General features: G+C 39.5%; 71 protein-coding genes and 1 tRNA gene (2 of these 72 only partly in view). 15 read left to right on the top strand and 57 right to left on the bottom strand.

Going from position 1 to position 53,371, the window contains the following annotated elements:
- The 4 genes from nosD to CYP26_RS09290 all read right to left on the bottom strand — a co-directional run.
- Window positions 1-549 carry the beginning of a nitrous oxide reductase family maturation protein NosD gene (gene nosD, locus CYP26_RS09305; RefSeq protein ID WP_103631179.1) on the bottom strand. The gene continues 708 nt to the left of window position 1, outside the view, so 549 of the gene's 1,257 nt are visible here — the first part of the coding sequence; it begins with the start codon at window positions 547-549; its stop codon lies off the left edge, out of view.
- Window positions 542-1,297 carry a cytochrome C gene (locus tag CYP26_RS09300; protein ID WP_103571961.1) on the bottom strand — a complete coding sequence of 252 codons (756 nt, stop codon included), beginning with the start codon at window positions 1,295-1,297 and terminating at the stop codon, window positions 542-544. Before CYP26_RS09300 ends, nosD begins: the two co-directional genes overlap by 8 nt.
- An 80-nt stretch (window positions 1,298-1,377) precedes the next feature.
- The gene (gene nosZ / locus CYP26_RS09295) at window positions 1,378-3,966 is read right to left on the bottom strand and encodes a Sec-dependent nitrous-oxide reductase (protein ID WP_103631178.1); all 2,589 of its coding nucleotides are present in this window, start codon (window positions 3,964-3,966) and stop codon (window positions 1,378-1,380) included.
- Window positions 3,967-3,978: 12 nt separating this feature from the next.
- Window positions 3,979-4,797, bottom strand: a complete 819-nt coding sequence (locus CYP26_RS09290) for an ATP-dependent protease (RefSeq protein ID WP_103631177.1) — start codon at window positions 4,795-4,797, stop codon at window positions 3,979-3,981.
- Between the two features lie 417 nt (window positions 4,798-5,214).
- On the opposite strand from CYP26_RS09290, the gene moaC reads away from it, so the two are divergent.
- Genes moaC through CYP26_RS09275 form a run of 3 tightly spaced genes read left to right on the top strand, consistent with a single transcriptional unit; the run spans window position 5,215 to window position 7,180 of the window.
- The gene (moaC, locus tag CYP26_RS09285) at window positions 5,215-5,691 is read left to right on the top strand and encodes a cyclic pyranopterin monophosphate synthase MoaC (protein WP_180997186.1); all 477 of its coding nucleotides are present in this window, start codon (window positions 5,215-5,217) and stop codon (window positions 5,689-5,691) included.
- The gene (locus tag CYP26_RS09280; RefSeq protein ID WP_103617612.1) at window positions 5,666-5,932 is read left to right on the top strand and encodes an HP0495 family protein; all 267 of its coding nucleotides are present in this window, start codon (window positions 5,666-5,668) and stop codon (window positions 5,930-5,932) included. Before moaC ends, CYP26_RS09280 begins: the two co-directional genes overlap by 26 nt.
- 9 nt (window positions 5,933-5,941) lie before the next feature.
- On the top strand, window positions 5,942-7,180 hold the full coding sequence (locus tag CYP26_RS09275; RefSeq protein WP_103631176.1) for a hypothetical protein: 1,239 nt from the start codon (window positions 5,942-5,944) through the stop codon (window positions 7,178-7,180).
- Window positions 7,181-7,252: 72 nt separating this feature from the next.
- Here the strand turns inward: CYP26_RS09275 and CYP26_RS09270 are convergent, their stop codons facing one another.
- The 39 genes from CYP26_RS09270 to rpsJ form a co-directional block, all read right to left on the bottom strand.
- Window positions 7,253-8,047 (bottom strand): undecaprenyl-diphosphate phosphatase, encoded by a 795-nt coding sequence (locus tag CYP26_RS09270; RefSeq protein ID WP_103595077.1) that lies wholly within the window; start codon window positions 8,045-8,047, stop codon window positions 7,253-7,255.
- Window positions 8,048-8,105: 58 nt separating this feature from the next.
- Window positions 8,106-10,016, bottom strand: a complete 1,911-nt coding sequence (gene tkt / locus CYP26_RS09265) for a transketolase (RefSeq protein ID WP_103631175.1) — start codon at window positions 10,014-10,016, stop codon at window positions 8,106-8,108.
- Window positions 10,017-10,125: 109 nt separating this feature from the next.
- Complete coding sequence (locus tag CYP26_RS09260) at window positions 10,126-11,025, bottom strand: polyprenyl synthetase family protein (protein ID WP_103631174.1); 900 nt, start codon at window positions 11,023-11,025, stop codon at window positions 10,126-10,128.
- The gene (locus tag CYP26_RS09255) at window positions 11,022-12,131 is read right to left on the bottom strand and encodes a DUF7488 domain-containing protein (RefSeq protein WP_103631173.1); all 1,110 of its coding nucleotides are present in this window, start codon (window positions 12,129-12,131) and stop codon (window positions 11,022-11,024) included. The genes CYP26_RS09260 and CYP26_RS09255 overlap by 4 nt, the downstream gene beginning before the upstream one ends.
- A complete protein-coding gene (locus CYP26_RS09250; RefSeq protein WP_103602369.1) occupies window positions 12,128-12,442 on the bottom strand; it encodes a YbaB/EbfC family nucleoid-associated protein in 315 nt (104 codons plus the stop codon). Before CYP26_RS09250 ends, CYP26_RS09255 begins: the two co-directional genes overlap by 4 nt.
- A 3-nt stretch (window positions 12,443-12,445) precedes the next feature.
- Window positions 12,446-12,793, bottom strand: coding sequence for an aspartate 1-decarboxylase (gene panD, locus CYP26_RS09245; RefSeq protein WP_002941539.1), 348 nt, complete (start codon window positions 12,791-12,793; stop codon window positions 12,446-12,448).
- Window positions 12,794-12,795: 2 nt separating this feature from the next.
- Window positions 12,796-14,079 carry a UDP-N-acetylmuramoyl-L-alanyl-D-glutamate--2,6-diaminopimelate ligase gene (locus CYP26_RS09240; protein ID WP_103631172.1) on the bottom strand — a complete coding sequence of 428 codons (1,284 nt, stop codon included), beginning with the start codon at window positions 14,077-14,079 and terminating at the stop codon, window positions 12,796-12,798.
- Entirely contained in the window at window positions 14,057-14,611 is a 555-nt protein-coding gene (locus CYP26_RS09235) for a hypothetical protein (protein WP_009295268.1), read from the bottom strand. The genes CYP26_RS09240 and CYP26_RS09235 overlap by 23 nt, the downstream gene beginning before the upstream one ends.
- Window positions 14,598-14,873 carry a NifU family protein gene (locus CYP26_RS09230; RefSeq protein ID WP_103631171.1) on the bottom strand — a complete coding sequence of 92 codons (276 nt, stop codon included), beginning with the start codon at window positions 14,871-14,873 and terminating at the stop codon, window positions 14,598-14,600. The genes CYP26_RS09235 and CYP26_RS09230 overlap by 14 nt, the downstream gene beginning before the upstream one ends.
- Before the next feature lie 136 nt (window positions 14,874-15,009).
- Window positions 15,010-15,144, bottom strand: coding sequence for a hypothetical protein (locus CYP26_RS10560; protein WP_258031473.1), 135 nt, complete (start codon window positions 15,142-15,144; stop codon window positions 15,010-15,012).
- A gap of 434 nt (window positions 15,145-15,578) precedes the next feature.
- On the bottom strand, window positions 15,579-15,935 hold the full coding sequence (rplQ, locus tag CYP26_RS09220) for a 50S ribosomal protein L17 (protein ID WP_002941584.1): 357 nt from the start codon (window positions 15,933-15,935) through the stop codon (window positions 15,579-15,581).
- Window positions 15,936-15,946: 11 nt separating this feature from the next.
- Complete coding sequence (locus CYP26_RS09215) at window positions 15,947-16,963, bottom strand: DNA-directed RNA polymerase subunit alpha (RefSeq protein ID WP_103631170.1); 1,017 nt, start codon at window positions 16,961-16,963, stop codon at window positions 15,947-15,949.
- 14 nt (window positions 16,964-16,977) lie between these two features.
- The gene (gene rpsD / locus CYP26_RS09210) at window positions 16,978-17,604 is read right to left on the bottom strand and encodes a 30S ribosomal protein S4 (protein WP_002941501.1); all 627 of its coding nucleotides are present in this window, start codon (window positions 17,602-17,604) and stop codon (window positions 16,978-16,980) included.
- Between the two features lie 25 nt (window positions 17,605-17,629).
- Window positions 17,630-18,022, bottom strand: a complete 393-nt coding sequence (rpsK, locus tag CYP26_RS09205) for a 30S ribosomal protein S11 (RefSeq protein WP_021092633.1) — start codon at window positions 18,020-18,022, stop codon at window positions 17,630-17,632.
- Between the two features lie 22 nt (window positions 18,023-18,044).
- A complete protein-coding gene (gene rpsM, locus CYP26_RS09200) occupies window positions 18,045-18,413 on the bottom strand; it encodes a 30S ribosomal protein S13 (RefSeq protein ID WP_002941610.1) in 369 nt (122 codons plus the stop codon).
- Between the two features lie 3 nt (window positions 18,414-18,416).
- Window positions 18,417-18,530, bottom strand: a complete 114-nt coding sequence (gene rpmJ / locus CYP26_RS09195; protein WP_002941545.1) for a 50S ribosomal protein L36 — start codon at window positions 18,528-18,530, stop codon at window positions 18,417-18,419.
- A gap of 189 nt (window positions 18,531-18,719) precedes the next feature.
- Window positions 18,720-18,938 (bottom strand): translation initiation factor IF-1, encoded by a 219-nt coding sequence (gene infA / locus CYP26_RS09190; protein ID WP_002848031.1) that lies wholly within the window; start codon window positions 18,936-18,938, stop codon window positions 18,720-18,722.
- A 32-nt stretch (window positions 18,939-18,970) separates the two neighbouring features.
- The gene (gene map / locus CYP26_RS09185) at window positions 18,971-19,729 is read right to left on the bottom strand and encodes a type I methionyl aminopeptidase (RefSeq protein WP_103631169.1); all 759 of its coding nucleotides are present in this window, start codon (window positions 19,727-19,729) and stop codon (window positions 18,971-18,973) included.
- 1 nt (window position 19,730) lies between these two features.
- A complete protein-coding gene (secY, locus tag CYP26_RS09180) occupies window positions 19,731-20,993 on the bottom strand; it encodes a preprotein translocase subunit SecY (RefSeq protein WP_009295263.1) in 1,263 nt (420 codons plus the stop codon).
- Entirely contained in the window at window positions 20,993-21,394 is a 402-nt protein-coding gene (rplO, locus tag CYP26_RS09175) for a 50S ribosomal protein L15 (protein WP_002941506.1), read from the bottom strand. The genes secY and rplO overlap by 1 nt, the downstream gene beginning before the upstream one ends.
- A 15-nt stretch (window positions 21,395-21,409) precedes the next feature.
- A complete protein-coding gene (gene rpsE, locus CYP26_RS09170; protein ID WP_002941646.1) occupies window positions 21,410-21,853 on the bottom strand; it encodes a 30S ribosomal protein S5 in 444 nt (147 codons plus the stop codon).
- A 15-nt stretch (window positions 21,854-21,868) separates the two neighbouring features.
- Window positions 21,869-22,225 carry a 50S ribosomal protein L18 gene (gene rplR, locus CYP26_RS09165; RefSeq protein WP_087583626.1) on the bottom strand — a complete coding sequence of 119 codons (357 nt, stop codon included), beginning with the start codon at window positions 22,223-22,225 and terminating at the stop codon, window positions 21,869-21,871.
- Window positions 22,226-22,235: 10 nt separating this feature from the next.
- Window positions 22,236-22,772 carry a 50S ribosomal protein L6 gene (gene rplF, locus CYP26_RS09160; protein ID WP_002941606.1) on the bottom strand — a complete coding sequence of 179 codons (537 nt, stop codon included), beginning with the start codon at window positions 22,770-22,772 and terminating at the stop codon, window positions 22,236-22,238.
- Window positions 22,773-22,969: 197 nt separating this feature from the next.
- Window positions 22,970-23,365, bottom strand: a complete 396-nt coding sequence (gene rpsH, locus CYP26_RS09155) for a 30S ribosomal protein S8 (protein WP_009295261.1) — start codon at window positions 23,363-23,365, stop codon at window positions 22,970-22,972.
- Between the two features lie 9 nt (window positions 23,366-23,374).
- Window positions 23,375-23,560, bottom strand: coding sequence for a type Z 30S ribosomal protein S14 (locus CYP26_RS09150; protein WP_002941532.1), 186 nt, complete (start codon window positions 23,558-23,560; stop codon window positions 23,375-23,377).
- Window position 23,561: 1 nt separating this feature from the next.
- Window positions 23,562-24,107 (bottom strand): 50S ribosomal protein L5, encoded by a 546-nt coding sequence (rplE, locus tag CYP26_RS09145; protein ID WP_002941643.1) that lies wholly within the window; start codon window positions 24,105-24,107, stop codon window positions 23,562-23,564.
- Window positions 24,108-24,112: 5 nt separating this feature from the next.
- Window positions 24,113-24,349: a 50S ribosomal protein L24 gene (gene rplX / locus CYP26_RS09140; protein ID WP_009295260.1), complete on the bottom strand. Its 237-nt coding sequence runs from the start codon at window positions 24,347-24,349 to the stop codon at window positions 24,113-24,115.
- Window positions 24,349-24,717, bottom strand: coding sequence for a 50S ribosomal protein L14 (gene rplN, locus CYP26_RS09135; RefSeq protein WP_002941516.1), 369 nt, complete (start codon window positions 24,715-24,717; stop codon window positions 24,349-24,351). The genes rplX and rplN overlap by 1 nt, the downstream gene beginning before the upstream one ends.
- Window positions 24,717-24,968 carry a 30S ribosomal protein S17 gene (gene rpsQ / locus CYP26_RS09130; RefSeq protein ID WP_002941511.1) on the bottom strand — a complete coding sequence of 84 codons (252 nt, stop codon included), beginning with the start codon at window positions 24,966-24,968 and terminating at the stop codon, window positions 24,717-24,719. The genes rplN and rpsQ overlap by 1 nt, the downstream gene beginning before the upstream one ends.
- Before the next feature lies 1 nt (window position 24,969).
- A complete protein-coding gene (rpmC, locus tag CYP26_RS09125) occupies window positions 24,970-25,164 on the bottom strand; it encodes a 50S ribosomal protein L29 (RefSeq protein WP_002941625.1) in 195 nt (64 codons plus the stop codon).
- On the bottom strand, window positions 25,151-25,576 hold the full coding sequence (rplP, locus tag CYP26_RS09120; RefSeq protein ID WP_002941572.1) for a 50S ribosomal protein L16: 426 nt from the start codon (window positions 25,574-25,576) through the stop codon (window positions 25,151-25,153). Before rplP ends, rpmC begins: the two co-directional genes overlap by 14 nt.
- A 2-nt stretch (window positions 25,577-25,578) precedes the next feature.
- Window positions 25,579-26,277, bottom strand: coding sequence for a 30S ribosomal protein S3 (gene rpsC / locus CYP26_RS09115; protein ID WP_002941650.1), 699 nt, complete (start codon window positions 26,275-26,277; stop codon window positions 25,579-25,581).
- A 1-nt stretch (window position 26,278) separates the two neighbouring features.
- The gene (rplV, locus tag CYP26_RS09110) at window positions 26,279-26,611 is read right to left on the bottom strand and encodes a 50S ribosomal protein L22 (protein ID WP_002941544.1); all 333 of its coding nucleotides are present in this window, start codon (window positions 26,609-26,611) and stop codon (window positions 26,279-26,281) included.
- An 11-nt stretch (window positions 26,612-26,622) separates the two neighbouring features.
- Entirely contained in the window at window positions 26,623-26,904 is a 282-nt protein-coding gene (rpsS, locus tag CYP26_RS09105; protein WP_002941639.1) for a 30S ribosomal protein S19, read from the bottom strand.
- Between the two features lie 2 nt (window positions 26,905-26,906).
- Window positions 26,907-27,740 (bottom strand): 50S ribosomal protein L2, encoded by an 834-nt coding sequence (gene rplB, locus CYP26_RS09100; RefSeq protein ID WP_103567076.1) that lies wholly within the window; start codon window positions 27,738-27,740, stop codon window positions 26,907-26,909.
- Window position 27,741: 1 nt separating this feature from the next.
- Window positions 27,742-28,023, bottom strand: coding sequence for a 50S ribosomal protein L23 (locus tag CYP26_RS09095; RefSeq protein WP_002941535.1), 282 nt, complete (start codon window positions 28,021-28,023; stop codon window positions 27,742-27,744).
- 1 nt (window position 28,024) lies between these two features.
- Window positions 28,025-28,639: a 50S ribosomal protein L4 gene (gene rplD, locus CYP26_RS09090; RefSeq protein WP_002941609.1), complete on the bottom strand. Its 615-nt coding sequence runs from the start codon at window positions 28,637-28,639 to the stop codon at window positions 28,025-28,027.
- Window positions 28,636-29,214, bottom strand: coding sequence for a 50S ribosomal protein L3 (rplC, locus tag CYP26_RS09085; RefSeq protein ID WP_002941563.1), 579 nt, complete (start codon window positions 29,212-29,214; stop codon window positions 28,636-28,638). The genes rplD and rplC overlap by 4 nt, the downstream gene beginning before the upstream one ends.
- Window positions 29,215-29,234: 20 nt before the next feature.
- A complete protein-coding gene (gene rpsJ, locus CYP26_RS09080; protein ID WP_009295257.1) occupies window positions 29,235-29,543 on the bottom strand; it encodes a 30S ribosomal protein S10 in 309 nt (102 codons plus the stop codon).
- A 363-nt stretch (window positions 29,544-29,906) separates the two neighbouring features.
- On the opposite strand from rpsJ, the gene CYP26_RS09075 reads away from it, so the two are divergent.
- The 3 genes from CYP26_RS09075 (at window position 29,907) to CYP26_RS09065 (ending at window position 32,490) form a co-directional block, all read left to right on the top strand.
- Window positions 29,907-31,001 carry an ATP-binding protein gene (locus tag CYP26_RS09075; protein WP_103631168.1) on the top strand — a complete coding sequence of 365 codons (1,095 nt, stop codon included), beginning with the start codon at window positions 29,907-29,909 and terminating at the stop codon, window positions 30,999-31,001.
- Between the two features lie 80 nt (window positions 31,002-31,081).
- Window positions 31,082-31,936 carry an S-adenosylmethionine tRNA ribosyltransferase gene (locus CYP26_RS09070; RefSeq protein WP_103631167.1) on the top strand — a complete coding sequence of 285 codons (855 nt, stop codon included), beginning with the start codon at window positions 31,082-31,084 and terminating at the stop codon, window positions 31,934-31,936.
- On the top strand, window positions 31,936-32,490 hold the full coding sequence (locus CYP26_RS09065; protein ID WP_103631166.1) for a ribonuclease HII: 555 nt from the start codon (window positions 31,936-31,938) through the stop codon (window positions 32,488-32,490). The genes CYP26_RS09070 and CYP26_RS09065 overlap by 1 nt, the downstream gene beginning before the upstream one ends.
- Here the strand turns inward: CYP26_RS09065 and CYP26_RS10555 are convergent.
- The 7 genes from CYP26_RS10555 to CYP26_RS09035 form a co-directional block, all read right to left on the bottom strand.
- Complete coding sequence (locus CYP26_RS10555) at window positions 32,482-32,703, bottom strand: hypothetical protein (protein WP_258031472.1); 222 nt, start codon at window positions 32,701-32,703, stop codon at window positions 32,482-32,484. The genes CYP26_RS09065 and CYP26_RS10555 overlap by 9 nt on opposite strands.
- 15 nt (window positions 32,704-32,718) lie before the next feature.
- Window positions 32,719-34,059 carry a DUF4153 domain-containing protein gene (locus CYP26_RS09060; RefSeq protein ID WP_258031471.1) on the bottom strand — a complete coding sequence of 447 codons (1,341 nt, stop codon included), beginning with the start codon at window positions 34,057-34,059 and terminating at the stop codon, window positions 32,719-32,721.
- 91 nt (window positions 34,060-34,150) lie between these two features.
- The gene (gene frr, locus CYP26_RS09055) at window positions 34,151-34,708 is read right to left on the bottom strand and encodes a ribosome recycling factor (RefSeq protein WP_103631165.1); all 558 of its coding nucleotides are present in this window, start codon (window positions 34,706-34,708) and stop codon (window positions 34,151-34,153) included.
- Window positions 34,698-35,657 (bottom strand): polysaccharide deacetylase family protein, encoded by a 960-nt coding sequence (locus CYP26_RS09050; protein WP_103631164.1) that lies wholly within the window; start codon window positions 35,655-35,657, stop codon window positions 34,698-34,700. Before CYP26_RS09050 ends, frr begins: the two co-directional genes overlap by 11 nt.
- Before the next feature lie 2 nt (window positions 35,658-35,659).
- Window positions 35,660-35,989: a preprotein translocase subunit SecG gene (secG, locus tag CYP26_RS09045; RefSeq protein ID WP_002941549.1), complete on the bottom strand. Its 330-nt coding sequence runs from the start codon at window positions 35,987-35,989 to the stop codon at window positions 35,660-35,662.
- Window positions 35,990-36,051: 62 nt separating this feature from the next.
- Window positions 36,052-36,435, bottom strand: coding sequence for a hypothetical protein (locus CYP26_RS09040; protein ID WP_002941503.1), 384 nt, complete (start codon window positions 36,433-36,435; stop codon window positions 36,052-36,054).
- A complete protein-coding gene (locus CYP26_RS09035) occupies window positions 36,428-37,126 on the bottom strand; it encodes a Bax inhibitor-1/YccA family protein (protein WP_002941542.1) in 699 nt (232 codons plus the stop codon). Before CYP26_RS09035 ends, CYP26_RS09040 begins: the two co-directional genes overlap by 8 nt.
- A 171-nt stretch (window positions 37,127-37,297) precedes the next feature.
- Here CYP26_RS09035 and CYP26_RS09030 point away from each other — a divergent pair, with 171 nt between their 5' ends.
- From CYP26_RS09030 to CYP26_RS09015, 5 genes are all read left to right on the top strand, one after another.
- Complete coding sequence (locus CYP26_RS09030; RefSeq protein WP_021086289.1) at window positions 37,298-37,942, top strand: carbonic anhydrase; 645 nt, start codon at window positions 37,298-37,300, stop codon at window positions 37,940-37,942.
- Complete coding sequence (locus CYP26_RS09025) at window positions 37,935-39,779, top strand: mechanosensitive ion channel domain-containing protein (protein ID WP_103631163.1); 1,845 nt, start codon at window positions 37,935-37,937, stop codon at window positions 39,777-39,779. The genes CYP26_RS09030 and CYP26_RS09025 overlap by 8 nt, the downstream gene beginning before the upstream one ends.
- 10 nt (window positions 39,780-39,789) lie before the next feature.
- The gene (locus CYP26_RS10315) at window positions 39,790-39,948 is read left to right on the top strand and encodes a hypothetical protein (RefSeq protein WP_002941615.1); all 159 of its coding nucleotides are present in this window, start codon (window positions 39,790-39,792) and stop codon (window positions 39,946-39,948) included.
- 45 nt (window positions 39,949-39,993) lie between these two features.
- Window positions 39,994-41,091: a GGDEF domain-containing protein gene (locus tag CYP26_RS09020; RefSeq protein WP_103631162.1), complete on the top strand. Its 1,098-nt coding sequence runs from the start codon at window positions 39,994-39,996 to the stop codon at window positions 41,089-41,091.
- Between the two features lie 103 nt (window positions 41,092-41,194).
- Window positions 41,195-42,133 carry a GGDEF domain-containing protein gene (locus CYP26_RS09015; protein WP_346311043.1) on the top strand — a complete coding sequence of 313 codons (939 nt, stop codon included), beginning with the start codon at window positions 41,195-41,197 and terminating at the stop codon, window positions 42,131-42,133.
- Between the two features lie 25 nt (window positions 42,134-42,158).
- On the opposite strand, the gene CYP26_RS09010 is transcribed toward CYP26_RS09015, so the two are convergent.
- Genes CYP26_RS09010 through CYP26_RS09000 form a run of 3 tightly spaced genes read right to left on the bottom strand, consistent with a single transcriptional unit; the run spans window position 42,159 to window position 44,988 of the window.
- The gene (locus CYP26_RS09010) at window positions 42,159-43,442 is read right to left on the bottom strand and encodes a TRAP transporter large permease (protein WP_103567066.1); all 1,284 of its coding nucleotides are present in this window, start codon (window positions 43,440-43,442) and stop codon (window positions 42,159-42,161) included.
- A gap of 11 nt (window positions 43,443-43,453) precedes the next feature.
- Window positions 43,454-43,996, bottom strand: a complete 543-nt coding sequence (locus CYP26_RS09005; protein WP_021084026.1) for a TRAP transporter small permease — start codon at window positions 43,994-43,996, stop codon at window positions 43,454-43,456.
- A complete protein-coding gene (locus CYP26_RS09000; protein WP_103590286.1) occupies window positions 43,996-44,988 on the bottom strand; it encodes a DctP family TRAP transporter solute-binding subunit in 993 nt (330 codons plus the stop codon). The genes CYP26_RS09005 and CYP26_RS09000 overlap by 1 nt, the downstream gene beginning before the upstream one ends.
- 468 nt (window positions 44,989-45,456) lie before the next feature.
- Between CYP26_RS09000 and sodB the strand changes: the two genes are divergently transcribed.
- A complete protein-coding gene (gene sodB, locus CYP26_RS08995) occupies window positions 45,457-46,074 on the top strand; it encodes a superoxide dismutase [Fe] (protein WP_021087221.1) in 618 nt (205 codons plus the stop codon).
- Between the two features lie 1,035 nt (window positions 46,075-47,109).
- Here sodB and CYP26_RS08990 read toward each other — a convergent pair.
- A complete protein-coding gene (locus CYP26_RS08990) occupies window positions 47,110-48,276 on the bottom strand; it encodes a MalY/PatB family protein (protein ID WP_103631161.1) in 1,167 nt (388 codons plus the stop codon).
- An 88-nt stretch (window positions 48,277-48,364) separates the two neighbouring features.
- Between CYP26_RS08990 and CYP26_RS08985 the strand changes: the two genes are divergently transcribed.
- From CYP26_RS08985 to tpx, 3 genes are all read left to right on the top strand, one after another.
- On the top strand, window positions 48,365-48,820 hold the full coding sequence (locus tag CYP26_RS08985; RefSeq protein ID WP_103631160.1) for a DIP1984 family protein: 456 nt from the start codon (window positions 48,365-48,367) through the stop codon (window positions 48,818-48,820).
- A gap of 218 nt (window positions 48,821-49,038) precedes the next feature.
- Window positions 49,039-50,181, top strand: coding sequence for a trans-sulfuration enzyme family protein (locus CYP26_RS08980; protein ID WP_103631159.1), 1,143 nt, complete (start codon window positions 49,039-49,041; stop codon window positions 50,179-50,181).
- Window positions 50,182-50,190: 9 nt separating this feature from the next.
- A complete protein-coding gene (gene tpx, locus CYP26_RS08975; RefSeq protein WP_103631158.1) occupies window positions 50,191-50,721 on the top strand; it encodes a thiol peroxidase in 531 nt (176 codons plus the stop codon).
- A gap of 6 nt (window positions 50,722-50,727) precedes the next feature.
- On the opposite strand, the gene CYP26_RS08970 is transcribed toward tpx, so the two are convergent.
- The 3 genes from CYP26_RS08970 to CYP26_RS10310 form a co-directional block, all read right to left on the bottom strand.
- Window positions 50,728-52,596, bottom strand: coding sequence for a nuclease-related domain-containing DEAD/DEAH box helicase (locus CYP26_RS08970; RefSeq protein WP_103631157.1), 1,869 nt, complete (start codon window positions 52,594-52,596; stop codon window positions 50,728-50,730).
- A gap of 524 nt (window positions 52,597-53,120) precedes the next feature.
- Window positions 53,121-53,210: transfer RNA gene (locus CYP26_RS08965), tRNA-Ser, on the bottom strand.
- Window positions 53,211-53,268: 58 nt separating this feature from the next.
- Window positions 53,269-53,371, bottom strand: the 3' portion of a protein-coding gene (locus tag CYP26_RS10310) for a hypothetical protein (protein ID WP_021086361.1). 53 nt of this gene lie beyond the right edge of the window; only the last 103 of its 156 coding nucleotides appear in the window; the start codon falls outside the window, past its right edge; it ends in the stop codon at window positions 53,269-53,271.

The raw sequence follows: 53,371 nt of genomic DNA, 5'->3' as shown, positions 1-53,371 counted from the left end.
TAGAAATTTATTGTGGCTTGCGTACCATGCGACCATGTCACGGCTGTCACGGATGTTGTTATGCTCGATCAAATTTTCATGGCTATACCAAAGTCTCACCGCATCACCTCTAAAGCCAAGGCTAGCGCCCTTTTTTGAGGTGATGTTGTTTTCAGTGATCTTTGAGCTGCTGCACTCTTTAAAATCAATCCCAAAAAGCACATCGCTTATGTCGTTTTTAGAAATTTCAACATTATTTGCCTTGTCACAGCCTATGCCAGCGTCAAGCTCGCCAAGGTCGTTGCCACTGCCACTTATCTTTAAATTTTTAAGTGTCACGTTTGAAGCGATGATCTTTATAACACTGCCCTTGCCGTCACCTTTTATGTGGGCATTTTTGCCCTCGCCGATGATGCTAAGAGGCTTATTTATCGTTATGCCACCTTCATAAACGGCATCCCCCAGCTTTATCACATCGCCAGGGCTAGCGTTATTTATCGCATCTTGAAGGACGTTTGCAAAGCCAAAAAGTGGCAAAAAAACAAGGGCAAATTTAGAAAATTTACGCATTTAGCTCTTTTTTCTTTGAAAATACCGCAAGTATGCAAAGCACGCTCATCACCATCATCACCCAAAAGCCGATAGTTGGGTACGAGTGCGTTGTAAAGTGCGCCACGCTACCATCGCCTAAGACTGTTGGCATAAATGGCTTGATCTTAAAGGCGCCCCACTCTTGCATATTGTGTCCATACCAGTATAGCCAGCCCACAAATGCGCTCATAAATAGCACAGGTGCAATGATGGTTGGCACCATGAGAAGTGAGTTAAATTTACCGTCATAGTATAAAAACGCAAGCATGCAAAGTGTGGCGATGAGTAGATAATAAGGTGCGATCGCTCGCTCGACATTGCCGCCATGCTCCATAGGATACATGCCGATGTAGTGGTTTATCGTATTCATCTCGTGCACGTCGCCACTATATCCATCTACGTGAAAATAGACAGGTATGCCATCTGGAAAGGCTGCCTTTGGATAGTTTGGTGCTTCAAGAGATACGTACCAGATAGGAAAAGATGGCGTGCCGATCTCTGCTTTTTGCTCGATCATCTTATGAAGATCACTTGCTACCTCTTTTGGTAAAAGGTGGTTTTTATACTGAAATGAGCTATAAAGATCGTAGATAGTGTAAGCATAAGATGGTAGCTCGTCGCCGTTAGCTATACGCTCCTTTGCTCCATGCCAGCCAAGGACTGGCAGAGTAAAACAAACGCTCATGATGATAAGTGCAACAATGGTATAAATTTTATATTTGCTCATAATCTCTCCTTTAAATTTTAAAATTTAACCTAGCAAAAGTTAAATTTTAAAATTTAAAAGGGGCAAAATGCCCCTTAAAACTACATGCCTGCGTTTTCGTCTATCCATTTTAGATACTGGATAATATTTTTGATCTCTTCGTCACTCATGTGCTGATTTGGCATTCTAAGTTTAAAGAAGTCAATCATCGCTTTAACGTAGTCGTCGTTATAGAATTTAGCAGGGTCTTTTATGAAGTCTGCTACCCATTTTTCGCCGTTTTCATGTCTTAGCAAGACGCCAGTTAAGTCTGGGCCTGAGCTTACTTGACCGATGACGTGGCAACCATTACATCCGCCTTTTAGATAAGCTTCTTCGCCTTTTGCAGCAGCTGGGCTCATCGGAGTTGCGATCTCTTTAGCTAGGTTGTTTTTAGCTCTTAGGCCAACGTCGGCAGTTTTAACCATATATTGCCATACTTGGTACTCCCAAAGGATAGCGCCATTTACGTCGCCTTTTTTGTAAGCTTCGTCAGCTTTAGCTTTTACCTCTTTGATGTGGCCATATTGATCAAGTGCGTCATCAACCAAAGCTTTTACTTTTGGATATTTCTCATAATGTTTCTCTTTTAGGTATTTAACAACCTCTTGGATAACATCATCAGTTGCTTTGTTAGTTGCGATTACTTTGTCGTACTCAGCTTTTAGAGCCTCTGGGCTTAGAGTTTTTAGCTTGCTATTTTTTGCAGATTCATATTTTTTATTTGGATCTTTAACAAGTAAGTAACCCATCATCTCTAGGTGAAGTGCTGAACAAAACTCGGTGCAGTAGTATGGGAAGACGCCTTCCATATCAGCTACGAAATTTACTGAAGCAGTTTTGCCAGGCTCAAGTGAAGCGTGGATGTTGTAAAGGTCGATGCCAAAGCCGTGAGTCTCATCTTGAGCGCGCTCTAGGTTTGTTAAGTGGATAGTTACGTTATCGCCTTTATTTACCTCGATGTGCTCTGGGTTGATGTGGCTTCTGATCATTGTCGCATAGACAGTTACGTTTTTGCCGTTTCTCTCAACTCTTTCTTGACCAGCTAGGGTTGCAAATGGGCTAGCCTCGCCTGTTCTTGAGTTTGTACCCATGTTGTAAGTAAGCGCTGGAGTTAGCTTGCTAGCAGCTATTGAGACAACGTCGTGTGGCTCACCAAGTGGGATAGGCATATCATAGATTAGCTCCATTTTTGGACCATTGATGTCTATTAACTGGTGGTTTTGTGGATGGAGTGGGCCAACTGGGTTGAAGCGATCGATTGAAAGTTTATCAAGAGCGATTGCATATTTGCCAACTGGTTTTGCTGATTTGCCCTCCATTGTGTCAAGGTGACCAATGTTGTAATGAACATTTACTTTATCAAGTACTTTTAAATTTTTGTAGTCCCATTTTACGATTTGGCTATCAACGTAAAGTGAAGTATAGACTACGCCATCTTGTGAGTCAAATGATGTATGCAGTGGTCCAAGGCCAAGTTCGACTTGTCCGTGCATTGTCTTTTCTCTATCTAAGATAGGTATGCCGTATGGGTCAGTGCCAGCGTACTCTTTTTTGTCGATTAGCTCTTTGATCTTTTTAAAGTCATAAACTGATGCGTGAGTATCAAGCTTACCGCCAACGATGATGTATCTACCATCTGGTGTTACGTCACAACCGTGTGGGCTCTTTGACTCTGGGATCAAAAATAGTGCTCCAGCTTTTACAGCAGCTTCTATCGTGATCACTCTATGACCATTTATAACTTTGTAGTTTTTCTTGTCTTGTGCAAGTTTTTCTAAAATTTGCCAGTTATAAACGTGTAAGAAGTCGGTGTCATTTCTACTAGCACCTGCCTCAAATGGAGGAAGACCTTTTTCGATACCACCTGTATACATCTCGCTATTTATTGAGTTTGTAAAGCCCCAGCCGTAGCTCTCGCCCTTACCAGCGTCGCTTAGGTCTTGCCAGTATGGAGGAAGCTCAAGAGAGAAAGATGCTTTCTCGTCGATCTTGCCTTTTGGATAGTCAAATTTCCAAAATGTCACAGCGCCTCTATAAACGGCTTCGTAGTCGTCCATTGAGTGGTAGTTGTCATCAAGTGGAGCTGCGTACTGGCTAGCTTCGATGACATACTCGCTGTTTGGAGTGATGAAGCTACCGCCGTGCTCACTCTTCATGATAGGGTTTACGACCATTTGAGTTGTCTCAAAGTCTTTTAAATTTATAACAGCGATCCTTGGGTTTGCCTTGTCGTTGATAAATAGATAATCACCAACATACTCACCATTTTTCTCAGTGAAATTTGGGTGGTGTGTATCGCCCCAAGTTATCTCTTTACCCCTGATGTTGCCTTGTTTTAAAACAGCTTTTGACTCATCGTCATAGCCATATCCTTGCCAAGGCTCTGGGGTGAAAACGCCGATGTATTTGTAAATTCTCATCGACGGAACGCCATAAACTAACACTTGACCACTCTGCCCGCCAGATGAAAAGACGATGAAATCATCTTTTTTACCGCTTGGCTGGTAAGTCTTAGCAGCTGCAAGGACATCTTTTTCGCTTAGCCCGCGCTCTTTCATGACTTTTTCAAGGTCACTACTAGCAGCACAAGCAGCAGTTAAAGATAGCCCAAGCAGTGCAGCACTTGCGACACAAAATAACTTTTGCATTTACTCTCCTTTTTAAAATGAATTTATCTCTAAACTCTTTGTCTTATTACCTAGATCCACGCCAACAAGCACGTTTTTATCTATAAAAATTTCTTTTATCTCGCCGCTAAAAAGCTCTTTTTTGCCCTTTAGCTTAAAGCTTTTGTCAAATTTATAGATCACTCCGTCCTCGCCAGCTACTAAAACCTCATCTCCCGCGCAAGCAAGAGCTGAAATTTTAGATCTTAAAACTTGCTTTTTAGCTCCACTTTTAAGATCTAAAATTTCTCCGTTTCTAAAGCCTATGAAAATTTCATCATCGCTAAATTTACAGGCACTCACTGGCGCAAAGCCAACGCTTTTTTGCTCTTTTGCGTTAAGCTTGCTATCAAGCAAAAACGCCTTGCCATTAAAGCTTGTAAAAAACACTCCCTCGCCAAGCGATAAAAAGCTAGAAATTTTATAAACATTGTTAAAATTTTTTGATATAAATTTTTTAGAACTCTTGTCAAAAATGGCGATCGTTACGACATTTGCCATATCGCAAGCGACGTAAATTTTCTCTTTATCTAGCAAGATATTTGAAACCTTACAGCCAACATTTGGCAGAGCAAATAAAAATTCCTTCTCGCTAGCTACCTTTACGATCTCGTTGTTTAAATTTGCAACGTAAAAAGAGCTCTCATCAAAAGCACATCTTTGATCTTTGTAAATTTTCTCCTTTAGTCCTAGGCTTTTTGTCTCGCCATCTTTTACAAAGATGATGTTTTGACTATTTTCATCGACAAAACAGCCTTTATCCTCAGCAAAAAGCGCCATCAAAGATAAGCTAAGACATAGCAGAAATTTCATTATCTAGGTTGCTTTCATCGTAAATTTAAAATTAACAAAAATATACATATTCATATCTTAAAAGCAAATTAGAAGTTAATTTGTTTTCTTAAGCTTTTAAAGAAAAATATCAATAATTTTTTTTAAATTTTGCTATTTACAATAAATAGACTTTGGAATTTAACGGATAGAAATATACTTTTGATAAAATTTATTATCTATGAAAGTTCGTATTTTAGGTATTTTATGCATTAAAATTTAAATTATAAATATTTTTTTAAAAAAATTATTTAAATTAGATAATTATATTAAGAAATGAAAAATCGCTCTTGTGTTTTGAGCAAAGCTTAAATTTTAGATTTTTGATATTTTTTTGCTTAAATTTGCTGATAACTTAAATTTGCTTAAATAGGCTATAATCCACCAAAAAAAGGAGAGATAATGCTAACACATTTAGATGAAAAAGACCGTCCAAAGATGGTCGATGTAAGCCCAAAAGATCCCACAAAAAGAGTAGCAACTGCTAGCGGGATCATCAAAATGAGCAAAGATGCTTTTAAGGCGATCAAAGAAAATACAGGCAAAAAAGGCCCAGTCATCCAAACAGCCGTCGTCGCTGCGATAATGGGCGCTAAAAAGACAAGCGAGCTAATACCTATGTGCCATCCACTAGCCATTTTGGGTGTGGATTGTGACATCGAGGAGCTGCCTGAAATTTGCGCTTTTAAGCTTTACGTGAGTGTCAAGATAGAGGGCAAAACAGGCGTTGAGATGGAGGCGCTAACAGGCGTGAGCGTGGGACTTTTAACCATTTACGACATGGTAAAAGCCATAGATAAAGGTATGGAGATCAGTAACATCGTGCTAGAGAGCAAAACAGGAGGCAAAAGTGGCGAATATATGCGATCTAAATAACAAAAAGGCAAAAATCGACTACCCAACACACTGGGAGTATAAGGCGATCTTTGACGCTGGCGTAAATGCCGAAGAGAAGGTAAAAGAGATAGTAAAAGATAGAGAATTTAAGCTAGTTTTTTCAAAATTTAGCAAGGATAAAAAGTACGCGAGCTACGATCTAGCCGTGCTAGTTTTAAGCGAAGAAGAGAGGCTGGAGATATTTTCAGCGCTAAAACACGAAGCAAAATACGTTTTATAAGGCAAAAATATGGATAAACTTGAACAAAATTTACGTGATTATAAAGAGAGCGAGGGGCTACTAACTAGCATAAAGGCTCTTTGCAACGACTTTTTTAAGGATGTCTCAGACAAAGATGAAAACGCACTGCCTGATCTTTTGAAGCAAAAGATGAACGAGCTTTACGACAAGATGGACAAAGAGAGCCTCATAAATGCTAAAAATCTAAAAAGCGCGATGGAGGGGATAAATCAAGCTCTAGTTAGTGGCGAAGAGAAGGAGCTTTATGAGCTATTTGATAAAAGAGATGAGATAAATAGAGCCATCGAGGCAAAGCGTGAAGAGATAAAAAATAGGCTAAAAATTTCATTTGAAGCGGCTGAAGAGGTCGTAAAAGATAGAAATTTTGGCGAAAAAGAGGAAATTTTAGAGCTTTTAAACAATGCGATCATTAGAGAAACGAGAATGCTTGGCATCTTAAAAGAGAGCGCTCAAATCGCCTTTTTAACGACGCTTGAGGGCGCAAAGGACGTAGAAGAGACCGCTGGCGCGATAGCTAAAAATATGACCTATTCTGCGATAAGAGGCGGGGAGTTTAGCAAAGAGCGAATGTTTGAAATTTCAAAAAATATCATCAGTGCAGCTGGAAATTTAGCAAATGAGGGGCATATCTTTGCAAAAGAGCTCATAAAAGGCGCGATAAATGGCACTAGAGATGGCATTTTAAGAGCTATTGAAAAGCTAAAAGATGAGGCTAAATTTGCCCCGGACGAGCTAAGGCTAAACTCACAGCTTTTAAATTTAAAAAACGTGGATGAAGAGTTTATAGCGCTTCTTAAAGAGCTTGAAAACGAATTTGATGGCGTAGCTAAAAGCGAGATCGAAAGCGTGATAAATAGCGAGCTTGACACAAACCTAGCAAAATTTAAACGCATAAGCGATCAAGCGATAGAGCAGATCAGCTCAAGGCTTGAAGAGCTAAAGTCAAACGGCGTTGCAAAGCTTGTGAGCGAAGCGAACAATAAATTTGAAGCCCTAAAGCAAGAGCTAAATGACAAGAGCAAAAAGCTAAAGCTAAATTTTGACGCTAATGATAAGCTTGAAGGCCTCAAACAAGATATCGCGGAGTTTGAGAAAAAGGCGAACGACAAGCTTGAAGATATCAAACAAATGGATATAAAAACAGAAGCTAAGAAATTTGGCGACAGAGCATATCAGGCTGCAAAAGACTTCATAAACGTCATAAAAAAAGATAAAAAAGAGGAGTAAATTTGCCAAGCTTTTTGGCAAATTTATCATTTTGGCTAGGTCTATCCAACCTAGCCCTTTTACAACTTAAATTTATAAAAACAGATAGAGCAAAAACGCACCCAAGATCAAGCGGTAAATGACAAAAGGTAGCATCCTGATCCTTGAGATGATCCCCATAAATAGCTTCACGCAGATATAAGCACTAACTGCACTTATGATGACGCCAAGGGCGATGTCGCTCCATGGCAAGGCGTTTGGATCTTTTATAAGCTTGATGCTCTCAAGTCCGCCAGCTAGGATGATGACAGGTATCGAAAGTAAAAATGAGAAATTTGCACTGCCTTTGTGGCTAAATCCTAAAAAAAGTGCCGCTGTCATCGTTATGCCTGATCTTGAGACGCCAGGGATGAGCGCCACAGCCTGCGCTAAACCGATGATGAGAGCAAATTTTATGGTCATTTCGTATTCGCTTTTGTTTGTTGAGCGAAGATCAGCAAAGTAAAGTGCGATGCCAAAGACGATCGTAGTAACAGCGATCACAACGCCGCTTCTTGCGTACTCTTCAATCACGTTGTTAAACAAAAGTCCAAAAATCCCCACTGGGATAGTGGCAAATCCCACGCACCAGACAAGCAGGCTATCGCCCACCATCTTTCGTTGCGCGATCGAGGCAAAAAAGTCGCGAAGTAGCTTAAAAATCGTATCTTTAAAATAAAAAAGTATCGCGCTTAGCGTACCAACATGCACTGCCACGTCAAAAGCAAGCCCTTGATCTGGCCAGCCAAGTAGCTTTGGCACCAAGATGAGATGAGCCGAGCTAGATATCGGCAAAAACTCGCTTATGCCTTGCACCAAGGCCAAAACGATAACGTGAGAAATTTCCATAAAATGCCTTTTTTGATTGTAGATTGCAGTTGGGGATTTTACTCCCCAAAGTTAAATTTTATATAAGTTCGCTAGCAAAATTTGCAAGCTTTTGCGGAGTAAATCCGAAGTGATCAAATAGCTCGTTCGCCTTGCCACTAGCGCCAAAGCTGTTCATGCCATAAACTGCGTCGGCAAATTTATACCACTCATAGCCAGTTGCGGCCTCAACTGCGATGATCGTTGTGTTTTTATCTAAAATTCTAGCCACATACTCAGCTGGCTGCTCGCAAAGCAGGTCAAAACAAGGCGCTGATACGATATTTGCGCCGATACCTTGCTCAGCTAGAAGTGCAGCTGCTTTTACGCAGAGCGAAACCTCGCTGCCGCTTGCTATAAATGTTATCTTCGCATCTTTTGCCGAGCTTAGAAGATATGCGCCGTTACTAACCTCGCCAAATTCGCCTTTTGCAAGTGGCTCAAGCCCTTGGCGGCTAAGCACAAATGCACTTGGAGCGTTTAAATTTAGCGCCGCGTGCCAGCTAGCTGCGTTTTCGTTGCCATCAGCTGGGCGGAAAGTGTAGAAATTTGGCATAGCTCTAAATGTGCTAAGCTGCTCGATAGGCTGGTGCGTCGGACCATCTTCGCCAACGCCGATGCTATCGTGTGTGAAGACAAAAAAGTGCTTGATGCCCATTAGCGCTGCTATCCTCGCACTTGGCTTTAGATAGTCGCTGAAGATGAAAAATGTCGCTGAAAATGGCAAGAAAAGGCCGTATCTGGCGATGCCATTGTTGATAGCTGCCATGGCGTGTTCTCTGATGCCATAGTGGATGTTTTTGCCATTTGGGAAGTCGCCCATGCCCTTTAGCTCGGTCTTGTTTGAAGGAGCAAGATCTGCACTACCGCCGATAAATCCAGGGAGTTTTTTAGCTATCTCATTTAAAATGACGTGGTTTGTATCTCTTGTGGCTAGCTTTTTATCGCTAAAGTCTGGGAATTCGAGCCTGCTAAAGTCTGGATTTAGAAGTGAGTTTAATAAATTTTTACCCTCAGCACTTAATGCCTCAACCTTTTTGTTCCACATAGCCTCTTCAAGATCGCCCTTTTCAACTGCACCTCTAAATCTTAAAAGCACGTCCTCGTCAATTACAAATTTCTTCTCAGGGTCAAAGCCAGCTGCAACCTTTGCCTTTTTGATGATCTCTTCGCCAAGTGGTGCGCCGTGGCTGTGGTGGCTGCCCTCAAGCTCCATTGCGCCGCGTGCTATGCGTGTGTTTGCGATTATGAGATATGGCGACTCTTTCTCGCTAGCTTGCTCAAGTGCAAATTCGATCTGGTTATAGTCGTGTCCGTCGATGCGTGCGACCTCCCAGCCCTGCGCCTCAAACCTAGCCTTGACATCCTCGCTAAATGCGATCGCTGTGTCGCCCTCGATCGTGATGTTGTTTGAGTCATAGATGAGCACAAGGTTATCTAGTCTTAAATTTCCAGCCACCGAACATGCCTCGTAGCTTATGCCCTCTTCTAGGTCGCCGTCGCCGCAAAGGCAGTAAATTTTATGATCGATGATTTTATTGTCTGGCTCGTTTAGCACGTTTGCAGCGTATTTTTCTGCCATGGCTAGACCAACTGCATTTGCTACGCCTTGACCAAGCGGGCCAGTAGCCATCTCAACGCCTGGAGTATGAATTTCTGGGTGTCCTGGAGTGTTTGAGCCAAGTTGGCGGAAATTTTTAAGCTCGTCTAGGCTTAGATCGTAGCCGCTTAGGTGCAAGAAGCTATAAACCAAGCTTGATGCGTGACCACCGCTAAAAACGAGCCTATCTCTGTTCAGCCATTTTGGATTTTTAGGGTTGTGTTTTAAAAAATTGCTTAAAACTACCATGATATCAGCTAGGCCCATAGGAGCACCTGGGTGTCCGCTGTTAGCGTTTTGCACCATATCAGTGCACAAAAATCTTATAGTATCGGCTTGTTTTTTTAGCATATGATCTCCTTTTTATTGCGTCAGATTATACAAAAAAGTGATTAAAACTTGCCTTGCATTTTTGCCCAAAATGTCTAAAAAGTGATATAAATTTACGAAATTTACGCGCTTATCTTAGGTGCTTGTCTGTAAGCTCCAAGATCATTTTTGCGATGTTTGCATCTATCTGCTTTAGTGCCTCTTCTATCTCGCAAATAAGCTCATCTTTTTTCTTTTTTGCGCCAGATAGACCAAGTAAATTTGTAAATGAGTTTTTCGCTAGGTCGTTATGCACGGGCTTTCCAGCGGCCGCTTCGTCGCTTGTAAGATCGATGATGTCGTCTTGTATCTGAAAAGCAAGCCCAAGCTTTAAGCCGATATCATAAATTTTCTCGCACTCTGTTTTGCTTAAATTTACTATTACAGCGCCCATTTTTAGGCTTGCAGCGATGAGCTTTGCGGTTTTATGGATGTGTAAAAAGACTAGCTCATCAAGGCTTAGCATCTTGCCAGAGAGGCCAAATTTAGCCTTTGCTCTTTTGATGTCCTCTTTGTTTGTATTTTCAAAAAAACAATCCAGCGCCTGCCCTAGCACCATGCCGCTAACGCCAGCATTTTGGCTTAAAATTTCAACGCATTTTATACGTGTGTCGGCTGGCAACTCAGCACGTGAAATTTCATAAAAAGCATGCGTATTTAGCGCATCTCCTGCAAGTATCGCAGTCGTCTCGTCGTAGGTTACGTGAAGCGTTGGTGTGCCGCGCCTTAGGCTTGCGTTATCCATCGAAGGCAGATCATCGTGGATGAGCGAGTATGTATGCATCATCTCAAGTCCCAAAGCCACTCTCATCGCCTTTTGCGTGAGGCTTTTATCCACATTTTCAACCACGCCAAGAAGCAAAAGTGCCCTAAAGTGCTTGCCTCCAGCCTTTAGCATGACGCCAAGCGCCTCCTCGTAGTAAGGGTGAAAGCCAGGCGCCTTTGGCAAATTTGCATTTAGAAATTTTACGAAGTCCTCAAGTAGGCTCATTTTGGCACTCTTGCAAAGAACTGAAAGTCGTTTCTAGTAAATAAAAGCACGAAATTTTGCAGATCGCTTATCTTTTCTAAAAGCTCCTCGCGATTGCTCACGCTCTCTTTGTTGTAGCCTAAAATTTTATCGCCGATCTTGATGCCAAAGATGTCGGCATTTGACTTTGGCTCGACCTTAGTAACGACTAAATTTTTATCAACCGTGATACCATAATCCACCAAAACTTTATCATCAAGCAAGCTCTCAGGCGACTTTGGCATGACATTTAAATTTGGCAGATCAAGACTTGAAAGGGCGTCTATATCAAGGCTTTGGTTAAATTTCACATCCCCGCTTACTGGCACTTGAAAGAGTAGCTCCTGCCTATCACGCTTCACGATGATGTCCAGTTTTGCACCCTTTGGAGCAAAAAGCACCATCTCATTTAGCTCTCTTAGGCTCTTTGGCTTGATCCCATTTATCGTAACAAGCTCATCATCTACCATCATCATCTTGCCGCGGCCCAGTGGATCAACAAGACCCACAAAAAATTTATCCTCTTTTTGCAAGAATTTCACGCCGATATCGCCGTAATATACGTCATCGTAAGATACAAAGTGCTTTAAATAGCGATTTGGTATAAATTTATCAGCTCCAACAGCTATGCCTATCATCTTACAACAAGGCGTGTTTATCTCGCCAGTTGCGTTATACTCGAAGCTTAGCGTATCAAAGTCGCCTAAATTTTGCCCTAAAGACTTGATGTGACCCATGACGGTGTTGTTTGCGTCATTTAAGATGCCAACCCAAGTGCTCTTTTTTATGCGCTCCTCATTAGTCTCATCAGCCATCACAACTGGGCTTAGCTCCTTGCTAGAGCGTACCAAAAAGAGCTGCAAATACGGGTCAAATTTGACATATTCACCAAGTGGCGCCCCCTCGCTTTTTGGCACTGCGATCAAATTTTTAGTGATAGCCACGCCAAAGTGTTTATTAACTGAGACGATTGAGTTTTTGTTCTTTTCAAAGCAGGCGTTAAAGTCCTCTTGTGTAGGCCTAGGATCGGCATTTAGGCAAAGTGCTGATAGCAAAAAAGCAAGGGCAAATTTATATTTTAGTCTCATTTTATCCCCATCGAAGCAAGCCCGCCAAGCATCCTTGAAGCGGTGTTTTTCTTATCGGCCTCAACTGATTTTAGCACATCATTTACGGCGCTTATTAGCAAAATTTGCATGCTCTCTTTATCTTCAAGCAAGCTATCATCTATGCTGATATCAAGTATCTCGCCGTTGCCGTTTGCTCTAACGCTCACCAGCCCACCGCCGCTTTTTGCTCCAAATTCTTTATTTTTACTCTCTTCTTCCATCTGCTTGGCTTGCTTTTGCACATCCTCAAGCATCTGCCCCATCTTTGAAAAGTCAAATCCCTCAAACATCGCCTACTCCTTTATGATCTCGTTTTTGTTATTTACATGCACGATGGTTGGCTTAAATTTCTTAGCCTTTTTAAATTTCATACTAGCATACGCCACGATGATGACCACGTCTCCTACGCAGACCTTTCTAGCAGCTGCGCCGTTTAGGCAAATTTCACCCTTTTTGCCCTTTATCACGTATGTGGCAAATCTCTCGCCATTATTTACATCTAAAATTTCAACCTTTTGATTTTCTATCAAATTTGCAGCCTTTATAAGCTCCTCGCCGATGCTGATCGAGCCAACATAGTTTAAATTTGCATCTGTTACGACGGCCCTGTGGATCTTACTAGCTAAAATTTCTATATTCATTTTTACCTCTTTAAAAGCTCTTTTACTACTTCTTTGTCGCTAAATGGGTGCTTGACGCCTTTTATATCCTGATATGGCTCGTCGCCTTTGCCAAGTATGACAAGCGCCCAGCCAGGCTCTAGCTTGCTAATGGCTAGCGCGATCGCCTCTTTTCGGTTGGCGTTTCGTATCAAATTTTCATTTTGGCTCATGCCAGCGCAAATTTCGTCTATTATGCTCTCTGGCTCTTCGCTTCTTGGATTATCACTTGTGACGATGCAAATTCTTGCGTATTTTTGGGCTATCGCTCCCATTTTAGGGCGCTTTGTCCTATCTCTGTCGCCGCCTGCACCAAAGACTGCTATCAAATTTAGATGTCTAAGCGAGTTTAGCACCTTTTCTATGCCATCTGGCGTATGAGCAAAGTCTACGATGATTAGCGGATCGGTGCTAACGACCTCCATCCTGCCGCTCACGCCTTTAAATTTACTTATCGCCTTTGAAAGTGCGGCTGCGTCTGGACGCTCAAGCAGGCAAACGGCGCCAAGGGCTGCGATTAGGTTGTAGAGATTAAACTCGCCTTGAAGGCTTGAGTCTATCTCCACATCGCCATTTGGCGTCTTTATAACTGCGTCTATGCCGTCTTTTAGCCCATAAACTATCGGCGCAAAACTAGCTGGCTTTTTGATCGCGTATGTGTAGGCGTTTTTTGGGTTAAATTTAACTCCACCATCGTCAATGTTTATGAGCTTTACGCTCTCATCGTCAAAGAAGCTTGATTTTACCCTCGCGTACTCTTCCATACTATTGTGGTAGTCGAGGTGATCTTGCGTTAGGTTTGTAAAAATTTTAAGAGCAAAATTTAAGCTCTCTATGCGTTTTTGAGCGATCGCATGTGAGCTAACCTCCATCACGAAGTACTCACAGCCCTGTTCGCTGGCTACTTTGAGATATGAGAGCGTCTTTAAAATGGCACTTGTCGTAAGCGCCTTATCATCTATCTGCTCGCCCTCTATAAATGCCCCTCTGGTGCCACTTAGGCCGCATTTTTTACCTAAATTTCGCAGGGTCTCGTAGATAGCCGCAGCCGTCGTGGTCTTGCCATTTGTGCCCGTGATGCCAACTATCTTTAAGCTTTCGTCTATTTTTAAAAGCTTTTTGCACTCTTCAAGGGTGATTATCTTTGCGCCCTTTTTTACCGCGTCCTCTGCAAATTTCGCATTTGCAGTGGTTTGCACAAAGTATGCACCCTGTTCGCACTCGTTTGAATCATCTGTTATGAAGCTATTTTCTACTGATATTTTCATCGTTTTGTCTTTTTTGTATCTCTTTAAAAAGCTGATCTATACGCTCGTCTCCGCCAAACATCACCGCCGCACTCTCAAGGTAGTTCATGCTCATATCAATGAAGTCATTTTTTATCAAATTTCCTAAAAACTCCAAAAAATCGTCTTTGTTTGAGATCATCACCTTCGTTGAGAACATGATGTTTTCAAAAACCTTTTTAAAGCTGCCGTCCTTATAAACAGCCCTTTTAAAGTCCTCGTAGCTGATCGCGTCTTGCTCCTCAAAGTACTCGCTCTCCTCGTCTCTGGACTCTAAAATTTTTAAAATTTCCTCCACGCCCTCGTCGTCTTCGCCAGCTCTTACCTTCGCCATGTAGTAGTCAAACAAGAGCTTTGCCTCCTCGGCATTTTCCTCGCCAAGAGAGCAAATTTGTATCAAAAATAGTAAATTTTTCTCCTGCGTCTTTTCGTAGGCTAGCGAAAAGTAAAAGATCGCATCTTTAAATTTAGAGCGTTTGAAATATTTTATGCCTATTTTTTTATAATCTATCAATGTCAAATTCCTCGCCTATTGGGACGTTTATGACCTCAAGCTCTGGGTGAATGTCGATGCGAAGTTGCCTTTCGATGCCGTATTTTAGCGTGGTCGTGCTAGCCGCACATCCGTGGCAATGTCCTGTGAGTCTTACGTAAATTTTGCCATTTTTTATACCAAGTAGCTCCATGCCACCGCCGTCATTTTCAAGCATCGGTAGCACCTTTTGCAAACTCGCAGCCACTGGTTTTAAAAGCTCTTCATCACTAAATGGGATCATATTTTTTCCTTAAATTTTTTAGCTATTATAGCAGATAAAGTGCAAACAAACGTTTTCTAGGCTTTTGCTGGGGGCGTTTTGGCTTTAAAATTTGGTGGTTTTTTGTGAGAAAAAAGGGCAAATTTGCCCTTTAAGTTTAGTTTAGTAGAAGTGATTTTATATCTATTTTTTGCTCGATCATCTTGCTTTCAAGCATAAATTCTTGCGTAGCTTCAAGCGCTTTTATATCTTCAGCCGTGATCTTTGAGCTAAAGTCGTACTGAGGATACATGCTCTTTACAGCCTCTATGCTAAGCCCAGTCTCTTCAGCCGTAAATTTAAGCGCCTCGTCCTCGTTTGCTTTGATGTAGGCTAAAATTTCATCCTGAGCCTTTTTGAATTTCTCAACTACATCTTTATGCTTTTTATAAAACTCCCCCGAAAGAGTTAAAAATTTATAGGTATATTATAGGGATTTTTGAGTGTATTAAATTTTACGTCATGATCATCTAGTTATTTTTTGGTTTAACGCCATTATATAAATTTGCATTAGCTACGTGTCATCACCTCAAACACTCCAAAAGCCAAAACTTTATAGTATTCTAACTTGTAAATTTACTTGAAAACAGGATGGATAATTTTAAAAAGCTTTTAAAAATGAAAATTTATAAAAAGCAAAAAAGGCAAATTTAGAAAGAAAAGAGAGCCAGATAGGCTCTCTGGGGATTATTCAGCTACTAGCTCTATATAAGCCATCTCAGCTGCGTCGCCTCTGCGAACGCGAGTTTTAATGATCCTTGTATAGCCACCGTTGCGCTCTTTAAACTTTGGAGCTACTTCAGTAACTAGCTTATTTGTAGTCTCTTTGTCTTGCAAAGAAGCAAATACTGCTCTGTGAGCGTTAGAATCGCCCTTTCTAGCTCTTGTGATAAGCTTTTCAACATAGCTTCTAAGCTCTTTTGCTTTTGGTAAAGTTGTCTCTATCTTTTCGCTTTTGATGATAGCTATCGCTAAATTCTTAAGCAATGCAGATCTATGAGATGACGTTCTACCAAGTTTGCGATATCCGTGTTTATGTCTCATCTATTGTCCTTTTATTCTTTTGCACTCATTTGTGATTTTAGCTCGGTTATTTTCTTTCTGAGTTGCTCTTTGCTATCTTTTAACACATCGACACCAACTGGATAGCCTATCTCTTCCATAACCGCTTTTATCTCTTCAAGAGATTTTTTACCTAAATTTTTAAGCTCTTTAAGCTCGTTTTCGTCCATCAACGCAAGCTCACCGATAAACCTTATATCGGCTTTGTCAAGGCAGTTAAAACTTCTAGCGCTTAAATTTAGATCTTCTACACTAGAAAGTAGCTTTGAGAACTCGCCACTTACGCTTGAGCTAGCAACTGGGGCACTAACATCAATATCCAAAATTCCTTTAAATACTGACATTTGCTGATACATAGCTTCTAAACAATTTTTAAAAGCTTCTACTGGACCAACTTGACCATCTGTTGTAATCGTAAATACGATTTTCTCGTAGTCTGGGTCATCTTCAACCAAGACGTTTTGTATATCGTAAACTGCTTTTTTAACTGGTGTAAAGAAAGCGTCAAGTGCGATAAAGTCGTCTTCGATCTCTTCTCTGATCTCTTCACTAGGAACATATCCGATACCTTTTTGGATGATAACTGAGAAATTTAACTCAGCATCTTCGTTGATAGTCGCAAGATATGCATCTGGATTAACGATCTCAACTAGGTCGTTATTTAGGTCAGCGCCAGTTATCTCTTTTGGTCCTTTAAAGCTATACTCTATAACTTCACGCTCACTGCCGCTTTTTAACTTAAATCTGATCTTTTTCAAATTTATAATAAAAAACGCTACGTCTTCAAGCATGCCGCGCATACTATCAAATTCGTGGCTAACGCCTTTTATCTTTACACCAATAGGGGCAAAGCCTACTGTACTTGTGTAAAGAAGACGGCGTAGTGGGTGAGCCAAAGTAACAGCATAACCTGCTTCAAAAGGATATGCTGTAATGTTAGCAACATTTTCGCTAACACTTTTAACTTCTATTTCAGTTGGCATATAAGCTGATGTAGTAATCTTTCTCATCTTTATACCCTCTATTATTTCGAATAAAGCTCTACTATAAATCTTTCCTCAACAGGAATGATAACCTCTTCTCTTTCTGGATTTCTAGTGAAAATTCCAAATTTTTTCTCTTTTTCCACATCTACCCATGCAACGATGCCAGTTTGAGCTGTAAGATCGATCGCACGAACGATTTGTGGATTGTTTTTAGATTTCTCAGCAACTTCTACTTTAGAGCCTGGCTCTACTCTGTAAGATGGGATATCCACTCTCTTGCCATTTACTAAAATATGTCCGTGAGTTACAAGCTGGCGAGCAAAACGACGAGTCGTTGCAAAGCCCATTCTGTAAACAACATTGTCTAATCTCTGCTCTAGTAGTTGAACCAAAAGAGCACCAGTGTTGCCCTCGCGGCGTGCTGCTTCTTGGAACAATCTTCTAAATTGTTTCTCTGAAACGCCATACATAAATTTAGCTTTTTGCTTCTCGCGAAGTTGTAAGCCATATTCGCTTATTTTTGCTCTTCTTTGTCCGTGTTGTCCTGGTGCATAAGGTCTTTTTTCTAAAGCACTTTTACCAGCAAGTCTTCTTTCGCCTTTTAACGCAAGAGACACACCAAGACGTCTTTCTAATTTTTCAACAGGTCCTGTATATCTAGCCATAATAATTTCTCCTAATTTTCTCTAATTATACGCGGCGGCGTTTTGGCGGTCTGCAACCATTGTGTGGTAAAGGTGTGATGTCTTTGAAGAAAGTTACTTTTATACCTTCTACACCACCTACACTCTTAACAGCCGTTTCACGTCCGCTACCTGGACCTTGAACCTTGATGCCAACTTCTTTTATGCCGTGCTCTTTTGCTTTTGTTAAAGCGTCTTCAACTGCTTGTTGAGCTGCGTAAGGAGTTGATTTTTTACTACCTTTAAAGCCTAAGCCACCTGCACTACTCCATGCAATGGCATTTCCCATTTCATCAGTTACAGTTACCATAGTATTGTTAAATGTTGCACTGATATAAACGATACCTTTGGCTATACTTTTTCTAACTACTTTTTTCTTAACAATTTTTCTTTTCGCCATTTATTATCCTTTAACCCTTGCCTTACTTAGTAGCCGCACCGACAGTTTTACGTCTGCCTTTTCTGGTTCTAGCATTAGTTTTAGTCTTTTGACCACGAACAGGAAGACCCTTTCTGTGGCGAAGACCTCTATAACTTCCAAGATCCATAAGAGCTTTGATATCCATAGCAACTTGTTTTCTCAAATCACCCTCAACGATATGGTGCTCTTGAATTTCTTTACGGATAGCTGCTGCTTCGTCTTCGCTAAGCTCATAAACTCTCTTATCATAAGAAATTCCAGCTGCGTCAAGGATTTGACGAGATTTGTAAAGACCTATACCATAGATATAAGTCAAACCATACTCTATTCTCTTTTTGTTTGGTAAATCTACACCTGCAATACGTGCCATGCCTTATCCTTGTCTTTGTTTATGTTTTGGATTTTCGCAGATAACACGAATTATGCCACTACGTTTGACAATTTTACATTTGTCACACATCTTCTTTACAGAAGGACGAACTTTCATTTTAGTCTCCTAAAAATTTATTCCACTTTTTTAGGGGCTGCATCAGGTCTAAAGAAATAATTTAAACCAACTATTTTCAAAATAAGTGGGGAACTTTGAAAATAATTCTTCATACAGCTTTTCGCAAAGCTTGGATTTTACCCAAAACCAGCTTTAAATTTACTTAGTATATTTGCCACAAAATCAAATTTACTTATATCTATAAGTGATCCTGCCCTTGTCTAGGCTATATGGCGTAAGTTCTACTTTTACGCGGTCGCCAGGCATTATCTTTATATAATGCATTCTCATCTTTCCGGCGATATGACATAAAATTATATGTTTGTTGTCAAGCTCAACTTTAAAAGTTGCATTTGGCAGTGCTTCAACAACATTTCCATCAATCTCAATGACATCGTCTTTTGCCACAAACTCTCCTTTCTTTAAATTTGCTATAAATTTTATGCTTGGCTTAAAATTTCGGCTTTACCATTAACTATCGCCATACAATGCTCATAATGGCTAGTTCTCAAACCATCTTTTGAGGTTACTTTCCAGTTATCGCTTCCTAAAACTGGCGTGCCATCTTTTTGGCAAATCATCGGCTCTATACAAAAAACCATTCCCTCTTTTATCTTTGGTCCAGCTTTTGGGTTGTTTCCTTCAAGATAGTTTGGAATTTCTGGCTCTTCGTGTGGCCTTTTGCCTATGCCGTGACCGCAATATCCGCGCAAAGGTATATAGCCTCTACCAAGAATAAATTTCTCAAGCTCATAGCTAACCTCTTTAAAGTGCATACCAGCTCTTATGAAATCAATTGCAAAATATAGCGCGTCTTTTGAGCAAGCGATCAAAGCCTCGTCTTCTTTTGAAATTTTACCAACTCCAAATGTCCTAGCCGAATCACCAAAATAACCATCTAAATTTGAGCCAATATCTACACTAACGATATCGCCCTCTTTTAGTTTGTATTCGTTTGGAATTCCGTGGATCACCACTTCATTGACGCTTATGCAAGCTGCATTTGGAAAGCCATAAAGCCCTTTAAAGGCGGGTTTTGCTCCAGCAGCTCTTATCATATCTTCACAAATTTTATCTATCTCAATAAGGGAAATTCCAGATTTTATGATCGTAGAAACGTGATCAAGTGTTCGAGCGACGATCTTGTTCGCCGCTCTCATTTTCTCTATCTCAGCTGGTCTTTTTAGCGTGATAGCCATTTTATAGACCTACTGCACTTAGAGTTTGATATTTATTTGTATAAGACTGAGCTTCTATACGTCTCATCGTATCAAGTGCTACTGAAACCACGATAAGAACTGATGTACCGCCAAAATAAAATGGTACGCCCATAGTCTTTACAAGTACCCAAGGTAATGTTGAAATGATGCCCAAGTATAAAGCACCGCCTAAAGTTAGCCTGCCAGCTACTTCATTTAGATAGCTAGCTGTACTCTCGCCTGGTCTAACACCTGGGATAAATCCGCCTTGTTTTTTCAAATTTTCACTTATATCTTTTGTGTTAAACACGATTGATGCATAGAAAAACGCAAAGAAGATGATAAATAAAAATGTCAAAACGTTAAACATATAGCCATTTGGACTTAAAAAGTCGTTGATAGCTTGGATTACTGGATTTGTGCTAGCCTGCAAAATAGTGCTTGGAAACATCAAAATCGCACTAGCAAATATCGGTGGGATAACGCCACTTAAATTTACTTTTATCGGTATATAGTTCATTATACGTTTGTTTTGATTTTCCATTATCACTTTTCTTGAGTAAGAAATAGGGATACGTCTTTCGCCCATCTCGACAAAGATAATAGCACCAATGGTCGCTAAAATAATTACCAAAATAGCGATGACTGTTAGGAAATTCATCTCAGAAGTATTTACCAAATTTACAGTTCCACCGATCGCACTAGGTATGCCAGAGACGATGCCCGCAAAGATGATAAGACTTATACCATTGCCTATACCACGCTGCGTGATCTGCTCACCTATCCACATAAGTAGCATGGTGCCAGTTAGCATAGATACAGCAGAGATCGCGATAAATAAATTCATATCTATCATGATAGCTTGCTCGCCACCACGACCGCTTAAGCTTTGAAGTCCGATAGAGACGCCGATTGATTGCACAAGAGTGATAACGATAGTCGCATAACGTATGATTTGCATATATTTTTGCATACCGTCGCGCTCTTTTTTCATCTGACCTAACTTTGGAAATGTCGCTGCTAGAAGCTCCATGATGATCGAAGCTGTGATGTAAGGCATGATGCCTAGAGATATGATACTTAAACGCTCAGCAGCCTTACCACTAAACATATTAAATAGACCCAAGGCGTTGCTATTGTTTGAATTGAAAAATTCTTTAATTACGTCGACATTAACACCAGGAACTGGCACATAAGCCAGTATCCTGTATGCGAACAAAAATGCCAACGTGATTAAAATCTTGTTGGTCAGTGTTTTATCCATTATTTTGTTCCGCTAACGCTAACGTTCTCGTCTTTGATCTTTGAAGCAAGAGCTTTTGCGCTTGCACCGATTAGTTTTATCTTAGTAACGCTCTTTGAAATTTTATGAACGCTAGCTATTGTTGCGATTGAAATTTCCGCAAGCTCTTTTATAGCTGCGATCTTTTCAACATTGATAACATAAGGTTTTTCAAATTTAGAAGCAAAGCCTACCTTTGGAAGACGTCTTTGAAGTGGTTGTTGTCCGCCCTCAAAACCTCTTTTTTCATTGTAGCCTTTTCTTGCTCTTTGACCTTTATTACCTTTGCCAGCAGTTTTGCCATTGCCACTGCCTTGACCACGACCTATTCTTTTAGTTGCATGAGTTGAACCTGCAGCAGGTGTTAATTTTTCTAATGCCATCTTAACTCCTTTCTCTTAGCTTTTTAGCAAACTAAGTGCTTTTATAGTAGCACGAACGACGTTTGCTGAGTTGTTTGAGCCAAGTGATTTAGTAAGGATATCCTTAATACCTGCAAGCTCGATAATAGGACGCGCACTACCACCAGCAATAACACCAGTACCTTCGCTAGCTGGGCGAAGTAGCATTCTACTTGCGTTGTATTTTACCTCTACATCGTGAGGGATAGTTGTGCCCTTGATCTTAACGTGGATAATATTTTTAAATGCGTCATCAATCGCTTTTCTCATCGCATCTGGTACCTCTTTAGCTTTGCCATATCCAAAGCCAACTAGGCCATTTCTATTACCAACAACAACTAAAGCTGTAAATCTAAATCTACGACCACCTTTAACAACCTTTGTAACCCGACCGATATCGACGATTACTTCTTCAAATTCTTCTCTATTATATTTTTCCATCGATTTTCCTTTGGGTTATAGCTTGATGCCATTTTCTCTTAAAGCTTCAGCAAATGCTGCGATAACGCCATGATACAAATAACCATTTCTATCAAAAATTGCAACATCTATCTTCTTAGCTTTTAAAGCCTTAGCAAATTCTTTAGCTAAAGTGACCGCACCTTCTTTATTTGCTTTTATGCCTATTTTTCTACCATCAACTGCAGCTAGTGTAGTAGCTGTAACATCGTCAATCGCTTGAACATAAAGGGTTCTGTTTGATTTGAAAATAGAAACTCTTGGGCAAGTTGCAACACCAGAAATTTTACCTCTGATTCTTCTTTTTCTCTTAATTCTAAGAGCGATTTTTCTTTTTAGTACTTTTGTTGTCATTTACCGCTCCTTACTTCTTAGATGTCTTGCCCGCTTTGCGGATGATACGTTCTTCTAGATATTTAACGCCTTTGCCTTTATATGGCTCAGGTGGTCTAAATCCTCTAACTTGAGCAGCCACTTGACCTACTACTTGTTTGTCGTCACCTTTGATAGTAATAACGTTTTTATCAACGCTAGCTTCAACGCCTGCTGGTAGCTCATAGTTGATAAGGTGTGAAAAACCAAGAGAAAGCTCTAAAATTTTACCTTTTGCAGCTGCTTTGTAACCAACACCGTTGATCTCAAGCTGGCGAGTAAAGCCATGAGTGATACCAGTTACGATGTTGTTAGCAAGTGCTCTATATGTTCCCCAGTAAGCTCTGCTTTGGCGATCTTCGCCCTTTGGAGCAAAAACTATATGACCATTTTCTATCTTGACATCAACGTGACCTTTTGTGTCAAGCTCTTTTAAGTGATTGCCCTTTTTAAATTTTAGGACATTATTTTCAACGCTAACGTCTACACCACTTGGGATAGCGATAGGCTGTTTTCCAATACGTGACATTTTTTTCCTTTACTTGTCTAGGGTGTTCCTACATTTACGAATAAACACCACAATGCCGTAAATTTGATCGTCAAATTTGACGAAACCTTCATTTGAATTTCTAGATTTAGCTTTGGCGAAATATAAAATTTCACCTAGCTAAAAAGAAATTTTAACCTTAAGCTATAAGGTCAAAATAGCGCTTTTAACGCAGTTTATTACCAAACGGTGCAAAGAACCTCGCCGCCAACGCCAGCTTTACTTGCCTCAATACCGCTCATAACGCCTTTGCTTGTGCTAACGATAACTGTTCCGTAACCATTTTTAAAACGCTTAATGTCGTCTTTGCCTTGATAAACACGGCGACCAGGTTTTGAAACCCTTTTAAGCTCGTTTATAACGCTTCTGCCGTATTCGTCATACTTTAAAACTACGTTTATAAATTTCTTGTTACCTTCTTCGATAACGTTGTAGCTCTCTACATAGCCTTTTGCTGCAAGGATAGAAAGAGTAGCCTCAACAACCTTAGAATGAAGCAATTTCGCAGTCTCAAGTCTTCTCATACTTGCATTTCTAATGCGTGTTAATCCATCTGATATTAAATCGTTCAACATTTCTCTTCCTTACCAACTTGCTTTTTTAAGACCAGGTATTAGGCCTTCGTTAGCCATTTTTCTTAGGCAAACACGGCAAATTCCAAAATCTTTATAAACAGAGTGCGGACGACCGCAAATTTGGCATCTAGTATAGCCGCGAACTGCAAATTTTGGCTTGCGTGCAGCTTTTGCTATCATTGATTTCTTTGCCATTTTACTTTCCTTTTGCAAACGGCACACCAAATAGCTCTAGCAATTTGAATGCCTCTTTATCATTTTTAGCCGTAGTAGCAATCGTAATATTCATACCATGAGTTCGTAAAATTTTATCATACTCAACCTCTGGAAACATTAGCTGCTCGCTAAGACCGAAGTTATAGTTTCCACGTCCATCAAAGCCATTTTTTGGAAGACCACGGAAGTCTTTAACTCTTGGAAGAGCAACGCTTATTAGCTTATCTAAGAAAGCATACATTTGCTCTTTTCTTAAAGTTACTTTGATACCAACAGGGAAACCTTCGCGAACTTTAAAGCCAGCAACTGATTTTTTAGCATCAGTGATAACTGCTTTTTGTCCAGCGATAAGTGAAATGGTATCAGCCATATTTTGAAGCACTTTCTGATCTTTCGCAGAGTCTCCAGCACCTACACTGATCACGATCTTCTCGAGCGCAGGGATAAGCATTGGATTTTTGATGTCAAATTCTTTTACGAGAGCTGGCTTGATAGTTTCGTTAAATTTATCTTTTAATCTACTCATATCTCTTATCCTTCAACTTTCGCGACGTTTGATATGTCAATTGGCATCTCTTTATTTACGTGACCACCATTTGGAGTTTTTTCGCTTGGTTTGATAGCTTTTTTAGCTACTTTGCATCCCTCAACTATAACCTGACCTTTTTTTGCAAGAACTGCTAAAATTTTACCAGTTTTGCCTTTATCGTCACCAGCGATGATCTTTACAGTATCGCCTTTTTTGACTTTAAATTTTACATTAGCCATTATAAAACCTCCGGAGCTAGCGAAACAATCTTCATAAAGTTAGCATATCTAACTTCACGTCCAACTGGTCCAAAAATACGAGTGCCGACTGGCTCTTTTTTGCTATCAAGTATAACAGCTGCGTTCTCGTCAAAGCGGATTAGCGAACCATTATCTCTTTGAACCTCTCTTTTAGTTCTTACAACAACAGCTTTTACAACCTGTCCTTTTTTGATCTTACCATTTGGAAGAGCTTTTTTAACAGAGCAAACTATGATATCGCCAAGTGTAGCGTATCTTCTTTTGCTGCCGCCAAGAACTTTTATACACATTAACTCTTTTGCACCGCTGTTATCAGCAACTGCAAGTCTTGTAAAACTTTGAATCATTACTCAACTCCCTTTGCCAATACAGCTTTTAAGCGAAAATTCTTGCGAGCTGAAAGTGGTCTGCACTCAACTGCAACAACTGTATCGCCTGCTCTTGTCTCATTTTTCTCATCATGAACTAAATACTTTTTAAAGCGTTTTACAAATTTATGGTATCTTGGGTGCATAACGCGTCTTTCTACCAAAATAGTAGCTGTCTTATCTCCAGCTTTTTGTAAAACAACACCTTGAATTTCTCTTTTTAATGCCATTTTACGCCCCTTGTCTTGTTGCACTAATTGCAGTGTTGATCTGAGCTATCTCTTTGCGAACAGCACTAATCTCATTAGGGTTGCTTAACTGCATAGTTTTTAGCTTTTGTCTCAATGTAAATAAAAGCACCTTTTTCTCTTTTAGCAACGCGTTTAATTCTGCAACGCTCTTATCTTTTAACTCAGTATATTTCATTTTCACTCTCTCGCGTTACAAATTTTGATTTGAATGGAAGTTTGTGTAGAGCCAAAGTTAAAGCTTCACGAGCCAACTCTTCGTCAACACCAGCCATTTCAAATATTATACGACCAGGTTTGATGTTCATAACCCACTCTTCAACTCCAGCCTTACCTTTACCCATACGAGTTTGTAGAGGTTTTTTAGTAAGTGGCTTGTCAGGGAAAACCCTAATCCAAATTTTAGCCTGTCTCTTTACGTGACGAGTTAGAGCTTGACGAGCAGCTTCTATTTGGCGTGAATTTACTCTACCAGCCTCAACAGCTTTAAGTGCAAATTCGCCAGTTGCTAAAGATGCTCCGCGAGTCGCATAACCACGGTTGCGACCTTTCATTTGCTTACGAAATTTCGTTCTTTTAGGCATCAACATAATTATTTACCTCTTCTTGCTCTACGTGTTTTCTTAGGTGCCTCTTCTTCAGTTTTCTCAGGTTGAACACCTTTTTGAAGAACCTCACCTTTAAAAATCCATACTTTAATACCTATGTTTCCATAAGTCGTATGAGCCTCAGCTACACCGTAATCTATCTTTGCTCTAAGAGTATGAAGCGGAACGCGACCTTCTAGATACCACTCGGTTCTTGCCATCTCAGCGCCACCTAAACGACCAGCAACTGAAATTTTGATACCTTTAGCGCCTGATTTTTGAGCACCTTGGATAACTTTTTTCATAGCACGTCTAAATGCGACACGCTTTTCAAGTTGCATAGCTACGTTTTCAGCAGCAAGTTGAGCTGAAGCTTGAGCTTTTCTTTCTTCTTTGATATTTACATTTACTTCTTTACCGATAAGTTTGCTAACTTCGTTCTTTAGGTTTTCAACATCTTGACCTTTTTTGCCGATGATGATACCAGGACGAGCTGCAACTACGGTTACACGAAGTTTTTTAGCCGTTCTTTCGATTAGAATTTGGCTAATTCCTGCATAGTAAAGTTTTTTCTTTAAAAATGCACGAATTTTGTAATCTTCACCGATATTTTCAGGAAGACTTTGTTTGGTTGGAAACCATCTAGATTCCCAGTTGCGATTAATTCCTAGTCTAAGACCTATTGGATTTACTTTTTGTCCCATATTATGCTTCCTTCTTTTCAGGTTTAGATACTTCTACCATTACATGAGAAGTAGGTTTGCGAATTTTGCTCGCTGTTCCTCTTGCTCTTGGTCTAAATCTCTTTAATACAGGACCAGCATCAACGCGGCAACTAGTTACTACAACCTCTTCTGGTTCAAATCCGCCATTTGCTACTGCTGAACTAATAGCGTTTGCTATAAATTTAGCACCACGATTTGGCATAAATTGCAAGCTTGCAAGTGCTAGCTCGGCATTCATGCCTTGAACTTCTCTTGCTATAAGTCTTGCTTTTGTAGGAGAAAGTCTTACGAATTTTATAATTGCTCTACTCATATCATCTCCCCTTACTTGCCGATTTTCTTTTGCACTGAGCCTTTGTGACCCTTAAATGTGCGTGTTGGAGCAAATTCGCCAAGTTTATAGCCTATATGATTTTCTGTAACATATACAGGAATAAAGCTCTTGCCATTATGAACGTTAAATGTTAGTCCAATCATTTCAGGTACAATCGTGCTACGTCTTGACCAAGTCTTGATTGGTTTGTTATCGTTTGCATTTTTTGCGGCAATAACTTTTTTCATTACATGATCATCTACGAAAGGACCTTTTTTGAGTGATCTTGCCATCTCTATTTTCCTTTCCTTCTTGAAATTATAAGCTTATCGCTAGCTTTTTTACGGCGAGTCTTAGCACCTTTAGTTGGTTTACCCCATGGAGTAACTGGGTGACGGCCTGAATTTTTCTTACCTTCACCACCACCGTGTGGGTGATCAACTGGGTTCATAGCAGAACCACGTGTTTGTGGGCGGATACCGCGGTAGCGATTACGTCCAGCTTTACCGATAGTGATGTTGGCCCAGTCTTCGTTGCCTACTACACCGATACTTGCCATACACTCAGCTAGTACTTGTCTCATCTCGCCACTTGGCATTCTTAAGATAACGTACTTCTCTTCTTTGCCCATTAGCTGAGCATAACCACCAGCTGAACGAGCTATCTGAGCGCCTTTACCAGGTTTTAGCTCAACGTTATGAACGATAGTACCAACTGGGATAAATCTTAATTTCATAGCGTTGCCTGGTTTAATGTCTAGTGAGCCCTCATCAATAGATGCGATAACGTCGCCAACATTTAGGCCGTTTGGTCTAATGATGTAGCGCTTTTCGCCATCTTTGTAAGCTATAAGGGCGATACGGCAGTTTCTGTTTGGATCGTACTCGATCGCTTCAACTTTACCTTCTATACCAAATTTGCGACGTTTGAAGTCTATGATACGATAAAGTTTTTTTGCACCTGCTTCTTTGTGTCTTGAAGTTATACGACCATTGTTATTTCTACCGCCAGATGCAGGTAGTTTAACAAGCAAGCTTCTAACGCTTGGTTTAGCTGTTATATCTTCAGAGCTTAGTCCAGTCATATATCTACGACTAGGTGTATATGGTTTATATGATTTTATAGCCATCTTACGCCTCCGTATTTTCTAGGCTTACGCCTTCAGGTAACTTAACGTAGAATTTCTTTATCTCGTCACGTTGGCCTGCTCTTCCTCTAAAACGCTTAACCTTGCCGCTAATTCTAAGTGAATTTACGCGAACAGGTGTTACTCCAAAATACTCTTGCAAAACCGCTTTTAAGCTGTTTTTTGTAACTCTTGGTGAAGTTTGGATAACAACAACGCCTTGTTCTTGAAGGCCTAGAGTTTTTTCTGTATAAATAATTGTTTTGATATCAGTTATATCCGCCATTTTAGCCCTCTTTTGTTATAGTTTTTAGTGCAGCTTTTTCAATAATAACCGAACTAAATGTAGAGACAAGATAAGCATTTACCTCATTTGCATCTACTACATAGCAGTTTGCTAAATTTCTAAAAGCAAGTAGTGTTTTATCGTCTAGTAAATCTTTAACGATAAGCGCGTCTTTTACTTTTAAATTTTTGATGATATTAGCTGCATCTTTTGTCTTTCCAGACTCGATTGAGATGCTATCTACTGCGAAAATTTTACCATCTTGTGCTTTTGCTGCCAAAGCGTACTCAAGAGCTAGTCTTTTTTGTTTTTTATTGACTTTTTGAAAATAGTTTTTCTCGTTTGTTGGACCAAATGCAACTGCACCGCCTACCCAAACGTTAGTTCTAGTTGAACCTGCTCTTGCACCACCACGTCCTTTTTGTCTCCATGGTTTTTTACCACCACCGCTTACAAAAGCACGGCTTTTAGTATGAGCCGAATTTGCTCTTATACCAGCAAGGTAAGATTTTACATAAAGATATAGGTTGTGCGGATTTACTTCAGCGTAGCTTGCAGGAAGCTCTAACTCGCCTGAATTTTCAAATTTATCGTTTAATACGTGAATTTTACTCATTTTACAATCCTTATTTTACCCATTGCACCATTGTGACCAGGAACGCAACCTTTTACAACTACGATGCCATTTTGAGCGTCAAAGCTTATTAGCTCGTTTTTAACAGTAACTTTCTCATTGCCCATGTGTCCTGCCATTTTCATACCTGGTTGAACACGACCTGGCCATTCGCAGTTACCAATTGATCCGTGGCGTCTGTGGAAACGTGAGCCGTGGCTTTTTGGACCACCACCGAAACCATGTCTTTTTACCACACCTTGGTAGCCTCTACCTTTTGAGTTAAAGCTAACTTTTAAAATTTTAGCCTCATTTAATGGTGTAAAGTCTAGGTTTCCAACTTCGCTATTAGCTACTTCAAGCGTAGCAAATTTGTTAAATTCTGCAGTCAGATTGTATTTCTTTTGCTGACCAGCGATAGCTTTGTTGTTTGCTTTAGTGTGGGCATACGCTACGATAGCACGTTTGTTTTCGTCGATCTCACATACTTTAGCCTCAACTAGCTTAAGTAGTGTAACTGGCGTACTCTTCGTGGCAATCGTTCTACTCATGCCTATTTTTTCTACAATATATTCCATACTCTTATCCTTTTGTCCGCTTATTTCATCGCACGAACTTCGACATTAACTTCTGGAGCTAGGTCGAGTTTTGTTAGGCTATCTACAGTTTCTGGAGTAGCAGCTACGATGTCAAGCATACGAGCGTGTATTCTCATCTCAAACTGCTCACGTGAGTCTTTGTTGATGTGTGGAGATTTTAAGACTGTATAGCGTTTGATCTTTGTAGGCATTGGTACCGGGCCACGAACGTCGGCACCTGTTCGTTTGACAGCTTCTACGATTGCTGCAACAGTGCGGTCTAGAACTCTATGGTCGTAAGCTTTTAGCTTTAACCTGATTCTTTCCATGTGTTTTCCTTTAAAAAGAACTTGTCGCAAACTCGCGACCTCTTTACATCAAAATAACCCGCATAGGATCAAGCGATCATACGAGCAAGACATAGGTCTTTCGTAAAGAGACTGCGATTTTACAAAAAAGCTATTATAGTTGTCAAGAAAAACGCTATTTTTTGTTGAATTTTGATTAATTATTTCCTTTTGATAAGGAAAGTATCTTGCAAATGAAGAATTTATTTTTCAAAAATTTTATAAATTTCTAGTCTAAAATTTTATTTTTTATTTATAAATTTTGTTTATTTTTTAAAAATTAAAGCGATATTTTCCTTTTTAAAAGGAAGTGGTTATAATTTCAAAAAGTCAAAAAGGTCAAATTTGAAAAGTTTAGAAACGCTCTATCAAGCACCCATTAAAAATGCTAAATTTATCCCCAGAAAATATAAGATCATCTCGCCAAAGACGCTTATCATTGGCGCTATTTCAAGTGGCAAAACAGCCCTTGTTTATGAATTTTTGAGCCACTATAAAAGCGAAGAGAGGCTTTATATAAATTTAGACGATCTAAGGATAGATAGAGCCTCTCTTTTACTAAATTTAAAAGAGTTTTTAGAAAAAAATGCCCAGATAAAGGTGCTCGCAGTTGAAAATTTACAAGGCGCTGATCTTATAAATTTAGACTTTTTAAATGAGCTCACACTTGAAAACATCATCCTTACAAGCAAGGAATTTTCACTCTCGCTTGAGAGCTTTGCACGCATAAATTTAAACTATCTCGACTACGAGGAATTTATACTATTTTTTAAGAAAAATTTGGACCAAGACCTGCTTTTTAGCTACTTTTTGGCTCATGGCAACGAGATAGCAAGCGCCTTTTTGGACTCCAGCGAGGTCACGGCTCACTTGCAGCAGCTCTTAAGAGCAAATTTAAACGAGCAAAGCATCGCTATCCTAAAAGAGTGCGCGACAAAATGCCACGACACCATAAGCGCCTTCGCCATCTACAAAAATCTAAAAGAGCAGATAAAAATTTCAAAAGATAGCGTTTATAGCGCGATAAACTGGCTAAATGAGAGCGGATATGTTGAGTTTGTGTCAAATTTAGATGAGAGCAGCACTAGTAAGAAAATTTACTTTACAAATTTCGCCCTTCGCAATGCTTTGTGCCTAAAAAAGGACTTCCTCGCCGTCTTTGCAAATGTCGTTTTTTGCGAGCTGCTTAAATTTAAAGATGAAATTTACTATACAAAAGAGATCGATTTTTTCCTTACTAAAAGGAAGCTAGCGATCATCTGCGTGCCCTTTTCTGCGCCTGAGATCGTCTTTTTGAAATTTAAAAAACTCCACACAAGCCTAAAAGATCTGGGCGTTAGCAAACTTCAAATCATTAGCGTCGCAAACCAAGCCGAGCAAAGCATCGAGGGGATAAAGTGCGAGATCTTGCCATTTTCTAGGTGGAGCCTTGGTTTATAAATTTAAACTCTTTGTTTGTTTATCATTTTAAAAGCCTAGAGATAAAATAGTTATAATCAAAAAAACTATAAAGGACGGACATGAGAGCATTTTTTGGGATCTTATTCATCGCTGCAAGCCTTTTTGGCTACGAGATAAACCACGAAAACTGGGCCAAATTCTACAAATTTAGTGGCGATGCAAATGGTGTGAAATTTGAAGCTTATATGAACTATTTTAAAGATGAATTTGAAAATTTCAAACAAAGCAAGAGCTTTAAAGTCCCGCCTAAAATAAGCGGCCACATCTTTTTTGACGGCGCTAAATACGACTATGAAAAGGGCTCTTTTGAGCAAAATGGCAGTGAAATTTCGTCACTAAATGCTGTCTCAGACAAGATAAATTTAGACGTTAAAAACGAAAACGGCGAGCTAAAAGGCAAGATAATCGTCAAAAACAAAGCCTACAACGCCACTTTAAGGGTGGCAAACGAGTATGAGAGCCTAAATATCGGCATCCAAATGACCGAGGCAAACGGCACAAGATACGAAGCGATTACTAACGACATCTTCGCTAAAGACTCAGCCAAAAAATACAAAAACAAGCTTCTTGCAGAGTTTTACGACCTAAAAAGCGAGCGCAAAAAATGGCCAAACAACCAGTTTGAGAGCCTAAAAGAGATCTACTACATCAACGACAAGATCAAGAGCGTTTGCACCTATAAAAACGAAAAAACAAACTGCGAGGTGATCTCGCTTGCAACAAACAAAAAGCTAAAGCTAAAGCAAATTTTTAAAGATATAAACGACAGCCACCTAAAAGCGATCCTTGCAAACGCTGGCGTGAGCGACAACTTCGTGCTTTCGCCGCTTGGCCTTACATTTTTAAACGAGGAGCAAATCAGCGTCCCACTTGAGGAGCTAAGACCTTACTTTAGCGATGAAGTCGGGCTGTAATGGCTAAAATTTGCGGTATCGACGAGGCTGGACGTGGGGCGTTAGCTGGACCACTAAGCGTGGCTGCTTGCGTACTAAATAGTGAAATTCCTGGCCTAAACGACTCCAAAAAACTAACCGCAAAAAGGCGCGAGGAGCTATTTTGCAAGATCACAAAAAGCTCAAATTTTCTCATCGTCTACTTCTCAAACGCCCAGATAGACGAGCTTGGGCTAAGCGAGTGCCTAAGGCGAGCGCTCAAGCTTTTCAAGGCGCATTTTGAGGGCTTTGAGATCATTTACGATGGAAATTTAGACTACGGCGTTGGCATCACCACGATGATAAAGGCTGACGGCAAGGTAGCTGGGGTAAGTGCAGCTAGCATCCTAGCAAAAGTAAGCCGTGACCGCTTGATGAGTGGCTGGGATAAATTTTATCCCGCATACGGCTTTGCAGGGCACAAAGGGTATGGCACGAAGTCGCACCTAGATGCGATAGCTAAATTTGGCCACTCAGACTTTCATAGAAAAAGCTTTGTCATAAAGCCAAAACTCACGCAGGGTTCGCTATTTTAGCTGCGCATCCTCCATATAAAAAAGCACGCTTGCGTCGTAAAATTTATAAACTCCGTTTTCTTGCACGATTTCCATAGAGCGCAGAACAAAAACCCTTTTGCCTACTTCAAGGATCAAAAGCTGCTCTTTTAGCTGCTCAAATACCTCAGCGCCAAAGTCGCCGTCTGGCTTTAAATTTAAACTTGCAAGCGCCTTTTCTAGGTGCTTTTGCATATCTATACTAACTCTTTAATTATCTAGCTGTATAACAAGATCATCGCCATTTGTGCTGCTTGAGGCTACGCTTTTTATGGTCGCCTCTTTGACGTTTATGCCGATATTGCCTGAGTTAATGCTAAATATCTGCCACTTTTTCTCCGAGATACTCTCTAAATTTGATATAAATTTTTTATTTTCTAGTGCAAATTTATCGCCGTTTTCTACGAGATAGTCAAATTTATCTTGCAAAAAATAAAGCTTCTCTTCGCCGATCTTGCTCACATCACCACTTAGCGTGCCATCGCTACCAAGCAAATTTAGCGACCTTAGCCCTCTTAGCAAAAGCTCTTTTTGAGAATTTATGGTAAGCAGCTTCGTATCAAGGACAAAATGGGTGAAAAAAATGCCAAATACCATCAAAAATGCTAGAAATTTATAAGGGAAATCCCTAAAAAATATCATCACAAAATAGCTCAAATTTGCAAATATCACGCAGGCGATGAGATATATCCTAGGCTCGCTTAGGCCGTATTCACCGACCCTGTGCATGACGCCCCACCAAAGCAAAACGCTAGGCAAGATGACAAAAAGTGGCAAGAGCTTAAAAATTTGATCATAAATTTTGCTTTTGATGAGTAAATTTAGCCCTCTTAAAACAAAGCCAGCGATCAAGCAGGCAAGCACGATGTAGGCCACTCCACCGCGTGGTAGCTCAAGCAAAACAAGCCTATAAATGCAGTATAAATTTAGTAGCGCCACATAGATGAAGAGCAGTGGATTTAGTATGAAATTTATGGCGATCTTGATGAAATTTAAGAGCCTATACTCGCTAAATTTACTCTCAAAAAAGAGAAACAAACATGGCAGACCAAAAGAGGCCAGTGTCAAATAGAGCCTCTGCGTCCTGTGGCTGGTTAAAAGCTCCCAGTCAAAGAGGTAGTTAAGCCCTGCGAAAACAGCCACAATGCCAAGAAAAAATAGGTGAAAAAGGGCAAATGAGATGAGTAAATTTAATAGTCTTGCTAGGCTCTGGCTTATAAATTTCTCATTATCTTTGGCGAAATTTAAAGATAATAAAAGCACAAAAGCCATGAGATAAAGTGCGACAAGATCGCTGGTATGACCACTTAGCTTAATGCCAAAAAAGTAAAGTGTTGCGCCAAATATCAAAAAATATAAAGGGAGTAAAATTTGCCTTTTATTTAGGTAGATAGCGACCAAAAGCAGTGGCTCAAGCAGCCAAAAACCTCTATACTCATCCACTATCTGGCTGGGGCTAAGAAAAATGGTAGCTAGAGAAAAAGCCAAAATGGTAAGAAGCAAAATTTTTTTGTCAGCAAATGCGGCTTTTAGCTCGGTGATGATATGCAAGGTCGTCCTTTAAAGGATGAAATTTAGCCACATTGCGTGGCTAAAACGGGGGTTTAGAAATTTGCAAAGGGGGCAAATTTCTAAGTGAAATTTATACTTTTAAAAGCTCGGCTTCTTTCTCTTTTACGAGAGTGTCGATCTTTGTGGTGTAGGTGTCAGTTATCTTTTGAACCTCATCTTGTCCCTTTTTGCTCTCGTCTTCAGTTATAGCCTTGTCTTTTTCAAGCTTTTTGACCTCGTCGTTTGCGTCTTTTCTCACGTTTCTTATACTAACTTTTGCCTTTTCGCCCATAGCTTTTGCGTGTTTTGCATTTTCCTGGCGTTGCTCGACGGTCATCGGTGGGAAAAATAGCTTAACGCTCTCGCCGTCGCTGTTTGGATTGACGCCGATATTTGCAGCTTGGATAGCTGATGAGATCGCTTTTATCATGCTCTTTTCCCAAGGCGTGATAGCGATAGTCGAAGCGTCGCTTGTAAGCACGGTGGCTACTTGATTAAGCGGAGTTGGCGAGCCGTAATAATCAACCATAACGTTATCCACGATGCTGATATTTACCTTGCCGGTTCTAAGCGTCGTAAAATCGCGCTTTAATGAAGCGATCGCCTTTTCGCAGCCCTCTTTTTGTGTTTCGTAAATTTTATTTAGCATTGATGTCCTTTATTAGAAGTTTTGTGCTTCGTTGATGATCTACTTTTAGTGATATTAAAACCTTGCGTTTATCGAGTGGTGGGTTAAATTTACACTCAAAAACGCCATTTGTCATAGGTACTTTTCTAAAGCCGTCAAAGCCAGTCATGAAAAAACTGCCCTCACTTGCGTTAGTGTCGGTCTTGATGATGAGCTTGTCGATCGCATTGTTTTGCGGATAGCCCTCTGGAAATATCCACTGGGCATTTAAAAATTTGCTGTTAAAAGTTAGCGCTATCTTTGTGCCATTCATCACTGGCGTTCTGTAAAGATCATAAACGTCGCTTTTATCTGAAACTGCGCCTGAGTTTTGATTTAAAAGTGCCAAAAAGCCAAATTCTTTTGCCAAAGAGACGACCCTACTATCGATCTCACCATAAGGCACTGCGAAGTATTTAGGCTTATAACCCATGTGCTTTTCAAAGGTCTCAACGCCCTTTTGAAAGTCCTCTCTTAAGGCCTCATCGCTAAGTTTAGTCATCCTTGGATGAGCGTATGAGTGATAGCCGATCTCTCCGTAAGCTTCTAGCTCTTTGATCTGATCAAAGTCTAGATAATCACCATATTTGTTCGCGCTTGCCTCTACATAGACCATCAAAGCAAATGGGTAGTTATACTCTTTAAAAAGCTCAAGAGCGTTATTGTAAAAGCTTTTGTATCCATCATCAACGGTGATAACGATCCAGTTATCAGGGATCGGTTCGCCAGCATTTACCGCATCGACAAGCCTTGATAGCTTGACAACTTTGTAGCCATTATTTTTGAAGTATTCAAACTGAGCTCTTAAATTTTGAATAGAAATATCCGTGCTAGCGTGCCTTGGCTCATCAAAGCGGTGATAAACTAGAATGTGAGCGTCTGCCAAAGCAAACGTTAGCGTCAAAAGTGACGCTAAAAACGTTTTTATCATTGTTATTTTGCTGGATTTTGTGGTGCGCTAGGAGCTGCTGGCACGTCGTTTGATTTTGGTATGACTAGAGATTTGCTATCCACGCTATCAACGATAGAGCGTTTTAGATCTTTGTTGTAAAAATATCCAAGCGCAAGTGTGTTTAGGATAAACAAAACGCCTACCACAAAGGTAAATTTAGCTAAAAATCCAGCTGGTCCTTTTGCTCCAAAAAGGCTCTCGTTACTTCCACTGTATGCTCCAAGACCGATAGATGAGCTCTTTTGGAGTAAAACTGCGATCGTGATAACGACAGCTAGAACAAATTGTAAGATTAAAAATATTAAACTCACGAAATTTCCTTTAAATTTTTTAAATAGTTTGCGATTATACAAGAAAAGATTTAAATTTTTAGTTAAAGTTCTTTTTCAAGCTCATAAAGCTCGTATCTTATGCTTTTAAAAAGCTCGGCTCGCTCTAAATTTATAAGCTTAAAGCACTCTTCAAGCACGCGGGCACTCTCCTGAGCACGCTTGAAATTTGCAGTGATGATCTCATCTAAATTTGATCTTTCTTGCTCGCTTTTTGTGCTGGTTTTTAAAACGTCGTTTTGTGAATTTCTAAATTTTAAAAATTCTTTTTGTGGGATCTTTGCCTTGTGGCGGAGGGACTTTATCTTATAGGCGAGCTTAGCATCGTCAAAGACATATCTTTTTATATCTTCAACGACGCGAAGCCCTTCTTTTAGCCTATTTAGATTCGCATCTATCACTCGGTAGATGCGCTCGTCATTAGTCATTTCTATTAAAAATACCTAAAATTTGTAGTAATGATGTAAATAAATTTACAAAATCAAGATACAAAGCAACTGCACCTTCAACTGGTGTCTCGTAGTTGCCACGAATGATATTTTGTGTATCAAAAAGTATGTAAGCACTAAATAAGATCGATGAAATACTTGCGATTACAAGTTGAAACATCGTGCTTTTAACGAAAATGTTGATGATCGCTGCCACAACGATAACTATCAAAGTTATAAATAGCATCTTGCCCATCGTTGTAAAGTCGCGTTTTGTATTCATCGCAAAGACGCTTAATGCACCAAATGCAACTGTCGTCAAGCCAAACGCTTGAGCCACGATGCTAGCACCACTTGGCATAGCAAGGATCGCTGAAAGTAGCGGAGTTAGCGTAAGACCACTTACAAATGTAAATGCAAAAAGAAGTATTAAATTTAATCCCTCTTTACGTTTAGCCGCCATTAGACCAAAAAGCAATACAAACTCAAGTATCACAAGTCCCCAAAACAAAAATCTATTTGCCGCAAAAACGCCAGCGATACTAATGCCTACATAAGCGCCAGCAGTAGCTGAAAGTAGTGATGCTGCAAAAAGTTGATAAGTCTGTTTTATAAAAGTGCTTAGTGAGCTTTGAGAATACGCAAGCTCTTCTTGATTTTGCTTAGCGTAGTTTCTATCATACAAACTCATTTTTTCTCCTTATAAATTTTTGCGGTGAGTTTAGCCTAAAATAATTAAACAATATATAAAAAGAAGTTTAATAAAAAATATTAGTTTAAAGTTCGTTTTAGAGAGCATTTTTTTGATTAAATAAAAGTTGCTATAATCGCGATAAAAATATAAAAAATGGAGATAAATTTTATGGATGATTCAATACTTGAAGGTGCAGTAAAATTTATGGAAGATGGTTTTTTGGAGCATGAAGAGCTCTTTAAAAGTCTGCAACACAAGCAAGATCCGCACACGCTTTTCATATCATGCGTGGATTCAAGGGTCGTGCCAAATTTGATAACAAACTGCCTGCCAGGTGAGCTTTTTATGGTGCGAAATATCGCAAACATCGTGCCACCATATAGAGTGAGTGAAGAATTTTTGGCGACCACTTCGGCGATCGAGTATGCGCTTGAAGTTTTAAACATCAAAAACATCATCATTTGCGGACACTCTGACTGTGGTGGATGCGCGGCGCTTTATGTTGATGAAAAGAAGCTAAAAAATACTCCAAACGTTAGAAACTGGATCAGGCTAATAGAGCCTATCAAGCGAGAAGTGCTTAAATTTACAAGTGATGATCCAGCCAAAATGGCATGGCTAACCGAGAGGCTAAACGTGATAAATTCGATCGAAAACATAATGACATATCCAAATGTAAAAGAGGAGTATGAAAGTGGTAAGCTTCAAATTTATGGCTGGCACTACATCATAGAAACTGGCGAAATTTTTAGCTACGATTTAAAAGAGGGCACGTTTAAACTTCTAGCGGACAAAAGAGGCGAAAATGCGTAAATTTCTAACCATCATCCTGCTTTCTTTCATAACTCTTTTTGGCGCTGACAACAACGTAACGCAAGAAGACGATATCATCAGCATAACAAATCAAATTCAAACCCTAAACAGCCAGATAAACATCATAAAATCTCAGCAAAAAGACCTAAACGCTTCAAAGATCGATAACTCAAATTTGATCACTCTTCAAAATAAAAAGAACGCTCTTTTAGAGAAAATTCCGACCTATGTTATGCAGATCGAAGTTACACAAAGCGATATCAATAAATACAACCTGCAAAAAGAGGCACTAGAAAAAAAGGTCGCAAGACTTGAGAAGCAGTCAAACAAGGATGCCTACATCCAAAGTGCTATCGAGCTTGAGAAGATGAAGGTTGATTACGCTTACTACTCAGCGCTTATTAGCCTTGAAGAGATCTTTAAAAAGGGCGCTAAGGCAAATTCTATAAAAGAAGTGATAGATAATGGACTTTTAAATTTACAGACAAATTCTTATGTAAGTATAAAAGATCTAAAAGACTCACTAAATGACACTTCAGGCTCTTACGACAGCGCCTTTTTTGACCTTGAGCTGAAAAAAGAGAGTGAAGAAGAAATTTTAATCTATCTTAAAAATAACGCCGATCTTCTAAGCTCGAGCATGCTCTTGTCTGAGCTAAATTTAGTCGATGCAGTCGAGTATATAAACAAAACAACAGCCATAAATTCAAGCAAATTTAACATCGGCAAGATCGTTGTTATCGTTGCGATATTTTTATTTTTCGTCTCGCTAACTAGAATTTTAGCCAAGCTCACCTACTGGGTGATGTCACTCGTCGCTTCAGGCGAAGGGGTCAAAGAGGCTAAAAATCAGATCGTTGATATCATCAAAAAGCCGATCTCAGCACTTCTTATCATCTATGCGCTAAACATCTGTATCGGCATTGGATTTTATCCAGTGCCAGTGCCTCTAACGGTAGCAAATATCTTTTCTATCATATATATAGTCGCATTTTCATGGCTTGTCCTAACCATACTAAATGGCTACGGCATCGCTATACTCGACAAGATCGCGCAAAAAAGCAAGCGTAAAGAGGTGATAAACCTAGCACTAAAAGTGATCTACGTGATCGTGCTGATCATCACACTTTTACTGATCCTTCAAAAGCTTGGCTTTGATATCTCAGCACTCATCGCCTCACTTGGTATCGGTGGTCTTGCCGTTGCCTTCGCTGCTAAAGACATCATCGCAAACTTCTTTGCATCTGTTATGATGCTCTTTGACAACTCATTTTCACAAGGCGACTGGATAGTTTGTGGTGATATCGAGGGCACAGTCGTTGAGATAGGATTTAGAAAAACAACTGTTAGAAGCTTTGATAATGCCCTTATCTTCGTGCCAAACTCAAAGCTAGCGAGCGATCCTGTTAGAAACTGGAGCAGAAGAAAGGTCGGCAGACGCATAAGAATGGTTATTGGCATCGAGTATGGACCAACTACAGAAGAGATCAAAAAATGTGTAAATGACATCAAAAATATGCTGATAAATCACCCAGATATCGCTAAAAGCGAAGATATCGCGGCTAATAAAAGAGGACTAAAATATAGACAAAACATAGTCTCAGTTGATGACTACGCTGGATATAAGTCAAATTTATTTGTCGTGGTTGATGACTTTGCTGATAGCTCGATAAATATCCTAGTTTATTGCTTTGCAAAAACTATCGTTTGGGGCGATTTTTTAGACGTAAAACAAGATGTAATGCTAAAAATTATGGATATTTTAAAGCAAAATGGTCTAAATTTTGCATTCCCAAGCCAAAGCTTGTATATCGAAAATATCAAAGATAAAATTTAAGGAGAGAAAAATGAGTGATGATTTTGACTACGAAGAGGTAGAAGAAGACTACTCTGAATTTAACGATGAGGATGAGGATAGTAGCGATAGCTATGACTATAACTACGACGAAAACGACTACAACTATGAAGATAGCGATGAGGATGAGGATAGTTACGACTCGTATTAAAATGGTCTAATTAAATTTAACGGATGAAATTAACGGAGAGAATGCTTGGTACAGGAATTTATAGAGCAAGATAGCTATAAGGCTATCGATGACATTTACAAAACGATATTAAACGTAGCGATAGTAAGTAATTTAATTGCTATTTTAGTATTTGGTTTTTTTGGTGAAAGCCTATTAATTGTTTTGATCTGTCTCTTGTTTTTTTGCATAAATATACCACTAAGGCTAAAATTTGACGTAAAAAAGAGATATCTAATATCAGCTCTTTTTCATATAAATACAACTGCTGTTGTTATTGCTGGCGTTATTAATATAGGCTGGAACTGTAACATTTGGATAATACTAATTGGAGATATATTTATAAGCTACTTTTTAGCTTTTAATAAAAGGATAGTTACCTATTCAGTTAGCATCTTTGAAATTTTAGTGCTTTTATGGCTTTATTTTTCATATAAAGATTCTTTAGGAGTAGCTTCTGAACAAGTTCAACACTTTATCACTTGTTGCAGTATTGCATTTATTTTTTTTCTTGTTTTTAGGCTATCTGGTTTTGCTGATGCGATCACATCTAGTGGCTACAAACAGATCAGCGAAGAGAAAGAGGAGATAGAGAGGGTTGCCAAATATGACTTTTTAACTGGTCTTTTTAATAGACGCTCAATAGAAAATACACTAAAAAATAAGCTTATAGAGCTTCGAGAAAATAGTAGTGATACGAATTTAGTCGTTATGCTAGGAGATATAGATAACTTTAAAAAGATAAACGATACCTACGGACACGACTGGGGCGACAAGGTTTTAAAAGAGATAGCGCTGTCTTTAAAAGATACATTTAGAGAAAATGATGTCATTTGTAGGTGGGGTGGAGAAGAATTTCTAATTATCTTGCCTGATGTTAAAACTGAAGACGTAAAAAAAGTAGAAACCAGACTTGGCACAAGGATAGCGCAGGTAAAACTGCCTGACAAAAGTTCAGTAACCATGACCTTTGGTTTAGTTCTTTGCGCAAGTGGTATAAGTATAGATATGGATACGGTGATAAATATAGCCGATAAAAAGCTATATGAGGGTAAGAAAAATGGCAAAGACCGTATAGAATATGCCATATTAAAAAAAGGACATTTAGACTATGGCAATGCCTAAACTTTCGATTTATATATCACTAAAGATCATTATTTTTTCGGTTTTTTTAATACACCTTTTTTATATAATTGGATTTTGTATCATAGGTGAAGAAATTTTGGCTGTGGCAAACATCCTTTCTGTTAGCATATATCTTTTTGCACTAAAGATACTCTTTGATAGCGAAGAGAACAACAAGATCGTAATGCTCATCTTGCAAGTAGAAATTTTACTCCATGCCTCGCTTTGCGTCTTTATCCTTGGTCTAGGCTGGGGCTTTGAAATTTTATTTTTAACATCGACAATTAGCCTCTTTTTTTTATCAGTTAGCTTTAAAATGTTAAGCAGACTTATCTCTTTGCTAGATATCGCGGCATTTTTGCTTTTTTATCTAGTGATAGATCTACCAGTAAAAGATGATACCTTATATAAAGAGATATTTTTTGTATTTAACCTAACTGCATCTTGCGTGTTTGCCGTCCTAACATCATTTTTACTAGAGAGCTCAAATTTATTTATATTCTTAGGCATCTTAGAAGAGAAAGAGTCTGCTAAGGCTGTCTTTAACCACGACCCACTAACTGGGCTTTTAAACCGCGCTTCTATGCAACAAATTTTTAGACAGAAGAATTTATTTGACGGTAATGACTTTGCTATCGTGATGTGTGACATCGATAACTTTAAAAAGATAAACGACACCTACGGACACGGAGCAGGCGATGAAGTGCTAAAGAGTCTTTCTAAAATTTTCAAAAACGCTTTTAGAAATGAAGATAGGGTTGCAAGATTTGGCGGAGAGGAGTTTTTGGCTGTTATCTTTGATGTTAAAAAGGCAAAAGCAGTTAGCATCTTAGAGCGTATCAGGGAGACACTTAATCAAAATGTAGTTGAATTTGAAAACAATAGGATCATAGCGACGATGACATTTGGCGTCGTGGCACATAGTGGCAACACTGAGGTAAATATCGAGCGTATGATCAAGCAAGCTGACGAGCTACTTTACATTGGTAAGCGAAATGGTAAAAATATCGTTATGAGTGCGGATTACGATCCAAGAGGATAAATTTAGAGGCCTAGGCCTCTAAATTTTAATGTCCATACATTATGTTTGGTAGCCAAAGTGAAATTTGTGGTATATAAGTAACCAAGATAAGACCAAAGAACAAGGTTAGCGTCCATGGCAAGCACGCCATGATAACCTCTTTTAAGTTCATATTTGTAAGACCGCTTGCTACAAATAAATTTAGTCCAACAGGCGGAGTGACCATACCTATCTCCATATTTACAACCAAGATGATACCAAAGTGAATAGGATCAACACCAAGCTGCGTAGCTATCGGAAGCAAGAGCGGCACCATGATCATGATAACACTTGAAGGCTCCATAAACTGACCCATGATAAAGAGCAAGATATTTACAAATATCAAAAATCCTATCATGCCGATATTTGCGTCAAGTATCATCGAAGCGATCGCTTGAGGGATCTGCTCGCTAGTTAGCAAATAAGCAAAAACAACGGCGTTTGCGATGATGAAAAATATCATAGCTGTTGTAAGGGCTGAGTCTAGGCAAATATCCCAAAGATCTTTTATCTTTATATCTCTATAGATAAAAAGTGAGATAAATAGCGCATAGACCGCACTTGCTGCAGCAGCTTCAGTCGGAGTAAATATGCCTCCATAAATTCCGCCAATAACCACAACGACGATTAGAAGTGCCCAAAATGCTTTTGCAAATTTTTGCACTCTTACTTTAAGTGGCTCAGCCTTAGTCGCTTTAAATCCAAGCTTTTTTGCGCCAACGTAGGTTTGCACAAGCATCATACCACCTAGCATTAGACCTGGCACAACGCCTGCCATAAAGAGCTTGCCGATACTTACCTCTGCCGTTACGCCATAAACTATCATAACAACCGAGGGCGGGATCAAAATTCCAAGCGAGCCAGCCGTAGTTATGCCGCCCACTGCGTACTCTTTTGGATAGCCAGCCTCTTTTATCGCTGCAAACATAATTGAACCAATAGCCACAACCGTCGCAGGCGAGCTTCCAGAGACAGCCGCAAAGATGATGCAGGCAAATATCGCACTCATAGGAAGACCGCCTGGCAAGTGTCCGACCATAGACTTTGCAAAGTCGATGATACGTCTTGCTGAGCCGCCTTTACTTAGTAAATTTCCAGCCAAGATAAACATAGGGATCGCCATTAGCGAAAATTTATTGATACCATCAAAAATTAGCTGCGGGATCGTAGCGATGTCGATATCTGTAAAAAATATCATCGTTAAAACGGTGCTTGTGCCTAGTGAAACCGCGACTGGCACGCCTATTAGCATCAGTGCAAAAAGCAGGATAAATAAAAATGCTATTGTCATCTTTTTTCTCCTTAGTCTTTGACTACGCTACCATGAGCTAGCTCGTGCGCTTCGTTGCTTACGACCTTTGCTGCTGGAGTTAGAGCTACTTTGATAGCCTTTTCAGCCGAGCGGTAGCTAGCTGTGACGAAGGCTATTGGAAGCACTAGCATAGGGACCCATTGAGGTATGCCAAGGTCTATTATCATCTGCTCGATCTCGTGTAAAATTTTAAGATAATCAACCGAATAAACCGCGATAAATATCAAAAAGACAGTTGTTAAAATGTGCGAAAAGAGCAGGCACGCTTTCGCAAGCGCTGGTGGAAATTTCTCCACCAAGATAGTTACGCTCACGTGGATGCCCTTGTTAAAGCCGTATGCTGCTGCAAAAAACGCCGACCAAATGAATAGGTAGTTTGATAGCTCGCTCGCCCATGACCAGCTTTTGTCAAAAAAGTATCTAGCCACGACGTTGGCAAAGGCTAGTAGCGTTCCACTAGCTAGCCCTAAAACGGCGATAGTCTTATTGAGCGAGACTATCAATATATCAAGAGCGTTAATGAAATTTTTCATTATTTTGTCTCGATTGTTTTTTCTATAAGCTCTTTGCCGATGACATCGTAAAATTTAGGATAGATAGCCTGCATAGTCTTCTCCCACTCAGCTTTTTGTGCGTCATCTATCTTGAAAATTTCTAGCTTTTTAGTCTCTGCTATATATTTTTCAAGCTCGGCTATGACGTGAGCGTCCTCTTTAGCTGTCTCTTCTCTCTCGTAAGCTGTAGCCTCGCTTAGAGCTTGTTTTACATTTGCTTTTAGATCATCTGGTAGTTTGTTCCAAAATTTATCACTCATAACGACTAGATAGCCTAGATATCCGTGGTGTGAAAGCGTAAGTGAGCTTTGAACCTCGTGAAATTTAGAGTTATAGAAATTTGAAAGTGGGTTTTCAGTCGCATCAACTACGCCTTGTTGAAGCGCAGAATAAACCTCTGAAAATGGCAGAACTTGTGGGTTGCCACCGATCGCTTTGATCTGCTCTTCAAGCACTTTTGAGCTTTGGATTCTAAATTTTTGTCCTTTTGCATCTTCTGGCACAAGGATCGGTTTTTTGCTTGAGCTAAAGTGCTTAAATCCAGCATCCCAGTAATCAAGCGCCACAAAGCCTTTCTTAGTCACAAGACCTTTTAGCTCCTCGCCAACTGCGCCATCTTGAACCTTATGAAGGTGGTCTGCATCTTTAAAGATGAAAGGCAGGTCAAATAGCTGAAACTGCGGCACAATAGGTGTAAATTTAGAAAAGCTTGGAGCTGCCATTTGGACGTTACCAAGTTTTAACGCGCCAAAAACCCTATCATCATCAAGTAGCTGAGCTGATGGGAAGACTTGAACTTTTAGTTTGCCGCCACTTAGCTCCTCAGCACGCTTTGCAAAAAAGTCAGCTGCCTTGCCCTTTGGCGTAGAAGCTGCGACAACGTGAGCAAATTTGATCGTATAGACCTTATCCGCACCAAATGCTAAGCCACTGATGGCACATGTAAAAAGTAAAGCTTGTAAGAATTTCATCTTTCATCCTTTGTAATAGTTTTGATAGGTGCATTATAAATTTCAAAAATAAAAATTTAGAAATTTTGTTTCGTAAATTCACATATCTTTATTTTTATATGTGTATTTTTGTAACATTTTTGACCTAAAAAGGATAGTTTTTGCTTCGTAAATTTAACGTAAAAATTTATTTATCATTTTTATAGTCTATTTTTGTTACGTTTCTACACATATTTTTATATTATTTTTTACATTTAGAGAAATTTAAATTTACTTTTCTCTCTTTTGCAAAGCTAAATTTGCTCTTTTAGGATATAAATTTTCACTCTTTTAACCACAAATTTATAAAGAAAATTTGCTCATCTTTTATAAATAAAAAAATTAGCTTTTATAAAAGCCCTATTTTTGGGTTAAATTTTAAGAGATTTTGTTTGTTAATGTTTTGTGGCTATAATACGAGATAACAAATTTTATTATTAAGGAATTATTATGTTTGAACTAAGAAAACTTCCGTTTGACGCAAATGCCAATGCAGTAGTAAGTGCTAAGACCTGTGAATACCACTATGGCAAGCACCACGCGACCTATGTTGCAAATTTAAACAATCTCATAAAAGATACAAAATTTGCCGACGCATCATTTTACGAAATCCTAAAAAATAGCGAAGGCGGCCTATATAACAACGTCGCTCAAGTTTATAACCACGACTTTTACTGGGACTGCATCGCTAAAAAAAGCGAGATGTCAAGCGAGCTAAAAGCTGCTATCGAGGCAAATTTCGCAAACTTTAAAGAGGAGTTTTTAAAAGCAGCTACAACGCTTTTTGGCTCAGGCTGGGCGTGGCTTGTATTTGATCCAAGCAGCAAAAAGCTAGAGATCGTGCAAACTAGCAACGCAAAAACTCCAGTGAGCGATGGCAAAGTGCCGCTTTTAGTCGTTGATGTTTGGGAGCACGCTTACTACATCGACAACTTCAACGCACGCCCAAAATACCTAGAGACTTTTTATGAGAACATAAACTGGGAATTCGTAAGCCAAGCTTACGAGTGGGCGCTAAAAGAGGGTCTTGGCTCAGTTGAGTTTTACACAAAAGAACTACATAAATAATATCTGGCGGGACTTTCCCGCCTTTAAATTTCTACTTTTATTCGAATTTAACTATCAAATTTATCATTTTAAACGAGAGTGTAAATTCCCACTTTAGCAAATGGCCTTTTTATAAATTTACAACCAGCATAAGCTAGCTTATCTTTAAATTTCTGTTTTTATATAAACTTTAAAATCATCAAATTTATTAGCAAAATCACTTTTTGAAAGATAATACGATTTTAAACGGCTCAAATTATCGTTTTGACAAAATGGCTTCTTTTAAATTTAACACTAGTGCGAGATATCTCGCTTTCAAGTTGATAAATTTAGCAGCAACGGGCGCGATATTTACTATTTCAAAAGGGGCAAAATGTTTCTTATGGCGGTCTGTTCTCTTTTGATAAGCGACTTTTTCTAAGTTTAAAAGTCAGCGCAACTATCTCACCTTTAAATTTATGTTTTTCCAAATTTAAACTACTAAATTTATAAGAAAAACTGCATTACGCACGTGTGGCGAACACAAATTTGTTGAATAAAGGCAGCATAAAATAGTATTTTGGCGACCGCTCTATTTTTGGCTGATAGCTTTTCTAAATTTAAAATAGAAGATAAAAGTCAGCGGTGGCTTTAAATTTTTTGCTTTGAAATCAACCATGACTATTCGCATTCAAAGGCTTTTTTGCTTAAATTTAATGCATCTCAAAACCAGCGCGACTTCTCGCTCTTAAATTTCTCTCTTTCAAATTTAAACTACTAAATTTATGATCCAAAGCTACTTAAAGCTTCAAACAGCCCAAACGCGTCAAGACACTCTTTATAACGCGCTAGCGCATACTGGAGAGATATCAAAAATAGCAAAAACTGGCTTTACTACCTGCCCTATTACGACCAAATAACTCCACACTTAAATTAAACAAGCATAGGCTATCACGCCTTTAAATTTATCAGAAAACTTACTTTGATCTTTAAGAAATAAGGGAGGTCAAAAATGCCCTAGGTAGTTTTTTGTATCAAGCAAGGGCAGCTTAAATTCCAAAGCCACCCAGCCAAAATTTATCTTTTTGAAATGTATAAATTTATACCATTTTGCAAGCGTTTTAGCCCTTCAAGCACCCTCTCACGCTGCGTTGCGATATTCATACGAAGGAAAAATCTATCTCCTCTGTAAGCGTTGCCGTCATTTAGCCAAAGTCCAGCTTTATCACGCAAGAAATTCATAAACTCACTCGAATCCTCGCAAAACGCACTGCAGTCAAGCCACAAAAGGTAGGTCGCACTTGATGGCAAAAGCTTCACTGGTAAGCCTTGTTCTTTTATGAAGTTTGCAACGACCTTTTTGTTTTCAAAAAGATACTCTCTAAGCTCATCAAGCCACGTCTCGCCCTCGTTAAATGCAGCGATTGCAGCGATGATAGCAAAGGCATTTGCCTCGCCAACCTCATCGTAGTTGATAGCAGCATTTAGTCTTGATCTGATCTTTTCATTTGGCGTGACGACTGCCGAGCTTTGAAGGCCAGCTATGTTAAAGGCCTTTGTAGGCGAGATGCACGTGATGGAGTTGTTTTTGCACTCCTCGCTCACACTGATAAATGGCACGTAGCTTAGCCCTGGATCAGTTATATCGCAGTGAATTTCATCGCTGATAACTAAAACATCGTGCTTGTAGCAAAGCTCGCCTATCTTTTTAAGCGTCTCTTTGTCCCAAATTTTGCCTATTGGATTGTGAGGGTTGCAAAGAAGCATCATAGTAGTTAGTGGCTGAGCTAGTTTTGCCTCGAGGTCGTCAAAGTCTATCTCATAAGAGCCATTTTTATAGACAAGGTCGTTTGATAAAATTTCACGTCCGTTGTTTTTGATGCAGTTAAAAAAGACGTGATAGACAGGCGCTTGCACTAAAATTTGATCTCCTGGACTGCTAAATCTCCTAATAGCAGTCGAGATGGCCGGTATGACACCAGTGCAAAAGCACATCCATTCGTTCTCTAAGCTCACATTGTGACGTCTTTGCCACCAGCTCTTTATCGCCTCGTTCCACTCTTTTGGGATGAATGAGTAGCCAAAGACACCGTTATCAAGGCGCTTTTGCAAGACGCTTAAGATCTCAGGTGCAGCCTTAAAGTCCATATCTGCAACCCACATCGGCAAAACGTCATTTTTCATACGCCATTTTGATGAGTTTGTGCCTTCTCTGCTTACTAATGTGTCAAAATCGTACTTCATAGCTTTTCCTTAAATAAAATTTTAAATCAATTATAACCCAAAAGATACTAAGATGATTTAAAAATTTAATACCCAAAAAGGAAAAATGATGAAACTAGCTCAGGCTCTCATCCTAAGATCTGACACGCAAAAGCGCATCGAACAGCTAAAAGTTAGGCTACTTAGCAATGCAAAAACGCAGGAAAATGAAAGTCCAAGCGAGGATCCAAAGCTTCTTTTAAAAGAGCTTGACAAGCTAACAAGCGAACTTTTTAGGCTCATTTGCTCTATAAATTTAACAAACTCGAGCGCTAAATTTGATGGCATTAGCCTAACTGAGATGATCGCCAAAAAGGACGCTTTGACGCTAAAAGCAAACGTGCTTAGGGAGTTTGCAACAAGTGCTAGTCAAAAGGTCGATCTTTACTCAAACAGCGAGATCAAAATTTTAAGCACAGTCGATGTGGCCGCGCTTCAAAAGCAAGTAGATGCGCTTTCAAAAGAGATCAGAGAGCTCGAGATGAAGCTTCAGGAGGCAAACTGGTCGGTTGATCTAGTAGAGTAAAATTTATGGTAAAAATTTAGCCAAAAGCGAGTAAAAAACCATACATTGGCGGCTTGCGAAGACCAAGCAAAAGCTTAAATTTAGTCTTAGCAATCTTACAAATGCAAATTTAAAAAGCACTTTTACTACCACTTACTGGTTTGGCTATATTTTGGGTGGGTTTGGGGAAAATTAATCTTTATCATGTAAAATTTCGTAAATTTTTAAAAAGGAAATTTATGAAACTAGACACTCTCGTCGTAAAAGGCATCGAAGCCAAAAACAACCCAAACAAAGCGGTCGTTCCGCCAGTATTTTTAGCTAGCACCTTCGTGCAATATGACCTTGAAAATTTTCAAGAATTTGCCTACTCACGTGGCAACAACCCTACAAAAAAAGCCTTTGATGATATCTTTGCTAAAGTTGAAGGTAGCAAATACGCATTTAGCTTTGGCTCAGGCATGGCAGCAACAGCAGCCGCACTTAGCCTTATAAAAACGGGGCAAAAAGTCCTGCTAAATAGCAACGTCTATGGTGGCACATATAGGTATGTCACGAGCGTTTTTGAAAGTCACGGCATAAAGAGCGAATTTATAGATGATCTAAATTTTTTAAGCGAAGATGACATAAGCGACGACGTGGCAGCTATATTCATCGAAACTCCCTCAAATCCTCTCTTAAGAGTGACTGATATCGCTAGAATTTCAAAGATCGCTCACAAAAAGGGCGCTCTAGTCATCGTGGATAATACATTTTTGACGCCTTACTATCAAAAAGTGCTTGAGCACGGAGCTGACATCGTGGTATATAGCGCCACAAAATATATCGGCGGACATGCTGACGTGATCGCTGGTATCGTCACGCTAAACGATGATGCTTTGGCCGAAAAGATAAAATTTGCTAAAAATACGCTTGGTGGCATCATCAGTCCGATGGACGCATACTACCTAATACGTGGGCTTAAAACTCTTAGTGTTAGGTTTGACAGACAAACGCAAAATACCCATAAAATCATCAAATTTTTAGAGGATAGTGACGCCGTTAGCGTGGTGCATTTCCCTGGCTCATACAGCGAGCAAGAGGCAAAGATGCAAGCAGCTCAAGCAAGCGATATCGGCGCTCTTATCTCATTTGAGCTTGATGAAAAATATGATGTAAATAAATTTGTAAAAGCGCTAGAAATTTTTGATCTAGCAGTGAGCCTTGGCGGCGTAGAGAGCCTTATCTGCAGGCCTGCAACGATGACGCACGAGGCATATCCAAAAGAGGTGCTAGATAAGATCGGCATAAAGCAAAATTTGCTTCGTTTAGCCATCGGCATCGAAAATGTCGATGATCTAATAGCCGACCTTGATCAAGCGTTTAAAAAAGCTAAAAGATAAGGAGAAATCATGGCAACTACAAAATTTAAAGGCAGTGATGTAAATTTAAGCGGAAACGAGCTATTTGTCGGCTCTTATGCGCCTGAGGCAAGAGTCGTAGCGCAAGATCTTAGCGAATTTAGCGTGGGCGGAAATAACGGCATCGAGGTGCTTGTCTGCTTGCCATCACTAGATACTGGCGTTTGCGCGGCAGAAGCACGTAAATTTAACGAAAAAGTAGCTGGAAAACACGGCGTAAAACTTAGCATCATATCAAACGACCTGCCATTTGCGATGGGGAGATTTTGCACGACTGAGGGCATAGAAAATTTACGCGTGGGAAGCGATTTTAGATACGGCGAATTTGCCCAAAACTACGGCATGCTGATGAGTGACGGGGCGCTAAAAGGCTTGCTTGCAAGAGCGGTCTTTGTCATCAAAGATGGCGTCATCATCCACAAGCAAATCGTTCCTGAAGTGACCCAGGAGCCAAACTACGACGCAGTTTTTGACGCGATAAAACAAAGCGGCGGATGTGGTTGCGGCTGCGGCTGCCATTAAAATTTACTATGCAAATAGCCCAGCTATGATGGCAAAGAGCTGACTGCCTGCCACCACTAGCTCGGCGCCATCTTTTACGTCCCTTAAAACTGGCTTTATAGAGGCTAGTTTTAGGCTTGATTTTTCTTTTATTTGTTCGTTTTTCGGCGGCAAGTATTGCGTGATGCTTGCATATTTTTTGATGATCTCTACCACCTTTTTTATCTCATCTGGCAAATTTTCATCCAAATTTTTAGGTAGCGAGATATATAAATTTTCGCGACTTCTAGTTAGCAAGACGTAAATTTTTCTATAAAAAAGCGTCCTTTCATTTTTATATATGGTCTGCAAAAACGGCAAAAAGTTGTGGATGATGACATTTTGCGCCTCAAGGCCTTTAATGGACTGTATCGTCAAAACTTCTACGTTTTTACCCTCTGGCAAGACGCTCTCTTTTATGGCACTTACAGCAACCTTGCTATTACTTAAAACGACACTTGTTTCGCCATTTGGCAAGGAATTTAGGCACTTTTTAAGCTCACTAAATTCATCAAGCTCGACCACTTTTATGCTACCATCTTGCAAGATACACTGGATGTCTGAGATGAAGTCATGACTGAGATAAAAGCTCTTTTTGTAGTAGTCATTTATCGCAGAGTCCTTTTGCAAGATCTCAAATGCGCATCTAGCGATGTTTGAAGGTGTTCGGTAGACGTTTTTTAGATTTTTCACGCGCCCTCTCATATCGATCTTTTCAAATTTATGATGGTGAAAGATATTGGCGATGTTGTTCATCGTGTATGGGTAAAATTTCTGCGCCTCGTCGATGAAAAATATGCAGTCCTTTATCTCCTCGTAGATGACGCGCATAAAGCCAGCTGGCATATCCTGAGTCTCGTCACAAAGGACGTAGTCGATCGGGTGCTTTGCAAGATGGGCCTTAAATTTCACTCTAAACTCAGCAATCGCTTCGTCGGTTTCGTAAATTTGATACTTTTGGCTGATATTTGTATTTTCATCCATACCAAGCTTTGTCTCGTCAAATTCTATGCGTTTTAGTAGCGACATTATCGGATAAACGGCGATATTTTTGTTTATAAATTTATCTCCAAAGCTTGATTTGATATTTTGGGCCAAATTTTTATTAAAACAAAGCACGAGAAATTTCTCATTTTCGTCACGCTCAAGCCTGTTTGCAACAAAATTTGCAAGTATCATCGTCTTACCAGTGCCGGCCACGCCTCTGATCACGCGAAAGCCACCAGTGTAGCCGTTCATGATACTAAGCTGCTTGTGGTCAAAAAACATAACCTCATCTTTCGTGATTATCGGGATTATCTTTTGTTTTAGCCTGCTTTGATTAACAAGCATTTCTGAAATTTTAAGAAACTCTTTTTTGTTTGGCAGCGTGCTTATAGAGGAGTTGAAAAATTTAGCAAAGATGTTCTCGTCTGTTAGATCGTCTTTAAAAAAGGTGTGATTTTTTAAATTTAGATAGCTTGGATTTTTCGCATAAAATTTACTAGCCTCGGCTTTGCTGATGGAGGGGAAAATGACCCTGTATTCGACATTTATAGGCACTTTTTTAAGCACTGACTCTATCTTTGCAAGAAGCATTCTTTGATAGATTTTTACCTGTTCGTAGGGGTTATTTTCGTCTAGTTGCTCAAGATCATCCCAGTTTTTCACCTCGATGACGTAAATTCCAAGTGCTGGATGGAGCAAAAGCAGGTCGATCTCTCTAGATGAGCCAGCAGGATCGTCGATGCTCGCCTTTGGGATGAGATAGTAGTTTTCATCGCCTTTTTGGTTTAAAATTTTACCGATAGCCTCAAGCACATCGGCCTCCCCCTGCTCACCTTTAAATATCTTACTAAAAATGCTTTTTATGTTCATAAATCACTCCTTTAAATTTTTAACAACTTTGCTATTTTATAAATTTTAATCTTAGAGTTTGAAGCGGTTGAGCTATCAAGCTAGTTCTTTTTTGATGATATGGGCTCCAGCTAACCAGCAGAGTGGTTTTAATCATTTAAATATAAGCCATATCCTGCTTTAAATATCCAAATATCAAGGTTTTACTACACACTACGACACCTTATCTTAGCTTTTTAGCCCCGAAATAACCTTCGTATTTTATCTCGCATAAAATTTTTTACTATTAAGATACGCAAATTTTAGTTTTTAATTATTTATTGATTATTTTTTCTAAGAATTTAGCAAATTTTACTATTTTAGAGTTTTTATGTTAGATAAAAAACTGCAAATTTCTCTAAAATTTTAGAGACAGGATATATTATTTTAATTTCACTACGTTTATTACTTTTTTGTTTGCATTAAGTCTAGATTTTTATAGCAAAAATATGAAATTTAAAAATAAGTAAAATGACTGAAAATAAAAAGTGATTTTAAATTTAAAGTGGCCGGGAGATAGGGATTCGAACCCCAGGAGGCTTTCACACCTCAACGGTTTTCAAGACCGCCGCTTTCGACCGCTCAGCCATCTCCCGATTTAAAGATTTGTGATTATAGCCAACTTTGCTTAAAATTTGCTATAACCACTAAGAATTATTCTGTTTTTTCCTTGACGTAGCTAGCTCCGTCGTTGATCTTTTCTTTAGTCCATTCTTTGGCGTTGTGGCTATCTTCTTTTACACCGTGCCAAGTGTTT

Origin of the sequence: Campylobacter concisus, from assembly GCF_002913225.1 — a bacterium.
In the GTDB taxonomy this organism is placed as follows: domain Bacteria; phylum Campylobacterota; class Campylobacteria; order Campylobacterales; family Campylobacteraceae; genus Campylobacter_A; species Campylobacter_A concisus_J.
The sequence above is the reverse complement of the archived record's forward strand: the minus strand, read 5'-3'. Positions and strand labels throughout refer to the sequence as shown.

What these genes read in the sequence shown, in the direction of transcription:
- nosZ (WP_103631178.1), bottom strand. Translation starts at nt 3,966, where the DNA reads ATGCAAAAGTTATTTTGTGTCGCAAGTGCTGCACTGCTTGGGCTATCT.
- secY (WP_009295263.1), bottom strand. Translation starts at nt 20,993, where the DNA reads ATGGATAAAACACTGACCAACAAGATTTTAATCACGTTGGCATTTTTG.
- CYP26_RS09230 (WP_103631171.1), bottom strand. Translation starts at nt 14,873, where the DNA reads ATGATCCCATTTAGTGATGAAGAGCTTTTAAAACCAGTGGCTGCGAGT.
- CYP26_RS08990 (WP_103631161.1), bottom strand. Translation starts at nt 48,276, where the DNA reads ATGAAGTACGATTTTGACACATTAGTAAGCAGAGAAGGCACAAACTCA.
- rplV (WP_002941544.1), bottom strand. Translation starts at nt 26,611, where the DNA reads ATGAGTAGAGCAATTATAAAATTCGTAAGACTTTCTCCTACAAAAGCA.
- CYP26_RS09250 (WP_103602369.1), bottom strand. Translation starts at nt 12,442, where the DNA reads ATGTTTGAGGGATTTGACTTTTCAAAGATGGGGCAGATGCTTGAGGAT.
- rpsE (WP_002941646.1), bottom strand. Translation starts at nt 21,853, where the DNA reads ATGGAAAAATATAATAGAGAAGAATTTGAAGAAGTAATCGTCGATATC.
- CYP26_RS09010 (WP_103567066.1), bottom strand. Translation starts at nt 43,442, where the DNA reads ATGACAATAGCATTTTTATTTATCCTGCTTTTTGCACTGATGCTAATA.
- CYP26_RS09240 (WP_103631172.1), bottom strand. Translation starts at nt 14,079, where the DNA reads ATGAAAATATCAGTAGAAAATAGCTTCATAACAGATGATTCAAACGAG.
- CYP26_RS09070 (WP_103631167.1), top strand. Translation starts at nt 31,082, where the DNA reads ATGAGAGCATTTTTTGGGATCTTATTCATCGCTGCAAGCCTTTTTGGC.
- CYP26_RS09000 (WP_103590286.1), bottom strand. Translation starts at nt 44,988, where the DNA reads ATGAAATTCTTACAAGCTTTACTTTTTACATGTGCCATCAGTGGCTTA.
- CYP26_RS09065 (WP_103631166.1), top strand. Translation starts at nt 31,936, where the DNA reads ATGGCTAAAATTTGCGGTATCGACGAGGCTGGACGTGGGGCGTTAGCT.
- rplC (WP_002941563.1), bottom strand. Translation starts at nt 29,214, where the DNA reads ATGGAATATATTGTAGAAAAAATAGGCATGAGTAGAACGATTGCCACG.
- rpsQ (WP_002941511.1), bottom strand. Translation starts at nt 24,968, where the DNA reads ATGGCATTAAAAAGAGAAATTCAAGGTGTTGTTTTACAAAAAGCTGGA.
- rpsJ (WP_009295257.1), bottom strand. Translation starts at nt 29,543, where the DNA reads ATGGAAAGAATCAGGTTAAAGCTAAAAGCTTACGACCATAGAGTTCTA.
- rpmC (WP_002941625.1), bottom strand. Translation starts at nt 25,164, where the DNA reads ATGAAATATACTGAGTTAAAAGATAAGAGCGTTGCAGAATTAAACGCG.
- CYP26_RS09050 (WP_103631164.1), bottom strand. Translation starts at nt 35,657, where the DNA reads ATGATAAAAACGTTTTTAGCGTCACTTTTGACGCTAACGTTTGCTTTG.
- rpsM (WP_002941610.1), bottom strand. Translation starts at nt 18,413, where the DNA reads ATGGCACGTATTGCAGGTGTAGATTTACCAAACAAAAAGAGAATAGAG.
- CYP26_RS09260 (WP_103631174.1), bottom strand. Translation starts at nt 11,025, where the DNA reads ATGAGCCTACTTGAGGACTTCGTAAAATTTCTAAATGCAAATTTGCCA.
- rplR (WP_087583626.1), bottom strand. Translation starts at nt 22,225, where the DNA reads ATGACAACAAAAGTACTAAAAAGAAAAATCGCTCTTAGAATTAAGAGA.
- rplB (WP_103567076.1), bottom strand. Translation starts at nt 27,740, where the DNA reads ATGGCTATAAAATCATATAAACCATATACACCTAGTCGTAGATATATG.
- CYP26_RS09215 (WP_103631170.1), bottom strand. Translation starts at nt 16,963, where the DNA reads ATGAGAAAGATTACTACATCAGCTTATATGCCAACTGAAATAGAAGTT.
- CYP26_RS08980 (WP_103631159.1), top strand. Translation starts at nt 49,039, where the DNA reads ATGAAACTAGACACTCTCGTCGTAAAAGGCATCGAAGCCAAAAACAAC.
- rpsK (WP_021092633.1), bottom strand. Translation starts at nt 18,022, where the DNA reads ATGGCGAAAAGAAAAATTGTTAAGAAAAAAGTAGTTAGAAAAAGTATA.
- CYP26_RS09150 (WP_002941532.1), bottom strand. Translation starts at nt 23,560, where the DNA reads ATGGCAAAGAAATCAATGATAGCAAAAGCTGCACGCAAGCCAAAATTT.
- rplN (WP_002941516.1), bottom strand. Translation starts at nt 24,717, where the DNA reads ATGATTCAAAGTTTTACAAGACTTGCAGTTGCTGATAACAGCGGTGCA.
- CYP26_RS08985 (WP_103631160.1), top strand. Translation starts at nt 48,365, where the DNA reads ATGAAACTAGCTCAGGCTCTCATCCTAAGATCTGACACGCAAAAGCGC.
- rpsD (WP_002941501.1), bottom strand. Translation starts at nt 17,604, where the DNA reads ATGGCTAGATATACAGGACCTGTTGAAAAATTAGAAAGACGTCTTGGT.
- map (WP_103631169.1), bottom strand. Translation starts at nt 19,729, where the DNA reads ATGGCTATCACGCTAAAAAGACCAGCTGAGATAGAGAAAATGAGAGCG.
- CYP26_RS10315 (WP_002941615.1), top strand. Translation starts at nt 39,790, where the DNA reads ATGAGTGATGATTTTGACTACGAAGAGGTAGAAGAAGACTACTCTGAA.
- rplF (WP_002941606.1), bottom strand. Translation starts at nt 22,772, where the DNA reads ATGTCACGTATTGGAAAACAGCCTATCGCTATCCCAAGTGGTGTAGAC.
- CYP26_RS10555 (WP_258031472.1), bottom strand. Translation starts at nt 32,703, where the DNA reads ATGCAAAAGCACCTAGAAAAGGCGCTTGCAAGTTTAAATTTAAAGCCA.
- CYP26_RS09035 (WP_002941542.1), bottom strand. Translation starts at nt 37,126, where the DNA reads ATGAGTTTGTATGATAGAAACTACGCTAAGCAAAATCAAGAAGAGCTT.
- CYP26_RS09270 (WP_103595077.1), bottom strand. Translation starts at nt 8,047, where the DNA reads ATGGAAATTTCTCACGTTATCGTTTTGGCCTTGGTGCAAGGCATAAGC.
- CYP26_RS09040 (WP_002941503.1), bottom strand. Translation starts at nt 36,435, where the DNA reads ATGACTAATGACGAGCGCATCTACCGAGTGATAGATGCGAATCTAAAT.
- CYP26_RS09255 (WP_103631173.1), bottom strand. Translation starts at nt 12,131, where the DNA reads ATGAGACTAAAATATAAATTTGCCCTTGCTTTTTTGCTATCAGCACTT.
- CYP26_RS10560 (WP_258031473.1), bottom strand. Translation starts at nt 15,144, where the DNA reads ATGTATCCTCAGTACGACTTTAGCTCAAAGATCACGGCTGAAGATATA.
- rplP (WP_002941572.1), bottom strand. Translation starts at nt 25,576, where the DNA reads ATGTTGATGCCTAAAAGAACGAAATTTCGTAAGCAAATGAAAGGTCGC.
- rpsC (WP_002941650.1), bottom strand. Translation starts at nt 26,277, where the DNA reads ATGGGACAAAAAGTAAATCCAATAGGTCTTAGACTAGGAATTAATCGC.
- rplO (WP_002941506.1), bottom strand. Translation starts at nt 21,394, where the DNA reads ATGGCATTAGAAAAATTAACACCTGCTGCAGGTTCAACTCATGCAACT.
- rpmJ (WP_002941545.1), bottom strand. Translation starts at nt 18,530, where the DNA reads ATGAAAGTTCGTCCTTCTGTAAAGAAGATGTGTGACAAATGTAAAATT.
- rplX (WP_009295260.1), bottom strand. Translation starts at nt 24,349, where the DNA reads ATGGCTAATGTAAAATTTAAAGTCAAAAAAGGCGATACTGTAAAGATC.
- tkt (WP_103631175.1), bottom strand. Translation starts at nt 10,016, where the DNA reads ATGCTAAAAAAACAAGCCGATACTATAAGATTTTTGTGCACTGATATG.
- CYP26_RS09025 (WP_103631163.1), top strand. Translation starts at nt 37,935, where the DNA reads ATGCGTAAATTTCTAACCATCATCCTGCTTTCTTTCATAACTCTTTTT.
- CYP26_RS09005 (WP_021084026.1), bottom strand. Translation starts at nt 43,996, where the DNA reads ATGAAAAATTTCATTAACGCTCTTGATATATTGATAGTCTCGCTCAAT.
- CYP26_RS09095 (WP_002941535.1), bottom strand. Translation starts at nt 28,023, where the DNA reads ATGGCGGATATAACTGATATCAAAACAATTATTTATACAGAAAAAACT.
- panD (WP_002941539.1), bottom strand. Translation starts at nt 12,793, where the DNA reads ATGAATATAGAAATTTTAGCTAGTAAGATCCACAGGGCCGTCGTAACA.
- CYP26_RS09290 (WP_103631177.1), bottom strand. Translation starts at nt 4,797, where the DNA reads ATGAAATTTCTGCTATGTCTTAGCTTATCTTTGATGGCGCTTTTTGCT.
- CYP26_RS08970 (WP_103631157.1), bottom strand. Translation starts at nt 52,596, where the DNA reads ATGAACATAAAAAGCATTTTTAGTAAGATATTTAAAGGTGAGCAGGGG.
- CYP26_RS09030 (WP_021086289.1), top strand. Translation starts at nt 37,298, where the DNA reads ATGGATGATTCAATACTTGAAGGTGCAGTAAAATTTATGGAAGATGGT.
- rplD (WP_002941609.1), bottom strand. Translation starts at nt 28,639, where the DNA reads ATGAGTAAAATTCACGTATTAAACGATAAATTTGAAAATTCAGGCGAG.
- rplQ (WP_002941584.1), bottom strand. Translation starts at nt 15,935, where the DNA reads ATGAGACATAAACACGGATATCGCAAACTTGGTAGAACGTCATCTCAT.
- CYP26_RS09300 (WP_103571961.1), bottom strand. Translation starts at nt 1,297, where the DNA reads ATGAGCAAATATAAAATTTATACCATTGTTGCACTTATCATCATGAGC.
- rpsH (WP_009295261.1), bottom strand. Translation starts at nt 23,365, where the DNA reads ATGTTGAACGATTTAATATCAGATGGATTAACACGCATTAGAAATGCA.
- sodB (WP_021087221.1), top strand. Translation starts at nt 45,457, where the DNA reads ATGTTTGAACTAAGAAAACTTCCGTTTGACGCAAATGCCAATGCAGTA.
- frr (WP_103631165.1), bottom strand. Translation starts at nt 34,708, where the DNA reads ATGCTAAATAAAATTTACGAAACACAAAAAGAGGGCTGCGAAAAGGCG.
- rplE (WP_002941643.1), bottom strand. Translation starts at nt 24,107, where the DNA reads ATGAGTAGATTAAAAGATAAATTTAACGAAACTATCAAGCCAGCTCTC.
- rpsS (WP_002941639.1), bottom strand. Translation starts at nt 26,904, where the DNA reads ATGGCAAGATCACTCAAAAAAGGTCCTTTCGTAGATGATCATGTAATG.
- CYP26_RS09275 (WP_103631176.1), top strand. Translation starts at nt 5,942, where the DNA reads ATGGATAAACTTGAACAAAATTTACGTGATTATAAAGAGAGCGAGGGG.
- tpx (WP_103631158.1), top strand. Translation starts at nt 50,191, where the DNA reads ATGGCAACTACAAAATTTAAAGGCAGTGATGTAAATTTAAGCGGAAAC.